The sequence below is a fragment of the Kosakonia sp. MH5 genome, from assembly GCF_009935945.1.
Classification (GTDB): domain Bacteria; phylum Pseudomonadota; class Gammaproteobacteria; order Enterobacterales; family Enterobacteriaceae; genus Kosakonia; species Kosakonia radicincitans.
Map to the genome: position 1 here is coordinate 162,504 of NZ_QODH01000007.1, position 57,671 is coordinate 220,174.

The following is a 57,671-nucleotide window of genomic DNA, read 5'->3' on the forward strand; positions in this document are numbered from 1 at the left end:
AAAAAAAAAAAAAAAACAGCAATAAGGTTTGTTCCAATTAAGCTCAAGATTAATAACGAAAATGCAAGTAATAACTTTTTTGTAATATTCATCGACTCTCCGACCCTCTTCACATCCACCAAAGGTACCCTGTTTTAAAGTCCTTTTATTTTTGCATCCTGCCAACAATATCGACAATAAAACCGCATACTTTAGTGATCGCAGTATCTTCTCAGCAAAGAAACAGTAAATGGTGTTTAACCTTAAGAAAACTTAATATTCAGGACGGATTAACTGACAAAATTTATGAAAAAAAGAGTCAGGAAAAGAGGAATAAATAATGGAATGAAGCGATTAACGGACTCCCGTCAGCATGAGCGGGAGTCCGCAGAAACAGCTTAGTTAGGGCATTTATAGACCTGCGCGTTCATTTCGCTGGCGGTCGGGACAAAACTGGATAAGAAACCCTGCGTCGGGCTGGAAACGTTATAAAGAACGTTGCCGCCCATCGCAGCCGCCTGGTTGCGCAGCGCATTCGCCGCAGCGCGCATTGAACCGCCCTCTTCGCCATGCTGGCCAGAGAGCCAGTTGCTCTGCGAGCCAGTGGCGGTGCCGAGATACTGGCACTGCGCGCCCGGTTTATCTTCCACAAAGCGTACGCCTTGTCCTGCGGCGCTTAATTCACTACTGCTGCTGCTGCAACCCGCTAACAGCAGCACGCCGCCCATAATCCCAGCCAAACGTTTTACGTACATGTTATTCCCCATAATCAATGAGCTGGACGCATGCCGCCCGTGTGTAAACCTTATACTAAAAAGATGACTAAAAGAAAAACATACTCAGCATAAGCCGCACAAATCGCGGAAAATAGTGCCAGGAAAGCGTATAGCAACGATGAGGCTGGAGGGAGAACAACGCTCTGAAAGGCTAGCAGCGCTTCAACGCAGCCATGCTGGTTGAGGTTTACGTTTCACGCAGGGCGTTCCGCCTGTTTTTTCACCGCCAACGCTCATCACCTCAAACAGTACCCAGTGCTAAATACAGCGTGTTAAGCGATTATATATCAACCGATAATTGGCAATGAAATAATATGCCGGGTAACGATAAAAACAATATCAAGCACATCGCCTGAATCTGCAAACCGTAACATATTAAAAACCTGGCGCTCATAATAATCTGATTAACCCCTCCGCGCGGGAAAACCATCACCAAAACCATTGACAACATATATTAGATAGACAGTATGGTAACACCGCAAAAATTCATTGAACGGGATCATCAATGGGACACTCATTAAAAAACAGATCGTAACCACTATAATAGTTCGTGGTAACAACAACTCTTAATTAACTCATTAATGCAGGATAACTAAAACCATAATAAGCATCGCCATGCAAGGTACGACTATGATATTTATCATTAATCACAAAATCCATTTCAGGCCTGCCGATGGCACCATCTGGAATAACGAAGTTGAAAGCGAAAAAAGCCATTTAACGCTGACTCGCGCCAGCAGTAGATTGTTGACTTTCTTAATTGAGAATCAAGGAAAAATCTTAACGCGCAATGATATTTTGAAAGCGGTTTGGGGTAAATATGGTCAGCATTCGTCAAACAATACACTAAATCAATATATTTCGCTGTTACGTAGAATGTTATCTAATTTTGGATTAGGCGTTCAAGTTATTAAAACCATTCCTAAGACAGGATTTTTACTAAGCACGGATATACATATTGTTGCCAATAAAGAATTCGCCAATAGTGGAGTAAGGGCAGATGCACCGCTAATATGCAGAAACTGTAAAAAGTTAGGGTTATTGTTGCTACTGGTAGTGCTTTTCATGCTATTGGCTGGCGTCTGGCAGAGCCGCACAGGCATCTGCAATTTTCCCCCAGGCCTTCAGCCTCGCGCAAGCTGGCACCAGAACGTGCAGGTGCCTTCAGAGTTAGCGTTGCCGGTATAGTTTCATGCATATTCATGGGCAAAGCAGAAAGCAAAAAAAGAGCGGGCAATGCCCGCTCTTTTTCGTTGAACCCGCGACAGGTCACCCTGTTCGCGCGTCCGGCAGCGATTACATCATGCCGCCCATACCGCCCATGCCGCCCATACCGCCAGCAGCACCTAAATCAGGCGCATCGCTTTTCGGCAGGTCGGTTACCATGCACTCGGTAGTGATCATCAGGCCAGCAACGGACGCCGCATACTGCAGAGCAGAACGGGTCACTTTGGTCGGATCCAGGATACCCATGTCGATCATGTTGCCGTACTCTTCGGTCGCAGCGTTGTAACCGTAGTTGCCGTCGCCAGCTTTAACGGTGTTCGCTACTACAGACGGCTCTTCACCGCAGTTCAGCACGATCTGACGCAGCGGTGCTTCCATTGCGCGCAGCGCAACTTTGATACCGACGTTCTGGTCTTCGTTCTGACCTTTCAGGTCAGCAATTTTGCTTGCTACACGGATCAGCGCAACGCCACCGCCAGCAACCACGCCTTCTTCAACGGCAGCACGGGTCGCGTGCAGCGCATCTTCAACACGTGCTTTTTTCTCTTTCATTTCAACTTCAGTTGCTGCGCCAACTTTGATAACGGCAACGCCGCCAGCCAGTTTAGCTACGCGCTCCTGCAGTTTTTCACGGTCGTAATCGGAAGTCGCTTCTTCGATCTGCTGACGAATCTGGGTTACGCGACCCTGGATTGCAGCTTCTTCACCCACGCCATCGATGATGGTGGTGGTGTCTTTGTTGATCACAACGCGTTTAGCCTGACCCAGATCTTCCAGGGTGGCTTTTTCCAGTTCCATACCGATTTCTTCAGAAATCACGGTACCACCGGTCAGGGTTGCAATGTCCTGCAGCATAGCTTTACGACGATCGCCGAAGCCCGGTGCTTTAACAGCAGCGACTTTCACGATGCCGCGCATGGTGTTAACCACCAGCGTTGCCAGCGCTTCGCCTTCAACGTCTTCAGCGATGATAACCAGCGGTTTGCCTGCTTTTGCAACGGCTTCCAGAACCGGCAGCATTTCGCGGATGTTGGAGACTTTTTTATCAGCCAGCAGGATGAACGGGCTTTCCAGTTCTACTGCGCCAGTTTCCGGCTTGTTGATGAAGTAAGGAGACAGGTAACCACGGTCGAACTGCATACCTTCAACCACGTCCAGTTCGTCCTGCAGGCCGGTACCGTCTTCAACGGTGATCACGCCTTCTTTACCCACTTTATCCATCGCTTCCGCAATCAGTTTACCCACGGTTTCGTCGGAGTTTGCGGAGATAGTACCTACCTGAGCGATAGCTTTAGAGTCAGAGCACGGTACGGACAGTGCTTTCAACTCTTCAACCGCAGCAGCGACAGCTTTGTCGATACCACGTTTCAGGTCCATCGGGTTCATGCCCGCAGCAACGGCTTTCAGACCTTCAGTGATGATTGCCTGCGCCAGAACGGTTGCAGTAGTGGTACCGTCGCCCGCAGCGTCGTTCGCTTTGGAGGCCACTTCTTTCACCATCTGCGCGCCCATGTTTTCGAACTTGTCTTCCAGTTCGATTTCACGTGCTACGGAAACACCATCTTTGGTGATGGTCGGTGCACCGAAAGATTTATCCAGAACCACATTACGGCCTTTTGGACCGAGGGTAACTTTCACTGCATCTGCCAGAACGTTTACGCCGCGCAGCATTTTTACACGGGCGTCGTTACCGAATTTTACGTCTTTAGCTGCCATTTTCTCTTTCCTTAAATTCGTTCAGGTTCGCGCGCGTTGTTACGCTTCAACAATTGCCAGGATGTCACTTTCGGACATGATCAGCACTTCTTCGTTATCGATTTTTTCAGCTTTCACACCGTAACCATCGTTGAAAATCACGATATCGCCCACTTTCACATCCAGTGGTTGAACGGTACCGTTTTCCAGGATGCGGCCCTTACCGACAGCGATGATTTCGCCACGAGTTGATTTACCTGCTGCAGAACCGGTCAGAACGATGCCGCCAGCAGATTTGGATTCAACTTCTTTACGTTTGACGATCACACGATCATGTAACGGACGAATACTCATTGATAGCTCTCCTTTGAGAAAGTCTTTATCAGTTATGGATGGCGCCGGGCCGCAAACGGTTCTCCGGCTGGTGACCAGAGAGATGGGGTTAGCTGTTTCTCCCTTCAAGGGGGAACAACAAAAAAAATTTATGAAATCTGGCTCACCCGCCAAACCAGGCTGCCTCAACTATTGCTGGCAGGTGCTGGCGCAGCCATAAGTAAAACCGATTGTGATAACATCAGCGCAACAGACAACCGACAGACAAAGACAATGAGTGGATTAAAACAAGAGCTGGGGCTGGCGCAGGGCATTGGATTGTTATCAACGTCTTTACTCGGCACTGGCGTATTTGCCGTACCCGCGCTGGCGGCGCTGGCCGCAGGCGACAGCAGCCTGTGGGCATGGCCGGTACTTATTTTACTGGTGTTCCCGGTGGCGATTGTGTTTGCGGTGCTTGGCCGTCATTTCCCAAGCGCTGGCGGCGTCGCCCATTTTGTCGGTCTGGCGTTCGGCCCGCGGCTTGAGCGGGTCACCGGCTGGCTGTTTCTCTCGGTGATCCCGGTCGGTCTGCCGGCAGCCCTGCATATTGCCGCAGGTTTCTGGCAAGGCATGTTTGGCTGGCAAGGGCCGCTATTACTCATGGCTGAGCTTGGCACGCTGGTGCTGATTTGGTTTATCGGTACGCGCGGCGCAGGTTCCAGCGCCAATTTACAGTCGCTTATCGCCGGGCTGATTGTGGCGTTAATCGTCGCTATCTGGTGGCGTGGCGGCATCACTTTCCGCGATATTCCTTTCCCTCCGCTGCCGCAGGTGTCGGTTTCCGCGATGTCGGCATCGCTGGCGGTGATGTTCTGGTGTTTTGTCGGCCTGGAGGCTTTCGCCCATCTGGCTTCGGAATTCAAAAACCCGGAGCGGGATTTCCCGCGTGCGCTGATGATTGGCCTGCTGCTGGCGGGTTCGGTCTACTGGGCCTGTACCGTGGTGGTGCTGCATTTTGATGTCTGGCGCACGCTCGGCGCAGCAGCATCGCTTCCGGCAATCGTCGTTGAACTGTTCGGTAAGCAGGCGCTGTGGATAGCCTGCATTATTGGCTATCTGGCCTGCTTCGCCAGCCTGAACATTTATATCCAGAGCTTCGCCCGGCTGGTGTGGTCGCAGGCGGCATATAAGCCCGAGAGCGCGCTGGCAAAGCTCTCTAAACGCCAGTTGCCGGTGAATGCGCTCAACGCTGTGCTGTTCTGCTGCATGGTGTGCACCCTCGTCATCTACGCTTTCAGCATTAATCTGGATACGCTGATTATCTACGCCAACGGCATTTTCATCATGATCTACCTGCTGTGCATGCTGGCAGGTTGCCGCTTACTGAAAGGGCGCTATAAAGCGCTGGCGATTGTCGGCAGCGCGCTGTGCCTGTTACTGCTGGTAATCCCTGGCTGGAAGAGTTTGTACGCGGTGATCATGCTGGCCGCGCTGTGGTTACTTCTGCCGAAGCGCCGCAGCACAACGATCCATTCCGTACAGCCATAAAAAAAGCCCGGCGGTGCCGGGCATCAACATTAGCGGTCGTCTTTATTATCCAGCCGATTACGCTGCTCGTCTTTGCGCTGATACTCGCCTTCAAATGTCTGGCCCGCATCGCCTCCTGCCGAAAAACCGCCGCCCGGCATCCGCGAAAAGCGCAGATGCGGCATCAGCTTCAGCGTCAGGTGTTTTTGCACCGGCGGCAACAGCAGCAGCAGGCCGAGGAAGTCGGTAAAGAACCCCGGCAGCAGCAGCAACAGACCAGAAATGATCAGCGATACGCTTTTGATCATCTCCGCCGCCGGGCTTTCACACGCCGCCATTTTTTGCTGCATCAGCATGAAATTCTTAAAGCCCTGGTTACGCACCAGCGACATACCAATCACTGAGGTAAAGAGCACCAGAATGAGCGTCATCAGGACGCCAAAAACATGGGCAACCTGAATAAAGATCGATATCTCAATGTAGACGTATAAGAAAAAAGCAATAAACGGTATCCAGCGCACTGGCTTCTCCTGTGAAAAAAACAGACGCCCTGTGGCGTCTGTCAGTAAGGGTTTGCGAATCGCATAGTCCTGAGATGGCGGCAGATCGAAAAAATTCAATTTCCGCCGCGATGTAAAGTTTTGTCTGTTACGAAGCGGTGACACATTTCACATATTATTAATAATGATGCATTCACGAGGATAATAAGTGATCGAGATTACGGCATTTGATCATATCCAGCATATAATCTCGGGTATCCGACCGATTAAGGGCATAATCGTCGGTCGAAAAAGACACACATCCACATAAATACTGTGTGTTTGGTGTATTCATTCGTAGCTTGCAAAAGAAGGTTCACATGTTAAACAACATTCGTATCGAAGAAGATTTGTTGGGTACCAGGGAAGTGCCAGCGGATGCCTATTATGGCGTGCATACTCTGAGAGCGATTGAAAACTTTTATATCAGCAACAGCAAAATCAGTGACATCCCTGAATTTGTCCGTGGCATGGTAATGGTAAAAAAAGCGGCTGCCCTGGCGAACAAAGAGCTGCAAACCATTCCTAAAAATATCGCGAACGCTATCGTTGCCGCATGTGATGAGGTCCTGAACAATGGCAAATGCATGGATCAATTCCCGGTAGACGTTTATCAGGGCGGCGCGGGTACTTCCGTCAACATGAACACCAACGAAGTGCTGGCCAACATTGGGCTTGAACTGATGGGCCACCAGAAAGGCGACTACCAGTTCCTCAACCCGAACGATCATGTCAACAAATGCCAGTCCACGAACGATGCCTACCCTACCGGGTTCCGCATCGCGGTGTATGCCTCCATCGTTAAGCTGATTGATGCCATCAAACAACTCGGTGAAGGTTTTGAAAACAAAGCCGTGGAGTTCAAGGATATCCTGAAAATGGGCCGCACCCAGTTGCAGGACGCGGTGCCGATGACCCTCGGTCAGGAATTCCACGCCTTCAATGTGCTGCTGAATGAAGAGACCAAAAACCTGCTGCGCACCGCTGAGCTGCTGCTGGAAGTGAACCTCGGCGCTACCGCCATCGGTACTCGCCTCAACACGCCGGACGGCTATCAGCAACTGGCGGTGCAGAAACTGGCGGAAGTGAGTAACCTGCCGGTCGTGCCGGCGGAAGATCTGATTGAAGCCACCTCCGACTGCGGCGCGTATGTGATGGTACACAGCTCGCTGAAGCGTCTGGCGGTGAAACTCTCCAAAATTTGTAATGACCTGCGTCTGCTCTCCTCCGGGCCGCGCGCCGGGCTGAATGAAATCAACCTGCCGGAGCTGCAGGCGGGTTCATCGATCATGCCAGCCAAAGTCAACCCGGTGGTGCCGGAAGTGGTGAATCAGGTGTGCTTTAAAGTGATCGGCAACGATACCACTGTCACCATGGCTTCCGAAGCGGGCCAGTTACAGTTGAACGTGATGGAGCCGGTGATTGGCCAGGCCATGTTTGAGTCGATCCATATTCTCACCAACGCCTGCTACAACCTGCTGGAAAAATGCGTCAACGGCATCACGGCCAACAAAGAAGTGTGTGAAGGTTATGTCTATAACTCCATCGGCATCGTGACCTACCTCAACCCGTTTATCGGCCATCACAACGGCGATATCGTTGGCAAGATTTGCGCCGAAACGGGCAAAAGCGTACGGGAAGTGGTTTTGGAGCGCGGTCTGCTGACTGAGGCAGAACTGGATGATATCTTTTCCGCGCAAAACTTGATGCATCCGGCCTATAAAGCAAAGCGTTATACCGATGAAAGTGAACAATAAATTCAGTACGTAAATACATAAAAGGCACGTCACTCGCGACGTGCCTTTTTTCTTATGGATAGTAACTAAAATATAACGATTTAATATCACTTAGTTAAACAAGGAAGCCACTATGTTTACAGCAGAGCTTGTCCTCGTCTTATTAGCCATCTACCTGGGCGCCCGGCTTGGCGGTATCGGCATTGGGTTTGCGGGTGGCCTTGGCGTTCTTGTCCTGACCCTGTTCTTTCAAATCCCGCCTGGCGCCATTCCCTTTGACGTCATCGAAATCATCATGGCCGTTATTGCCGCTATCGCCGCGATGCAGGTGGCGGGCGGCATGGATTATCTGGTGAGCCTGGCTGAACGCATGCTGCGTAGCCACCCGAAATACATCACCTTTCTTGCGCCGCTGGTCACCTGGTTTATGACGATCCTTGCCGGAACCGGGCACACCGCATTCTCGACGCTGCCGGTGATTACCGAAGTGGCGAAAGAGCAAGGTATTCGCCCGTCGCGTCCGCTGTCGATTGCCGTAGTCGCCTCACAAATCGCCATTACTGCCTCGCCTATTTCTGCCGCCGTGGTCTTTTTTGCCGGTATCCTTGAACCGCTGGGTGTCAGTTACCTGACGCTGCTGGCGATCTGTATTCCTGTCACGCTGATTGCCGTGATGATCACCGCCGTGGTGTGTAACTTCCTCGGCTGCGAGCTGAAAGACGATCCGGTGTACCAGGAACGTCTGGCGAAAGGTGAAGTGAAGCTGCGCGGCAGCCAGGTATTTGAACTGAAACCCCACGCTAAACGCTCGGTGCTGCTGTTCCTGATTGGCATTGTGGCGGTGATGCTGTACGCCACTGCAATCAGCCCAACCGTAGGGCTGATTGCTCATCCGGTACTGCCGCGTAACGAAGCAATTGTGGTGTTTATGCTGACCATCGCCACGCTGATTTGCCTGACCTGCAAAATCGACACCGGCGAAGTGCTGAACGCCAGTACGTTTAAATCGGGCATGAGCGCCTGTATCTGCGTACTGGGCGTCGCCTGGCTGGGTGATACGTTTGTGAAACACCATATTGAAGATATTCAGGTGGTGGCCGGTGACTTATTGCATAACTATCCATGGCTGCTGGCCGTGGTACTGTTTTTCGCCGCGACACTGCTCTACTCGCAGGCGGCAACTACCAAAGCGCTAATGCCTGCCGCGCTGCTGCTGGGCGTTTCGCCGCTGACCGCCGTTGCATCGTTTGCGGCGGTTTCCGCGCTGTTTGTGCTGCCCACTTACCCCACGCTGCTGGCGGCGGTTGAGATGGACGATACCGGTTCAACGCGCATCGGCAGGTTCGTGTTTAACCACCCGTTCCTCATCCCGGGCGTGATCGCCATTGCCCTGTGCGTCATTCTGGGCTTCATCTTTGGCGGTATTCTGTTGTAAAAGTCCTTAAAATCGGGCCGCGCGGCGGCCCGATCCTTTTCCTTCGCGTGGTATAGTCGATACTTTCGCTGCTACGAGGTTGACGATGAACACGCCTGATGCCGTTGTTGTACTCTGCACTGCCCCGGATGAAGCCACTGCCCAGGATCTGGCCGCCAAGGTGTTGGCCGATAAGCTTGCCGCCTGTGTCACTATTCTGCCGGGAGCAACGTCGCTCTATTACTGGGAAGGTAAACTGGAGCAGGAGTACGAAGTTCAGCTACTGCTGAAAACTGACGTCGCGCATCTGGAAGATCTTTTCGCCTGCATTAAATCGCACCATCCGTACCAGACCCCGGAACTACTGGCTTTGCCCGTTACCCACGGAGATTACGATTACCTCTCATGGCTCAACGCATCCTTACGCTGATCCTGCTGCTGTGCAGCACATCCGCCTTTGCCGGATTATTCGACGCGCCTGGTCGCTCCAGTTTTGTCCCTGCCGATCAAGCGTTTGTTTTTGATTTTCAGCAACATCAGCACGACCTTACGCTCAACTGGCAGGTGAAAGAGGGTTACTACCTTTACCGCCAGCAAATTCGCGTCACCCCGAATCAGGCCCATATTGGCACGCTGGCGTTGCCTGACGGGGAGATGCATGAAGATGAGTTCTACGGCAAAACCGAGATCTACCGCCAGCAACTCACGCTACCGCTTGAAGTGACGCAGGCGACAAAAGGCGCGACGCTGACGGTAACTTATCAGGGCTGCGCCGACGCCGGGTTCTGCTATCCGCCGGAAACCAAAGTCGTGCCGTTGATGGAGGTTGCCGCCACGCAATCCACTGCGCCAGCGCCCGCCGAAAAGCCGGTTACCGCAAACGACACGCCTGCAGCCTCACTGCCTTTTTCCGCGCTCTGGGCGCTGCTTATCGGTATTGGCATCGCGTTTACCCCTTGTGTACTGCCAATGTATCCGCTGATTTCCGGCATTGTTTTGGGCGGCAAACAGCGCCTGTCTACCACACGCGCGTTGCTGCTGGCGTTTATCTATGTACAGGGAATGGCGCTGACGTACACCGCGCTGGGGCTGGTTGTCGCCGCTGCCGGGTTATCGTTTCAGGCGGCATTACAACATCCTTACGTGCTGATTGGGCTCTCCGTGCTCTTTAGCCTGTTGGCGCTGTCGATGTTCGGCCTGTTTACCCTGCAACTGCCATCCGCACTGCAAACCCGTTTAACGCTGTGGAGTAACCGCCAGCAGGGCGGATCGCCTGGCGGCGTGTTCGCCATGGGCGCAATCGCCGGGCTGATTTGTTCGCCCTGCACCACCGCGCCGCTGAGCGCCATTCTGCTCTATATCTCCCAGAGCGGTAATCTGTGGCTCGGCGGCGGCACACTTTATCTTTATGCGTTGGGCATGGGTTTACCCCTGATCCTGGTAACGGTGTTCGGCAACCGGCTGCTGCCGAAAAGCGGGCCGTGGATGGAGCAGGTCAAAATCGCCTTTGGTTTTGTTATCCTCGCCCTGCCCGTCCTCCTGCTGGAGCGCGTGCTGGGCGATACATGGGGATTGCGGCTCTGGTCGCTGCTGGGTCTGGCGTTTTTTGCCTGGGCGTTCATTTCCAGCCTCAACGTGACGCGCCCGGTAATACGTGTCGTGCAAATTGCCCTGCTCGGCGCTGCGCTGGTGTGTGCTCGTCCATTGCAGGACTGGGCGTTTGGCGCGCCCGCCGTACAGACGCACTTGCCGCTGGCGTTTACCCCGATCCAGACCGTTGATGATCTGAACAAGGCGCTGGCGCAGGCAAAAGGTCGGCCGGTAATGCTGGATCTTTATGCGGATTGGTGCGTAGCCTGTAAAGAGTTCGAGAAGTACACCTTCAGTGACCCGCAAGTGCAGGCGGCGCTGAGAGAGAGCGTGTTATTGCAGGCCAACGTGACGGCGAACAACGCGCAGGATGCCGCGCTGCTGCGCCAGTTGAATGTGCTTGGTCTGCCGACGATCCTCTTTTTCGACGCGCAAGGCGCAGAGCAGCCCGCCGACCGGGTGACCGGTTTTATGGATGCGGCAACCTTTGCCGCGCATTTGCGCAATCGCACCCCATAAACAACACTGTTTGGGGAGCTCGCTTCAGATAACGGAGGAGAACACCGTGCAACGCGAAGACGTTTTGAGCCAGACTTTGCAATTACTTGAGCTAAAAGGGATTGCCGAAACCACTCTTGAGATGGTTGCCGATCGCATCGGCTATCCCCTCAATGAGCTGCGCCGTTTCTGGCCGGATAAAGAAGCCCTGCTCTATGATGCGCTGCGTTATCTGAGCCAGCAGATTGATGCCTGGCGCAGACAGCTGTTGCTGGATGAGACGCTGACTCATGAGCAGAAGCTGCTGGCTCGCTACGGCGCGTTGACTGAATGCGTCAGCAACAACCGCTATCCCGGCTGTTTGTTTATCGCCGCATGTACTTTCTTTCCCGACCCCGGGCACCCAATTCATCAACTGGCAGATCAGCAAAAGCGCGATGCTTACGACTTTACGCACCAGGTGCTGACGCAGCTGGAAGTTGACGATCCGGCGATGGTGGCGAAGCAGATGGAACTGGTGCTGGAAGGGTGTCTGAGCCGGATGCTGGTTAAGCGCAGCCAGGCCGATGTCGATACGGCGCAGCGGCTGGCAGAAGATATTCTGCGTTTCGCCTGCTGCCGCCAGGGCGGCGCGTTAACCTGATTTCGCTGCGCAATCGCGCTGATTGCCGCAAACTTGAGCAACTGGATAGCATTTTTAGAAATAAGGTTGACGCCTTAAGACGATTAGGGTTTAATGCGCCCCGTTGCCCGGATAGCTCAGTCGGTAGAGCAGGGGATTGAAAATCCCCGTGTCCTTGGTTCGATTCCGAGTCCGGGCACCACTATTTAAAGAACCCAGCCTATGGCTGGGTTTTTGCTTTTCTGCTTCCGGACTCTCCATCGAACTTCATTCGATTATTCGCCGCAAGCGGCTCACCCCTTCGGGGCCAGCGCGACAAGCTCGCTGTTCAACGCCTGACGGCGTTAGTCCAGGCCCGGGTGTAAGCGCACCCGTTTTAATTCCACGCACTTTTGCGACCCCGGCCATATTTGACCCAGGTCCAAAATCAGCATAATGCTAAATCAGAGATCTTCACCTTTATGACTCTGCCCGAAATCCTGCGCCATTCAGATACAGAATCACTTTGCAGTTTTTCCACCATCAATTCATATTCCTGACATAAAGCCTGATTCCCTTTATTACATTGCGATAATCATTCATTTTCAATTTATCGCCTCACCATATATATCCCCTAACCTTAGGGGATAACGAGCTATTCTCAGCGCCATCGGACACCTAACACCAAATAAAAACTCCGACAATAAATCATTCACTTCCCTCAGTCCCGGAACCATCATCAATCATCGTCACGCGACCATTTTCATATTTGAAACGGGAACCATCATCAAAGGCAATCACAGAGTTTTTTTGCCCCCACGACACCCATCTTAAAGGGGTATCATAATTCGCAGGTGGGTAAAACTCGTTTGAGATCACAACCTCTTTACCTGAAAAATCAAAAAGCCTATAGGCTCTGTATCGATACAAATCTCCGTATTTAGGGTCAGTTTTTATATATTGCGGAGTATTGAGGAAATAAATATAATTCTGCTTACATTGTTATTTTTATCTAAAATGAAACTATCTCCATTAGACTCCCGACCAATCTGGCTACCATCCACAGTGAGTATATTATTTCCATTGAGTGTAACATGCGATTTTTATCGTTCGATTCTTGACCCCAAATATACTCTAATTTCCCTAACGTTGTATTATCACAATTTGTCCTTTGAGTGCATTTTTCAAAAGCATATGATGAGGAGGATATCCATACCAGTCCTGCAATTATAGAACGTAAAACCATTACTTAGTGTCTCCTTTTATTTTTTCTATTACAACTTCTAAACCACCTGACGCCTGTTTTTTTGTGAACTCTATTTTCGGACAATAAAAATTTTGGAGATTGATATTGTTATTAATGTAATCTGATAACCACACCCTATGACCCTGAACATAACTCCCATAACCTTTAACTGATTTGGCAGCCTTTTTAGCCCCAACCTGCGCCACCAGTAATTTATGTGCATTTTCCTCTGTAATGGTTTTTCTGATAAACCGTTTTGCATCGCCAAGCCCCAGATGATGGGTCAGATAAAAGATCTTCGCCTTTTCTGCATCGTTCAGGCTTTCCACGTTGTAGCCTGCTGCCTGTAACTTAGCGAGGTTATATAGCCCGTAATCCACCGCCGCCATAATGATAAATTCCGGCTCAAAACGTAGATTAAGCCATGCCTGAAGCGCTTTTGTTGCATGAGGAGGGTAAGGCGTTACCCCCCTGAGTAATCGGTTATCGATAATCTGCTCTTTTGTCCACCATATATCAGGTGATATCTCAAACATCGGCAGGATGATTTGCTGGTGGGTTTTCGGGTGATATTCAATATTGTTCAGCGCATCCCGCTTTGGCTTATCTGCCAGTACGCCACGAACTCTTGCCTGCTCATTCAGATAAGTCCCTTCGCGAAAGGTTTCATCAAGCCACGTGGCATTTAAAAACTGCGTCATCCCTGCGGCGGAACTGGCGTAAACCACAACGCCTTCGGCTGATTCGCCCTGTTTCTCTTTTAACGCCTTTGCGGCTTTTGTTTTCTCCCGGCTTATTGCCACTGAATCTTTATTCCAGACACCTTTAATCTGAGCAGATTCAGCATTAATAACCGCGGCAATACTCTGCGGAATAATCCCGCTGCGTTCTGATGCGGCTATTATCTGATCCCAGTAACACAGATTTGCCCCTAACTGGAGATCATACCGGTTTGGACAAGTATGATTGATCTGAATAACGGGATTGCCCTTGCTGTCCCGTCCACTGACCACCGTGTTGACAGGATGTTTATCAAGATCAATACGGCCTGCGCGGTCTTTAATGGGTTGAGTCACGCCCTTTACCCGTACTTTCGGGCTGGTCAGTCTGATATCACTTTTTCCTTCTGACGGTATAAATCTTGCCACCTCCTTAATACCGTGTGCGCCATTCACAAATACGCGGATCTCCTCCGCTTTCGCCATGACGTAATCCTGAATCCGACCCAGTTCATCCGTCACCGATTCAAGCACATCGCCCACCGCCGACTCGATTCTGACCTTAAACCTTTGCAGCGGTTTTTCTATCAGGTCCTCAAAGGCAAAGGAGAGCGTGCAGGAGGTATCAGCTTGTGCTGCCAGAGTGTCGATCTCCGTCTGACTCATGCGGTACTGACGAACGGGGAGTTTCAGCACCTGCCCCGGAAAAATAAGCGACGGATTACGGAGATGGTTCAGCTCCACCAGCTCTTTTACGGTGCAACCATGCTCCTGCGCTATTTCACTGAGCGAATCACCAAACTGTACCGTCACCTCGGTTGCAGACGGGTTGAGCGATACGGTGCTGTCCAGCGTCAGGGGTTTTTCGTGCGGGTCAACCACGCAGCGCCAGTCGGCTGACCAGCCCAGCAGGCCATCAAATTTACGGGGCATCACCTCCGCTTCCGGAAATATCGTTACGTAATTGTCTTCCCTGGCCATTATTCTTGCTCCTCCGGCATAAATTTAAATACAGGCGCACTCTCTGCCTCGCAGTCCTTCCCGCTGGTAACAGCAATAAACTGTTTGGGGGCGTTCCCCATCGCGGGCAAGTCAAGCGGCATGGCTACAGGGGCGCTAAGCCCGGAGTGTTTAACCTTGCGGATATACGTCCCCGTTGTACCGTATTCAATTTTTCCTTCCTCTAACTTCAGGTAGCTGCCGCCGCCAATCAACGTGATGCGCTTCTTACCCTGAAAGAGGATTTCACTCAGACTGGTTATTCTCACCGTTTGCTCTGCGCTCAGGTGCATGTTGCCGCCCTGTGCCTGGAACTGGACCGGACCTTCACTGGCAATGACGCTGAGTGTTCCTGTACGGGCAAACAGACCGATTTTATCGCCTGCCAGCGCAGCCACATTACCCATCGCGCCGATACTGATATCACCGCCCGCATTCATGGCGATATTTTCCGCTGCGGCAAGCTGCATATGTTCACCGCTGGTGAAAGCCAAACTTGCCGGACCATGGAAATGAATCGTTCCGTAAAGTGGCTTCAGTCGTTCATTAAACATCGCAATCTGGCTGGCAATATCCGCTTCCAGCGCCTGCGCCTGTTCTGCGGCTGCGGCTGCGGCTGCGGCCAGAGCCTGTAACTGATGACGGCAGATTTCAATTTCCCGCAGAGCGGTTTCCATATCCAGCACATCGCCAGCAGCTTTGGCCTGGCCCTCTGCGGTGACGAACAGCCCTTTTGCCACCCGAATCACACCGTATTCATCGGTGCGCAATTCAAAGCCGGAGCCTCGCGGTTTGCCCTGTTCGTCAGTGATATTCCCCTGATTAAGCTGTGAAGCGCCATACGGGGTGGTCAGCGCAATATGCTCTTCACCGCGCAAGTCTTCCATCCGCAGATCATTCCAGCCAGCGGTGCGCAGAATGTTCTGGCTGTGGTTATCACGGGTAACGATGTCAGCGTGTTCCGAATCATGGAAGGCAGACGCAATATATGGGCGGTCCGGGTTGCCATCGAGGAACGCCACACCCACTTCCGTACCGTCTGTCAGAGGCATATGCCAGCCATACTTATCTCCGGCAAAAGGCTTCATCATACGCAGCCATGGATAAGCAAATCCCGATTCACACTCTTCCAGATTGAAGTCCATCCGTACCCGGTAACGCCCGGTTTCATCCAGATACGCGTAAGGATTGTTTTTGTCACGACTTTCCACCCGACCCGGAATCGTACCGTGAATCCCGGGACGAGGAATTTCAGCAGGACGGAAACAGTATTCTTCCCGATATGGCATTCCCCACACCGACACATACAGGCGGGTGTCCCGCGAACCGCGATACGATGTAAAGGCGATAATCACCCCGTCTTTAAGGTCGTGCAGATTTGCACCAACAGGGTCAAACACCCTCCCCGGACTCAGCCAGTAAGCGTTGCTGAACAGGTGAAGGTAAGCGAATTGATTCAGTTCGCGCTCATGGCGAATACGGGCATAAAAGGCTCCACTTTCAGTTTCAGGCTCCGGGTCGGAGTCATCTCCGGCGTTAAGATAAGGTTCCGTATAACGATAATGCTCGCCTGTCGTAACGACTGGGGAACGCACAGAGACAGCAGCATCCATTGGATCCAGTGCCTTACGAGGATTGTAATCACGGGCCGAAACTTTCTCCGTCACCACGTTATGCCATGTGCGCACACCCCAGCAGCAGAGTTCCGCACCATCATGCAGGCCGGAAGGTTCATGGTATGGCAGGGCACCGTTAAAGATATAGTGGAGCTGGCTGTCCCCGAAGAGCGTAACATCAAGTTCTGTAACGTCATTTATTTCCTGACGGAACCAGATGCCCACGTCAGACAGAATGCGCTGAATAAACTGCAGGTCGGTTTCACGCCACTGGGTTATCAGTTCACGAACCGGATAATGCCGGGAAAGCGTAAACGCAAAATCCGCCCCCTCCAGCCCGTGAGAACGCAACACCTGCGCCACCACTTCAGGTACAGAAAGGTGCTGATAAATAGCGCAGCGACGGGAGCGGGAGAGCAGAGCAAGGCGTGATTCCAGAGTAACGGCGTAATGTGACTGGTCAGCACTGGTGGAGAGCCATTCAAGACCGGTAATGATGCCATGCACCACTTTGCAGCCCCGCATATGGAAACTGGCGTATTTCAGCAATACGTCCTCTCCCTGAACAACCTGTGGCGTGGTGAATTCAATACGCCATGAAAAGGGTTGACTCAGTGCTTCTGTTCCCCTGAACCGTAAGACATCCGGTCTGACGGCGCTGTGATTGATATCCAGCGTGTAACGGGATAAGGAACCTTTCCCGGTGAATGCAGACTGATCCATCAGCATGCTTTATCCTTAATGAAGTAAATTTCCGGCGATAAACCCACCTTTCCATTAAGTTTATTGTTCTTTAATTAACCAGCCCACACAAGTAATCAGTTACTTACACACTTCAATAATAAGTAGCAGCGCCTTCTGTCATCAGACCGGCAATCAGAAATAATATTAACGAAACGCCAGACTTACCGAAGTCGGCATCAAGACTGCTCGTTGAGCAAGACCATCATTTTTGCTGCAAAAACAGCAGAATGAGCGGTTTCCATTAACGAAGGGGAATCCACTCAAAAGCTGAGACATTCCTGCGGGGTTAATAAGCTTCGCCTTCGCCGAAGGCGCCGTCCACCAGGCAAATTCTCGCTGCAAAATGCGCAGCAGCCTGCAGTGCAGCGGCGATATTACCGTGCTGACGTAAATGGAGCAGAAACGCAGTGATAAATGCATCACCCGCACCTAATGTATCCACTGGTGTTACCGTTTCCGGCTCCTGCTGATACCAGTTTTTACCGTCGAACAGGAGTGCGCCTTGCTCGCCACGCGTCGCGACCGCCAAACCGCTGCCTGCCCGCACCGCCTGCACCAGAAGTTCACGTGTTTCTACCAGCGACCATTCCGCACAGGAGAAAAATGCAGCGTCGAGCCAGCGGCATAATGGCAGCGCCTGCGCAATGACAAAGTCATCTGAGAAATCATATGAAAGCCATCCGGATAACGTCGCCAGCGCAGGTAGCTGCGCATCAATATAGCTGTAGCTGCTGGTGTGGATCAGCGAGAAATCATTAAGCCAGTCCATCTTTTGCAAAATGAAGTCCATCGATTCCGTCTGACGCACACCGCCGAGGTTCGAATCAAGAAACACCCGTTCCCCCTGCTCAATCGTCAGCCGCGCATAACCATTTTCCCCCGCAACCTGACGGCAATGACGTGTATCGATGCCGAACTTTGCCAGCGTACGCATCACATGGTCGGCCGCCGCATCGTTACCAAAAATGCCCAGATAGGCAGCCGATGCATCCAGCATTGCCGCATACACGCTGAAATTGAGCGCGTTGCCTCCTGGGTACCGTACACGCCGGTGCTCATATTTATCGACAACGTTGTCGCCTATGCCAATGACTTTCATTGATCGCCGCCCTTAGTAATCCACCACGCCCATATAGCGGCGGGTTGAGAGCGGATGCTGGCGGATATCAGCCAGCGCCGCACGGTAGTCGCACATGATGCTGTAAAACAGCACCGGGTTAAAGTAGTCCACCACGGATGCAGGCAGCGCATTCAGGCCCAACTCGCGGGCATCCACAACCTCTGTTTTGTCGTTATAACGATTCAGGAACGCCTGCGCACGCTGATCCAGAGCACGCGTGCGGCCTTCATTCATCAGGAGGATAAAGGGTACGTGATTATCGGTGACTTCAAATGGGCCATGAAAGAACTCTCCGCTGTGAATAGAGGCGGCATCGAGACGCTGCATTTCCATCAGTGAGCAGATGGCGAATCCATAGGCATGACCGTAGGAGGCGCCACTCGAAAGCACATAGAACAGGGACTCATGCTGATAGCGTTCTGCGAACGCAGCGCAGCGGGTTGCAACCTTAGCGCGGGCCTGACGGATCACCGTATCGATTTGCGCAAAACCATGCTGGAAAGCCTGCCATTCGGCAAAGCCTTCCACCTGATGCAGCATATCAACGCACAGGCTGAGGATCAGCGCCATCGGGTTTTCGGTGACAAGCGTATCATCACCCCATTTATATAACAGGTTATGGTCGGCCCATTGCAGCAGTTCCGCTTCCGCATTGTGCGTAAGCGTGATAGTGGCAGCACCACGTTTTTTTGCCAGTTGAGCCGCAGCCACAGACTCCGGCGTGTTGCCGCCATGCGAACAGACAATAACAAGTGACGAGGCACCTAACGCGCGCGGTGCGGCATGCACAAATTCATTGGCAGTCATCATCCATGAGCGCAGATTTTCACTCTGCTCATTGAGAAAATAATGAGCAGGATACATATCTACCAGCGAGCCACCGCAAGCGACCAGGAAAACCTGACGCAGCGGCTTATCCTGAAAATGGCTGCTCATCAGGGAGGTAATGATGGATTGGGTCTGCATGGCGTTAATCACCGTAAATGTTGAAATTGAAGTATTTTTTCGCTAAACGATCATAGGTTCCGTTGGCGCGAATCGCGGCGATCGCCTTGTTAAAACGGGCCTGCAAATCTTTATCATCCTGCCGTAACCCGATCCCGGTACCAGGCCCAAAGATCTCATCATCTTTGACCTGCGGCTGGATTAGCGTGAAGTTTTGGCCCTGTGGTTTGCTCAACAGCGCTTCAGTGATCACCACCGCATCATCCAGCGTGCCATCGAGGCGACCATTAATCAGATCGGCATAGACCGATTCCGCATCAGGATAAGCAACCACCTCAACGCCCGCGTTGCGCCAGTATTTGTTGGCATAACTTTCAAAAACCGAACCCTGCTGGACGCCAATACGTTTACCTTTCAGCGATGCCGCCGTGGGGGTGAGCGAACTGCCTTTAGCGGTAACCAGGAATGCGGGAGTATTGAAGAGTTTGTCACTGAAAGAGATGGCTTTTTTACGCTCATCAGTGATCGACAGAGAAGAAAGAATGGCATCAAATTTCTTTGCCTGGAGTGCCGGAATAAGCCCGTCGAAGCTGTTCTGTACCCAGGAGCATTGCACCTTCATTTCCGCGCAAATCGCATTACCAAGGTCGATATCGAAACCGATGAGCTGACCATTGGCATTTTTCGATTCAAACGGTGGGAAGGTCGGGTCGATACCAAAACGCAGTTGATCCGCAGCCACCGCCGTGTGTATGCAGCCTAACATTGCTATCGCTGAAGCAAGCCCGGCGATGGCTTTTTTAATTTTCATAGCTGTTCCCCAAATATTTAAAAATACCAAAAAACATACCACGAAGATTGATATACGCTCGATCTGGCGGATATAGCAACAATAATTCGCGAATAATGACCAAAAAAATTGCCGTGGTATGTTATGCTGAGTGTCACGCCATACCGATATCAATGATTTTTGTTTTGTATAATCAAATGATTGATTTCCTATTTTTTGCTTTCCATAACCGAAACAAAACAGACCATGAATAGCCCAGTAAAACAGACCAGAAGGCCGCGCAGGAGCTATCTCGACGCGCGCAAAAAATTACTCGGAATACTCAATTCACCCGATTTCAACAGCGGCGATCAGATCCCCGCAGAGCGCGAGTTAAGCGAGCTGTTAGGGATCAGCCGTGTGACAGTGCGAAAAATCATCACCGAATTGATTGACGAAGGCATGCTGGAAAGACGGGGTAATCAGGGAACCTGGTTGGTCGATACGGCGATTGAACGCCCTCTGCAACCTGCGCTGGGTATCAGTAAAATTCTTGAATTGAATGGCGCAGTACCCAGCAGCCAGTTGATCTACTTTCATATTTCCGCAGCCAGCGCCCGCATTGCACGGCTGCTGCACATTGAAGAGGGCGATCCTTTAGTGATGATCAAACGCCTGCGCCTGGCTGATGGATACCCTTTCTGCCTTGAAACCAGTTATTTACCTCAAGCCCGTGTCGCAGATTTGAGCGCTGATATGTTAGAAAAAGAAGGCTCTCTTTATCGCCTGCTGGCTGAGCGTTACGCTATTCATGATGTTTACGATGAAGGGACCATCCGGGCAGCGACGATGAGCGAAGAGGAGCATCAACTGTTGCAGGCAAAGCCAGAGAGCCCGGCGCTGGTCTATCGTGGTGTGATATACGATAGCCAGCATCAGCCAATTGAATATCTGGTCTCGGTTAATCATCCGCAACGCGTCGCTTTCCGCATCAATGGTGGCCTGAAGGAAGTTAACCTTCACGCGGGGACATAATACAAAGGTAAAAATAACCGGCAGCCGATTTTTTACGTTCTGCCTCAATCGCGGCACGTTGGCAGCCTGGTCAGCAAATCCGGCCACTGTGCAGCCCAGTCACTGCCGTGGCGCATGCCTGGAATCTGTATCACCTGCGCACAGCGCGTCCCTGTTGCCCGCTGGAAACGCTGCGCCACCGACAGTGGCACCGTGCTGTCTTCGGTGCCGCTGAAATGGATCTGCGGCAACGCGGAAAGCTGCGGCGCGACATCTATCGCGCTGGCGGCATCCGGCATGGCCGAAACATGATGGATCTGATTCACCATCGCCACATCGAGGTTCCCGGCCACTGTTCGTAACGATCGTACGTCGTGCCGACGTGCCGCCAGCTGCGCCGCAATCGTTGCGCCGCCGGAGTAGCCAATCAGTTCCAGTTGCACACCCGGCATGCGTCTGACAAAGCGGCTCAGCGCTTCATCCATGGCGGCAATCACTCGCGGCGCGAAGCGTTTGTCCGTCCACCACTCCACGGTGCATTCTGCGGGTAACGGTGGGCCAATATACTGGCAGGGGCGCGCCAGATAGAGCACATCAGGCGAAGGATCCGCCGCAGCCAGCTGTAATCCGACCGGGTTGCGCGGCGTGGGATCGCTTGACGGCTGCGTCCGGCTTACCCAGGCAAAACCATCTCCTTCGATATAGACACGCAACACCTTTGCTGACGGTGTCGTTTTACTGAAAGTCCGCAGCAAAAAGCGGCTTGTTTGCACATTTTCGCTGCTCATGCCTGCACGTTGCGCTAACGCGCTGGCAGAAATTCGCGCATCCCGATCGGCGCATCCGCAGGCCAGAAAAACCAGCATTATCAGCATTCCGGGACGCAAATTTTTACAGATATTGATCATGCGTTTTTCACTTAATCAGCGTACGTCGGTTATACGGTGTGCAATCAGGCGGCAATGAAAATCGTTGAAACAAGTGTGACCAGCAGGCCTGGCGCCGTTGATTCTCGTAATACTATCGGCACAATCAAAACAGAGCTTCACTTCTGTGCCTGTTATGTCAGCATCGTCAGCCCTGATAAAGTATGTGTAAGATACGATTGGTCGGGCGAGCGCTATCAGCGCAGACTTACAGCCCGTGCTGATAAATATATTCTGCACAATCCTAACCTGCCGCAGCGGCTCCCGTTTTTGCTTTGATGGTTTCTCTATGACAACACAGATGACATTGCAGGAAGCGCTACGCCTTGCGTGGCAACACTGGAATGCAGGACAAGCGCCGCAGGCCGAACACTACTGCCGCCAGATCCTCGCACAACACGCTGGCCAGCCGGATGCGCTGCATCTGCTCGGGCTTATCGCCCACGCCTGCGGTCATCTTGATCGCGCCATCGCCCATCTGCGTGAAGCCTGTTCAGCCCCGCAATTCTCCGCGCTCTACGCCAGCAATCTGGCGGAAATGTACCGGCAAAAGGGCGAGCGCGCCGAAGGTGAACAGTGGGCGCGAAAAGCCATCAGCCTCGATCCCACGCTGGTGAACGGCTGGAACAACCTCGGCATTTTATTGCAGGAGCAAGAAAAACTGGTTGAGAGCGTGCTGTGCCTGGAAAAAGTCGTGGCGCTGACGCCGGGCGCTGCGCAGGCACACGGGAACCTGGCCAACACCTTGCGTCGTCTCGGCCGCGTTGATGATGCGCTGGCCCATTATCAACGCGCGCTGACGCTCGCGCCGGATGAGCCGTCAATCCATAACAACGTTGCCGGGCTGCTGCTTGATAGCGGAAATACGGAACAGGCGTTGGCACACTGCCAGCGCGCGTTACAACAGGAGCCCCGGCTGGTCGGCGGCTGGATGACGCTGGTCAGCATTTACCTTGCGCGTGGCGATCTTACGGCCGCAGAGCAGGCGCTGGTACGTTTGCAGGGGCTGGCACCGCAGCACCCGGCAACACAGCAAAAACAGGCGCAGTTACGGCAGTTGCAGGGCCGTAATCGCCAGGCCGCCCCGACCGACTTCAGCGGCATACTGCAACAGGTTCAGCCGCTACTTGATGAAGGTCACTATCTTGCCGCCGAAACGCTGCTGCGCCCGTTTGTCAGCAGCGGTAATGGGCCACTGGCCATCTGGCAACGGCTGGCGCTGGCGTTGCGGGCGCAAGGCCAGCTGGAAGAGACGCTGGCGATCCAGAAAATGCTGGTTGATCATCTGCCCGGCGATGCGGTAGCGCGTTTTGATCTGGCCGAAACCCTGCTGCTGACCGGCGATCTGCCAAACGGCTGGCGTGAATACCGCCACCGCTATCAGATGCCGCATACCCGTGACATGTCGCGGCGGGTGCAGCAAGCGCCGCGCTGGCAAGGCCAGCCGCTGCCCGGCAAAACGCTACTGATTTTCGATGAACAAGGGTTCGGCGATACGCTGCAATTCATCCGCTTTGTGCAACAGGCAAAACGCCAGAGCCTGGCGCGCATTGTACTGGATGTACATCCGCAGTTGCTGGCGCTGATACGCCGCGCCTTTCCCGATGAGCAGATGCTCGGTCGCGGCGAACTGCCCCCGGCATTTGACGCCTATTGCGAACTGATGGATCTGCCTGGCTTGTTAAATATTCAACTGGCGGATTTACCGGCCGCGACGGGTTATCTGCATGCCGATCCACAACGGCTGGCGCACTGGCAGGCGCGTCTTGCCGGGTTACCGCGCCCGTGGGTGGCGCTGGTATGGGCCGGTCGCCCGACGCACGTCAATGACTGCCGCCGCTCGCTGTCACTGGCGCAATTTGCGCCGTTCGCCCGTACGGATGCCACTTTTCTGTTGATCCAGAAAGGCGACGCCAGCCAGCAAACACCGCCGGAAGGGATGCGTACAGAAGCGCTCAGCGCGGAAATTGAGGATTTCGATGACACGGCGGCCATTCTGTCGCTGGCGGATCTTCTGATCTCCGTGGACTCCTCGCCGGTACATCTGGCCGGTGCGTTGCAGCGCCCCTGCTGGACGCTGCTGCCATTTATTCCGGACTGGCGCTGGCTGATGCAACGGGACGACTCACCGTGGTATCCCGGCATGCGGCTGTTCCGCCAGCCCGCCATTGACGACTGGGCAACCACGCTGGAGAACACCGCCAGCGCCTTGCAGGCCTGGATAGAAACGCCTAGCGAAGGATGAGTCTTATTGTTTTCTAACGGTTTTCCGACGATAGTGACCTTTTTACCGAAACGGACATTTCGCTGATGAAGCCTGTGAATCGCACTGCGCTGAACACGGCAGCGTTTCTGCTGCTGTTGATCCTTCTCTATACCGGTCTCTCTGCCAAAGATCGTACCACCTGGCTGATGGAAGTGATTCCCGTGCTGATCGTGGTGCCGCTGCTGCTCGCCACCTGGCGGCGCTATCCGCTCACTTCGCTGCTCTATGTGCTGATTTTCTTCCACGCCATCATCCTGATGGTGGGTGGTATGTACACCTACGCCAAAGTGCCCATTGGTTTTGATGTGCAGCACTTATTCGGCCTGAGCCGCAACCCGTACGATAAGCTCGGCCACTTCTTTCAGGGGCTGGTGCCTGCGCTTGCGGCGCGGGAGATCCTGCTGCGCGGGCAGTACGTGCGCGGCGGCAAAATGCTCGACTTTATTGTCTGCTGCATCGCGCTGGCCATCAGCGCCACCTATGAACTGATCGAGTGGTGGGCGGCGCTGGCGATGGGCCAGGGCGCCGATGAGTTTCTCGGAACGCAGGGCGATCCCTGGGATACGCAGTCAGATATGTTCTGCGCCCTGCTCGGTTCGCTGACTAGCGTGTTACTGCTGGGGCGCTGGCATACACACTTGCTTAAAAAGTAAAACGTGCGGTGAGGGTGGAGGCGGATATCTTCGCCGCCTATACTGCGGAAATCATCCCCAATCCCCTGAATTCTATGACCACGCAAATTCTGACCCGCGACTGGCGATGGCCGGTCGCATTCGCCGTGCTGGCGGTAGCGGTAGCGGCTTTGTTCACGCTACACACCCACTGGGCGGCATTTCTGCAATGGTGTCTGGCGACGCAAATCACCCTGCACCGTTACCTGGTCATGTATCTGCTTCAGCTCAATAACCACCAATATAGCGGCGGAGTATGGCTGCTGGTCGGCGCATTTTTTTACGGCGTACTGCATGCTGTTGGGCCAGGCCACGGCAAATTTATCGTGACAACCTACCTCAGCACGAATAACGAAAGCCAGACCGCCGCGCGCGTCATCCCGGTGCTGGGCAGCCTGATGCAGGGCGTCAGCGCCATTCTGTTTGTCTTCGTGCTGGCGGTCGGGTTTAACCTCGCCTCCGGCGATCTCAGTGAAAGCCGCTGGTACGTGGAGAAAGTCAGCGCCGTAATGATTGGCGGCTTCGGCGCGTATGTGGCGTGGAATGCCGCGAAAAGCCTGCGGCCACGCACACTGAAATTCAATGCGTTTTCACCGCTACATCAACATGATGCCGATTGCGACTGCGGCCATCATGGCGTCGGCGCCAGCACGCAGGGCGACTGGAAAACCCGCCTCGGCGTGATCCTCGCCATTGGCGCGAGGCCGTGCAGCGGGGCAATCATGATTTTACTGTTCTCGAACGCGCTCGGCATTGTGAGCTGGGGGATTGCGGCAGTGATGACCATGGCGATTGGCACCGCGCTGTCAATCCTCGGTCTGTCGCTGGCCGTGCGCTATGCGCGCAACCGGACAGCCACCTTTTTTGGCGATGACGCAAGTCAGATGCGCTGGCTGGTACCCGTGCTAAAAATTGCCGGTGGCGTGGCGCTGATGCTGTTTGCCGTGGTGCTGTTCCTGACGGTGATCCCGGTCAGCGCGAACGGCGATTTTATTGCGGCGGGTTGTTAAGCGGCGCCTTTATGCTGCTAAAAAAAGACCCTTACGGGTCTTTTTTTAGCAGTAATGCTTACTCGTTGATGCGCGGATGTTGATCCACCAGACGCGTGCGCTTCGCCTGCAACTCGGCGATCTCCGCGTCGATATCTTCGATTTTCTGTTCGATATTGTCGTGGTGCTCGCGCAGGATCTCTTTCGCTTCCTGAATATCCGATGCAGCGGGCGTCGCGCCTTTCAGCGGGCGGTTCGCGGTCTCTTTCATCGTCAGGCCGGTAATCAGGCCAATCACCGCCACAATCATCAGGTAGTAAGCGGGCATTAACAGATTCTCTGAGCTTTCTACCAGCCAGGCCGTCAGGGTCGGCGTCAGACCGGCTATCAGAATCGAGATGTTAAAGGCGCTCGCCAGCGCACTGTAGCGAATATGCGTCGGGAACATGGCGGGCAGCGTAGAGGCCATCACGCCGGTAAAGCAATTGAGGATCACCGCCAGCATCAGCAGGCCCGCGAAAATCAAGCCAATCACATTGCTGTTAATCAGAATAAAACACGGAACGGCGAGAGCAAACAGCGCCACGCTGCCCAGCAGCACGAACGGGCGGCGGCCAAAGCGGTCACTCAGCAGCCCCATCACCGGCTGGACAAACAGCATACCAATCATGATCGCGATGATGATCAACACGCCGTGATCTTCCGAGTAGTGCAGGTTATGCGACAGGTAGCTCGGCATATAGGTCAGCAGCATGTAGTAGGTGACGTTGGTGGAAATCACCAGGCCAATACAGGTCAACAGCGCGCGCCAGTGTTTAGTGGCGATCTCTTTAAACGAGACTTTCGGCCCCTCTTGCAACCCCTGACGATCGCCCTGCTCCAGCTTATCGACATGCTGCTGGAACGCCGGGGTCTCTTCCAGCGCGTGGCGCAAATAGAGGCCAATAAGGCCGAGCGGCAGCGCCAGGAAGAACGGAACACGCCAGCCCCAGTCCAGGAAGTTCTCCTCGCCCACCACGGTGGAGAGCAGCACGACCACGCCCGCGCCAAGCACAAAACCGGCAATCGAACCAAAGTCCAGCCAGCTTCCCATAAAACCGCGCTTACGGTCCGGGGAGTACTCCGCAACAAAGATCGACGCGCCGGTATACTCGCCGCCGACGGAGAAACCCTGCGCCATCTTACACAGCAGCAGCAGAATCGGCGCCCAGATGCCTATCGTGGCGTAGGAGGGGATCAGCCCGATACAGAACGTACTGATCGACATGATGACAATGGTGATAGCGAGGATTTTCTGTCGCCCGTACTTATCGCCCAACATACCGAAGAACAGACCGCCCAGCGGGCGAATCAAGAAAGGAACGGAGAATGTCCCGAGCGCAGCAATCATCTGTACGCTGGGGTTTGCATCGGGGAAGAACACCTTACCAAGGGCGTAGGCGACAAAGCCGTAGACGCCGAAATCAAACCACTCCATCGCATTACCGAGTGAAGCGGCGGTAATCGCTTTGCGCAATTTCGCATCGTCAATGATGGTCACATCGCGCAATGTAATGGGTTTAACTTTTTTCCTTTTTAACATGCATGTTTTCCTCTTTAGCTTGCGCCCTGAACCGCCCGACGCTTATCCCTGCCGGGCGTTTTTACAGCTTTTCAGCCTTCCTGTTCAAGCGTAGCAGGTTTACTTACACTGGCGGTTTTCCGCCGTACAACCGAACCTGTTGACGCCTGTTGGGCAGTGAATGACTTATTTACCCTAACAGGGTTTAAAAATGTGATCAAATTCACACAGTTTTACCCAGCGATATTCAGCCCCTCCTTTTCATCCCCTGCACACCCTTTTTCCACAGCACAACGCGGCTTATATCCACGCTAAATACCCATGTTTTATCACGGTCGTGATTATTACTTTTCTAGTGTCCTCGTCGCTATATTTCGTCACAACCTAATTACATCTCTAATAACAGAAATAACACCAACAAATCTTTACACAGAATATGTGATCGGCATAACTAAAACATTGTTTTATTCTTATTGAATCAATATTCCATAGAAAGCATGATACGCCCATAAAAAGCGGCGCTAAGAAATGTCTTGCAAGGATTGTCAGTCAATTCCAGGGCGTTCCGTGAAAGTCGATAGTGAATATTTAACGAGCGACAGTATTTAACCACCTGAATCGAAAGGTATTAATTTTTAGCTTTCCTCGTTCATGATAATGACGAGCAGTGAGGATTATCTATGAAAATCAAGGCCACGATTGAACGTATCCCTGGCGGGATGATGCTGGTTCCGCTGCTGTTGGGGGCAATCCTGAATACACTGGCGCCGGATACCGGGGCTTATTTCGGCTCTTTCACCAAAGGCATGATTAGCGGTACGGTACCGATTCTTGCAGTCTGGTTTTTCTGTATTGGCGCCTCCATTGATTTGCGTGCAACCGGCACCGTATTACGTAAATCTGGCACGCTGGTGCTGACCAAAATCGCTGTCGCCTGGCTCGTGGCGATGATCGCCGCGTCATTTATTCCGGACAGCGGAATTCAGACCGGTTTCTTTGCCGGACTTTCGGTGCTGGCGCTGGTTTCCGCCATGGATATGACCAACGGCGGTCTGTATGCCAGCCTGATGAACCAGTACGGCAGCAAAGAAGAATCGGGCGCTTTCGTTCTGATGTCGCTGGAGTCCGGCCCGCTGATGACCATGGTGATCCTCGGTTCCGCCGGCCTCGCTTCCTTTGAACCCCACCACTTCGTTGGCGCGGTTCTGCCGTTCCTGATTGGTTTTGCGCTGGGTAACCTCGATCACGATCTGCGCGCTTTCTTCAGCAAAGCAACGCCGGTGCTGATTCCGTTCTTCGGCTTCGCGCTGGGTAACACCATCAACCTGAGCGTGATTATGCAGACCGGTCTGCTGGGCATTTTCCTCGGCGTTGCGGTCATCATCATCACCGGTATTCCGCTGATTATTGCCGACCGCGTGATCGGTGGCGGTAACGGTACGGCAGGCGTCGCAGCCTCTTCAGCCGCCGGTGCGGCAGTAGCGAACCCGGTGATTATTGCGCAGATCAACCCGGCGTTTGAACCGGTTGCCGCCTCCGCAACGGCGTTAGTCGCCGCGAGTGTGATTGTGACGGCGATTCTGGTGCCGATTATCACCGCCCTGTATGCCAAACGCTTTGGCAATCCAGCGCAAGCCGCAGACCGTGCAGAGAAACCGGTCGAATCCACCGGGCATTAATAGCGCATAAAAAAAGCCCCTGACGGGGCTTTTTGCTGTTCGCTATGTCCTGCGATTACCAGCCCGACCGGCCAGACAATTGCGGGGCACACCGTTTTACTCACCGAAGATCTCTTCCACCATCGCCGTAGCGATACGTGATGCTGAACAGAGACGCGGCATGCCGAGGGCTACGGTCTGCCAGCTCTGCGTGACCGACCAGCAAATAGGATGGCGTTCGGCATCGCACCAGTCGCCAAGCCAGCCGAGTAAATCCTTATAATCCATCAGCCCCGGCGTGGAAGGCGTTGCCAGCCACTGATGATAAAAATGGCGGGTCGCCGGTGAGGCATTGATCCCCTGCGCCAGAAAATCGGCGGCCATGGCGCATAAATTATCTTTCAGCATTTGCGCCACATCTTCGTTGCCCAGACGACAGGCATCGCCAAAAGCGCCCCAGCGCAGCTCCTCCAGCGCCACATAACAGCGCCCGGCCATCGACCAGCCGTTGTAGTTTCCGGCGCGCCAGTGGGCAAAAACCTGTTCGCTGTGATGTCCGGCCTGTACCGCCAGCCCACGTTGCGTCAGCGCTTTCTCTTTCCAGGCGGCGCGCTGGCTGAAGTGGCTCAACAACTCTTCATACTGTTGTACGCTGCCAGGATTTACCGAACGCCGTTCCGTCTGCTGCAATGCGCTAAGCCGCTGGGTAATGCGCGTGAGTGCCAGATGTCCGGGGTCGAGCATGCTCGCCAGCTTCTCCGCCAGCCCTAAACGTAGGGTGTCGTTTTCATTTAATACGCCGGACATCGCCCACGGCCGCAGTTGAGTTTGCGCCATGATCTCTTGCGTCAGGCGTTCACGAAATAACTGCTGCTGAGGCACAACCGGCGACTGGCGCGCAGCGTCTGCGCCCTGCACCAGATCAACGATAAATTTTGGATGAATACACTCAAGTACCCGTCCGGGGCCATCCAGAAGTTGATTTTTCATGGCTGCTCTGCTGCGAATAAGGTTTGTATATCATCGCGTAACAGCCGGGCATCTTCATGGATCCAGTTAGCCGTCCTGATGCTCTGTTGCAGATGCTGACGCAACATCTGCACTGATGATTCGTTTTGCTGACGTATCGCCAGGCTGTCACGCAAACTTTCCTGTAGTCCCGCAAGACTTAACGAGAATTCGGCGAAAAATGTTGCCATCCCAGCCGTAACAGAAACATCGACCTGCGCTGCCAAAGCTTTACGAATTTGTTCACAAAAATGAGCCACATGGCCGATCAGCTTTTTATGCAGCGCGGCAATATCAATCACGTAACGGGTGCGGGTAGCGACATAATCATCCCAACCCCAACCGGGGTTATTTAACCAGCGAGACACCGTTTCCCGCACACTGCCGGAACGCGGTGCCTGCCCGGCTGGCGTATCTTCCGGGGCGATCACGTTGGTGAACAGGGAACGGGTATTAAAATTGAGCGCACTGGGCTGGAACGCAGGGAAACTGATACGCGCGCGGAAACCGGCATGGTTAAGCTCTTCTTTAATACGCGTTTCAATCGGGCGCATGGCATCGTTCAGCGAACGCGTCAGCGTATTTTCCAGCTCATCAAAACGCAGCGCCAGTTCACGGCTGATGCGCTCCTGCGCCGCCAGCAGAATAGTTTCACAGGCCGAACGGATCTTGCTCAGCGCAATTTGCGCCTGGCCTTCGTTTTCCAGCACCAGTTGACCGGGGTTATAACCTTCATCAAGGCGCAAATCAGCCTTACCGTCGCCCAACGCCTCCATCATCTGCCCATCGTGGAACCAGGCATCAATGGCCTCAACAATTTCGAACTGCTGGCCGTGGATAAAGATCTCCGCTGCCGCCAGCGCCTCTTCGACTTCATGTTCGATCTCGTCGCTGACGGACGCCTGACTGGTGCGCAGCAGCGCCATATCCTCTTCCAGCCGGGTAATATTTTGCTCCAGTTGCTCGTAAGCCACCGTCAGCCCCTGATAGCGAAAATCGAGATATTCGCGCGCGCTCTGGGTGTAATTGAGCAGCTTATGCGATGCAGAACGCAGCGCGTACAGCGAGGCATTGGCATGCGCAGCGTGCAGTAACTTACGGATCGGTTTCTCAAACAGCGAATCTTCCCACAGCAGCTCTGCCGCGTGATGAATATGCTCAATATCGTCCAGATCGGCGGTGCGCCAGCGGCGGCCCAGCGCCGCTTCGGCAAAATCCTGCACCCAGCGCTGCTCCTGCGGATCCGGCAACTGACCGCGATGTTTTAACTCATGGCGCGCGCGGTTAGCCAGATATCCCCACATGGAAGAGACCGGAAAGATCTGCGTCGGGTTGATATTGCCTTTCATTAGTGTTCCGGAAATCAGCGCCCGCACCTGCTCTTCGTCATCGCTGTTACGATCTTTCTGATCGAATTTATTCACTAACGCGTACAGCGGCACCGAACGCCCCACTGCAGAAATCGCGCGGCGTACCTCTTCATCAGAGATAGATTTAAGCTGGGTGTAATCCATCACCGCCAGCACGGCGGAGGCCCGCGCCAGCTGTTCGTTGAGCATTTTTTGCAGATGCGGCTGCCCGGCTTCATTCGGCCCGGGGGTATCCAGCAGCGTGAGCTGGCCGAGTTGGTTCTCCAGCCCGGCCAGATGCACAAACTCCACTTCAATCACCGGGATATGTTCAATCGCCGCATAGGCGGAGAAGGGAAAATCCACATCCAGCGCTTTCGACAGGCGCACCAGGTCGTTGAGGCTTTTTAAACAGTGGAAAATAGGTTGCGCACCGAGATAGTGCTTATCAAATGCATCGCCTTGCGCAATACGATCCAGCAGCGCAGCCATGTCTTTATCGATCTCAAGCTGCTGCGCCAACTTTTCCCGGTCATAGTTGAACAGCCGGGTTTGCAGTTGTTGCGCAAGCGCGTCAATCGGGCCGACATGGGAGAAATGCAGGATCGGCTCTTTCTGACCCGGCGTATGGCGAATAAGCGTCGGCAACGCGGTCATCGGCCGGTTGCGGTTGGGCAATACTTCCGTACCCACGATCGCATTAATCGTAGTGGATTTGCCGGCTTTCATGGTACCGACGATCGCCAGCACCATCTCCAGCCGGGTGATTTTCCGTAATTCGTTATGCAGCGTAGCCTGTTGCGCCTCTACGCCGCGAGCGCTGAAATGCAAAGGCAGCACATTGGCATTTTCTGCCTTACCGACCGCGTTCGTCTCATCAAACGTCGCTGCCGGCATTTTTTTCAGTGCCTGGAGATTATGCAGTGAAAGTTGTAACAACCTTTCTGCTTCCTGGCTTAATTCAAAAATTGTTTGTGTGTGCATGACAAAAGTCTTTCCTTAACGCAAATTTTCTTACTTTTATTTAGCCGGAATGTTTTATTAGTGAAGTTTCGGCTTTTATAATTACGTGTGGAAAATATCTTCGAAAAGATAAACACCTGATGATAATCAGGAAAATATAATTTTTTCTCTCAAAAAATGGCAGCGTCACACCTCCGGCTTTTAAAGACCAGAGAGTTAGAGCGTAGCTCATTTTCAGGAACAAACAGGATATATCGTCATTATTTACCCACCCGCTTTGAGAGGAAATTATCTGCCGCAGAGACAGACACAGTAGGCATGACAGTTTAGTTATCTAATGGCACCGTATACTACACGCCACCATATCTGAATTACTAAATGGTGGCAATTTCCGCCATAAAATATTCTAAATATTATCTCAGGAAGTTTGCTTCCGGCCTTTCTGCGATAAGCATCGCTTAAGCGAATGACAGGTTATGTCACCGCCTGGACTTTTTTTATCCTCACGCCTGGAAAATAATAACAACGGCAATTGTGCGGTTTTGCTGTATAATTGCCGCCTTTCAGGCATTGTGCCTTTTGTGCTGGCCACCGCCAGCGTTGTATGTTCTTTTGAGGAAATCCCTATGCAACTCCCCCACTGCCCAAAATGTAATTCCGAATACACCTATGAAGATAATGGCATGTTCATTTGCCCGGAATGCGCTCACGAGTGGAACAATGCTGAACCGGCACACGACGCCGATGAATTAATCGTCAAGGATGCCAATGGCAATCTGCTGGCCGACGGCGATAGCGTAACGGTAATTAAAGATCTGAAAGTAAAAGGCAGTTCTTCAATGTTGAAGATCGGCACCAAAGTTAAAAATATTCGTCTGGTCGAAGGCGATCATAATATCGATTGTAAAATCGACGGTTTCGGCCCGATGAAACTGAAATCAGAATTCGTTAAAAAGAACTGATGATTCGGCGGGAAACTTATACTTCCCGCCTGGCTTTCTTTCACTTTCCCCCGCTACACTCAATGGCAGATTTCGTTACCAGAGGTAATGATTATGCCGCTCAGTCCCTACATCTCTTTTTCAGGCCAGTGCAACGACGCCATTCAGTTCTACCAGCAGGCTTTACAGGCTGAATTACTCTATAAAATCACCTTCGGCGAAATGCCCAATCCCCCGGAAGCGAATGATGACGGCTGTGCCGCCGGGTACGCGTTTGCCGAAAGCGATATTGCTCACGCCAGCCTGCACATCGCCGGTAGTGAGATCATGATGAGCGACGGCAAACAAGGCGCTGCGGCGTACGCCGGTTTTACCTTAAGCCTCGCCACCCAGGATGTTGCGCAGGGTAAAGCCTGGTTTGACACTCTTGCCGCCGAAGGCCATATCACGATGCCCTGGCAGGAAACCTTCTGGGCGCAGGGTTTTGGCATGGTGACAGATAAATTCGGCATCCCGTGGATGGTCAACGTCGCCAAACCACCGCAAACCTGATTCACAGCACATTCCCCAACGGGAGCCGTCAGCGGCTCCCTTTTTTTGCCCGTTGCAGATCACTCTTCATCTCTCAGCAACGATTGCATAACCCAAATGAAACATTAATCCGCCAGCATGGACTCACGCTGTGATGACTGCCATAAGGCAGCCGTTTTTTACCCGTGAGGTTCAGATGACCATGCACTTGTCCAGACATCCGACCAGCTATCCCACGCGCTATCAGGAGATTGCCGCCAGGCTGGAGCAGGAGTTGCGAAATAACTATCGCTGCGGCGACTGGCTGCCAGCGGAACAGCAACTGGCCGCACGCTTTGAGGTGAATCGCCACACTTTACGCCGCGCCATCGATCAACTGGTGGAGAAAGGCTGGGTGCAGCGCCGCCAGGGCATCGGCGTGCTGGTGCTGATGCGCCCGTTTGATTACCCGCTCAATGCCCAGGCGCGCTTTAGCCAGAACCTGCTCGATCAGGGCAGCCATCCCACCAGCGAACGCCTGCTGGCGGTACTGCGTCCGGCCTCCGAGCACATCGCCGATGCGTTAGGCATCAGCGAAGGCGACAACGTGGTGCATTTACGCACCCGCCGCCGGGTGAATGGCGTCGCCCTCTGTCTTATTGATCACTACTTCGCCGATCTCACGCTGTGGCCGCTGCTGCAACAGTTCGACCACGGTTCGCTGCATGACTTTTTGCGTGAACGCGCGGGGATCAGCCTGAAACGTACCCAGACGCGCATTAGCGCGCGTCGTGCGCAGGTGAAAGAGAGCCGCTGGCTGGAGATTCCCAATATGGCGCCTCTGCTCTGCGTGCGCACCCTTAACCATCGCGAAGGCGACGTCAACGCGACGGAGTACTCCGTCAGCCTGACCCGCGCCGACATGATCGAATTCACCATGGAGCACTGAGATGCACTTTGATACGCCTACTCGTCAACGCTGGATGGCAGCGCTTGCCCAGTCCACCCCGGAGATGCTGCGGGCGCGGATGCGTACGCTGGGCCTGGCGCCCGACTATGAGCATGTCCGCGAGCCGCAAACCGGGCTGGTGCAGGTGCAGGCGCGCATGGGCGGCACCGGCGATCGCTTCTTCCCCGGCGACACCACGCTGACCCGCGCCGTCGTGCGCCTGAGCAGCGGCCAGCTCGGCTTTAGCTGGGTGCTCGGGCGCGACAAAGGCCATGCCGAACGCTGCGCCGTGTGCGACGCGTTATTGCAGGAGCCCACCCATTTCCAGACGCTGATGGAAACCCTGATAACCCCGCTGGAAGCGGACCGCGCCGCGCGCATTGCAGCGCGTCTGGCAGAAGTCAACGCCAGCCGGGTCGACTTTTTCACCCTGGTTCGCGGAGATAACGCATGACCTTACAACCCGCTTTCGCATCGGCGGTTCACGATGCTCAACACTGTTTTCGCCGTCTGTTAAAAGCCATGAGCGAGCCGGGCGTCATCGTCTCGTTGCCACATCTGAAACATGGCTGGCCGCCGCTTAACCCGGCATCCACCAGCGTATTACTGACGCTGGCCGATAACGACACGCCGATCTGGCTCTCAGCTGCCGTCGACAACGATCTGGTACGCCAGAACCTGCGTTTTCACACCAATGCGCCGCTGGTTGACCAGCCGCAGCAGTCGCTGTTTGCCGTCGCCGATCACACCCTGAGCGCCGAACAGCTCAGCGCCCTGCCCTGCGGCACGGATATCAGCCCGGAAACCAGCGCCACCTTGATTTTACAACTGCCGTCACTGAGCGGCGGCCGCATGCTGCGCCTGACTGGCCCCGGCATTCTGGAGGAGCGCATGATTGCGCCGCTGCTGCCGGAGTGCATCACCGACGAATTTACCGACCGTCCGCACTCGTTCCCCACAGGCATCGATGTGATCCTGACCTGTGGAGAACGCGCGCTGGCGATACCACGAACCACACTGGTGGAGGTGTTCTGATGTACGTTGCTGTCAAGGGGGGCGAAAAGGCGATAGCCGCAGCCCACGCGCTACAAGAACATAAGCGTCGCGGCGACAGCGAGCTTGCGGAGCTGAGCGTTGCGCAAATTGCTGAACAGATGCATCTGGCCGTCGATCGGGTGATGACCGAAGGCGGTATTGCCGATCGGGAACTGGCGGCGCTGGCGCTGAAACAGGCAAGCGGCGATAACGTCGAAGCCATCTTTCTGCTGCGCGCCTACCGTACAACGCTGCCACGCCTGGCCGTCAGCGAACCCATTGACAGCGCGAAGATGCGTTTAGAGCGCCGGATTTCGGCGGTGTACAAAGACATTCCCGGCGGCCAGTTGCTTGGCCCGACTTACGATTACACCCATCGTTTACTCGATTTTGCGCTGCTGGCCGAGGGTGAAACGGCCTCATTGCCGAGACGTGAAGTACAGCCGGAAACCACGCCGCACGTCTTTGCGCTTCTGGAACAAGAGGGGCTGGCGAAAGCTGAACAGGAGAGCGGCGCCGTGCCGGACGATATCACCCGCCAGCCGCCGGTTTACCCTTGCTCCCGCTCTGCACGTCTGCAACAACTGGCGCGCGGCGACGAAGGCTATCTGCTGGCGCTGGCCTACTCCACCCAGCGCGGTTACGGGCGCAATCACCCCTTCGCCGGGGAGATCCGCAGCGGTTATATCGACGTGGAAATAGTGCCCGAAGAGCTGGGTTTTGCAGTGAACGTCGGCGAATTGCTGATCACCGAATGTGAAATGGTCAACGGCTTTGTCGCCCCGCAAGAGGAGGCGCCGCACTTTACCCGTGGCTACGGGCTGGTGTTCGGCATGGGCGAACGCAAAGCGATGGCGATGGCGCTGATGGATCGCGCCCTGCAAGCCGCCGACTACGGCGAAATGATAAAAAGCCCGGCGCAGGATGAAGAGTTTGTGCTGGCGCATGCTGATAACGTCGAGGCGGCGGGTTTTGTCTCGCACCTCAAACTTCCCCACTACGTCGATTTCCAGGCCGAACTGGACTTGCTCAGACAGCTGCAACAGGAGAGCTCCCGTGGCTAACGCGCTGACCGGTTACAACTTTGCTTTTCTTGATGAGCAAACCAAACGCATGATCCGCCGGGCGCTGCTAAAAGCGGTTGCCATTCCCGGTTACCAGGTGCCGTTTGGCGGGCGGGAAATGCCGATGCCCTACGGCTGGGGGACCGGCGGTATTCAGTTAACCGCCAGCGTCATTGGCGAAGACGATGTGCTGAAAGTGATCGATCAGGGCGCGGATGACACCACCAACGCCGTCTCAATCCGCCAGTTCTTCACCCGCGTGACCGGCGTGGAAACCACCGAACGCACCGCCGACGCGACGCTGATTCAGACTCGTCACCGCATTCCTGAAACGCCGCTGGTTGAAGATCAGGTCCTGATTTACCAGGTGCCGATCCCGGAGCCGCTGCGCTTTATTGAACCGCGCGAAACCGAAACCCGCACCATGCACGCGCTGGAAGAGTATGGCGTGATGCAGGTGAAGCTGTATGAAGACATTGCCCGCTTCGGCAACTTCACCACCCGCTACGCCTGGCCGGTGAAAGTGAATGGCCGCTACGTGATGGACCCGTCGCCAATCCCGGCATTTGATAACCCGAAAATGCACTTCATGCCCGCGCTACAACTGTTCGGTGCCGGGCGTGAAAAACGCATTTACGCCGTTCCGCCGTATACCCAGGTCGAGAGCCTCGACTTTGAGGATTACCCCTTTGCGCCGCAAAAGTGGGATCAACCGTGCGCCATCTGCGGTTCCACCCACAGTTATCTGGATGAAGTGGTACTGGATGATACCGGCACGCGCATGTTCGTCTGCTCCGATACCGACTACTGCCGCCAACAGAGCGAGGCTTTACGCAAATGACCCAACCGCTGCTTTCGGTGAATCAACTCTCCCATCTCTACGCGCCAGGCAAAGGGTTTCAGGACGTCTCGTTCGATCTGTGGCCGGGTGAAGTGCTGGGCATTGTCGGCGAATCCGGTTCCGGTAAAACCACCCTGCTGAATGCCATTTCAGCACGGCTGGCGCCACAGCAGGGGCAGGTTATCTATAACGACCGCGATCTGTACGCCATCAGCGAAGCCGAGCGTCGCCGTCTGCTGCGAACCGAATGGGGCGTGGTACACCAGCATCCGCTGGATGGCCTGCGCCGCCAGGTCTCCGCCGGGGGCAATATCGGCGAACGGCTGATGGCGACCGGCGCGCGGCATTACGGTGATATCCGCGCCTGCGCGCAACAGTGGCTGACGGATGTCGAGATCCCATCGTCACGCATTGACGATTTGCCTACCACCTTTTCCGGCGGGATGCAGCAGCGACTGCAAATTGCCCGCAATCTCGTGACGCAGCCAAAACTGGTGTTTATGGATGAACCCACCGGCGGGCTGGATGTGTCGGTTCAGGCACGTTTGCTGGATCTGCTGCGCAGCCTGGTGGTGGAGATGAACCTTGCCGTGGTGATGGTGACCCATGATTTGGGCGTCGCACGCCTGCTGGCAAACCGTCTGCTGGTTATGAAACAGGGCCAGGTGGTGGAAAGTGGGTTAACCGATCGCGTGCTCGACGATCCACATCACCCCTATACCCAGTTGCTGGTTTCCTCGGTCTTGCAAAATTAAGGAGTCTGCGATGTCTGTTTTGCGTGTGGAAAATGTCAGCAAAACCTTTGTGCTGCACCATCAGAACGGCGTACGACTGCCGGTGCTGCGCGACACCTCGCTGGAGGTGAACGCCGGGGAATGCGTGGTGCTGCACGGCCACTCCGGCAGTGGAAAATCGACGCTGCTGCGCTCGCTGTATGCCAACTATTTGCCGGACGCCGGGCATATTCATGTCAAACATGGCGATGAATGGGTCGATTTGGTGCAAGCTCCGGCGCGAAAAGTACTGGACGTGCGTCGTCATACCATCGGCTGGGTCAGCCAGTTTTTACGCGTCATTCCACGCGTCAGCGCGCTGGACGTGGTAATGCAACCGCTGCTGGAGCTGGGGCTTTCCCGCGATGTCTGCATCGGCAAAGCCAGCCAGTTGCTGACGCGGCTGAATGTGCCGGAACGCTTGTGGCACCTTGCACCGGCAACGTTCTCCGGCGGCGAGCAGCAGCGCGTCAACATCGCCCGCGGCTTTATTGTTGACTACCCGATTCTACTGCTTGATGAACCGACCGCCTCGCTGGATGCGAAAAACAGCGCCGCCGTCGTTGAACTGATCGCGCAAGCCAAAGCGCGCGGCGCAGCGATTGTCGGCATATTCCATGACGAGGCCGTGCGCGAAAGCGTCGCCGACCGTCTGTTTCCGATGGGAATCTCCGCATGATTATCAACAATGTAAAACTGATCCTTGAAGACGAAGTGGTCGACGGTTCGCTGGAAGTGCGCGACGGCGTGATCCGCGCCTTCGCCGAAACCCAAAGCCGCCAGCCAGGCGCTCATGATGGTGACGGCGGCTGGTTGCTGCCGGGGCTTATCGAACTGCATACGGACAACCTCGACAAATTCTTCACCCCGCGCCCAAAAGTGGACTGGCCCGCCCACTCCGCAATGAGCAGCCACGACGCGCTGATGGTCGCCAACGGCATCACTACAGTGCTGGATGCGGTCGCCATTGGCGATGTGCGCGACGGCGGCGATCGGCTGGAGAATCTGGAGAAGATGATCAACGCGGTGGAAGATTCGCAAAAACGCGGGCTAAATCGCGCGGAACATCGCCTGCATTTACGCTGCGAACTGCCGCACCACACCACGCTGCCGCTGTTTGAAAAGCTGGTCGGCCGCGAGCCGGTGACGCTGGTATCGCTGATGGATCACTCGCCAGGCCAGCGCCAGTACGCCAGCTACGAAAAGTATCGCGATTACTATCAGGGCAAATATCACCTGACCAACGAGCAGATGGATGCGTTTGAACAGGAGCAACTGGCGCTGGCCGCCGAGTGGTCGCAGCCTAACCGGATGGCAATTGCCGCGCTCTGCCGGGCGCGTAACCTGCCGCTGGCCAGCCATGATGACGCCACGCGCGAACATGTGGTGGAATCCCACCAGTTAGGCAGCGTGATCGCAGAATTCCCCACCACCTTTGCCGCCGCCGAAGCCTCGCGCGAGCACGGCCTGAGCGTACTGATGGGGGCGCCAAACATCGTGCGCGGTGGCTCGCACTCCGGCAATGTGGCGGCGCATAAACTGGCGCAGCTCGGCATGCTGGACATTCTCTCATCGGATTATTATCCCGCCAGCCTGCTGGATGCCGCCTTCCGCGTTGCGGCGGATGAGCAGAATGATTTCACCCTGCCGCGCGCTATTCACCTGGTAACGAAAAATCCGGCACAGGCGCTCAAGCTTGACGATCGCGGAACGCTCGGCGAAGGAAAACGAGCCGATCTGGTGCTGGTGCACAATAAAGGCGACCACGTCCGCGTCGATCACGTCTGGCGCGAGGGGAAACGGGTGTTCTGATGGGCAGACTGATCTGGTTGATGGGGCCATCCGGTGCCGGAAAAGATACGCTGCTGGCCGCACTACGCAGCCGCGAGCATCCCCAGTTGCTGGTGGCGCACCGCTATATCACGCGCCCGGCAAGTTCCGGCAGCGAGAACCATATCGAGCTAAGCGAAAAGGAGTTTTTTACCCGCGACGAGCAGCATCTGTTTACCCTGAGCTGGCACGCCAACGATCTCTACTACGGTATCGGCGTGGAGGTCGATCTCTGGTTGCAGGCGGGGTTTGATGTGGTGGTCAACGGTTCGCGCGGTCATCTGCAGCAGGCGCAGACGCAATACGGCGAGGTGCTGATGCCAGTGTATGTGCAGGTATCACCGGAGATTTTGCGCCAGCGGCTGGAAAAACGCGGACGTGAAAGCAGCGTGGAAATTACCGCGCGGCTGGAACGCGCGGCCCGTTACTCGGCGGGTGACTGTCTGACGCTGAACAACGACGGGAGTCTGCTACAGTCAGTGGAAGGATTGATCTCGTTGATACGCGCGCAACAAGGGAAAAGTGCGTAATGCTGCCGGCGCATGCAGCACGCGCCGTTTACGTTAACTCAACCGTTAAAGCGAGGCGCTATGAGCCTGACTCTCACTCTGACCGGCACCGGCGGTGCACAACTGGTTCCGGTATTCGGTTGCGATTGCGCAGCCTGCTTACGTGCGCGCCAGCAGTCGCAATATCGTCGCCAGCCTTGCAGCGGCGTGGTGCAGTTTAACGACGCGGTGACACTGCTGGATGCCGGGCTTACCGATTTAATGGAACGTTTCCCGGCGGGTCAGTTTCAGCAGATTCTGTTGACGCATTACCATATGGATCATGTGCAGGGGCTGTTTCCGCTGCGCTGGGGCTTAGGCGCGAAAATCCCGGTTTACGGCCCGCCGGATGAACAGGGCTGCGACGATCTGTTTAAACATCCCGGTCTGCTTGATTTCAGCCATACCGTTGAACCGTTTGTGGTGTTCGATCTGCAAGGATTGCAGGTCACGCCGTTGCCGCTGAAGCACTCGAAACTCACCTTTGGTTATTTGCTGGAATCGGCGCACAGCCGGGTCGCCTGGCTTTCGGATACTGCCGGTCTGCCGGATAAGACGCTTAAGTTTTTACTCAATAATCGCCCGCAGGTGGTAATCATTGATTGCAGTGAACCGCCCTGCGCAGAGACGCCGAAAAATCATAACGATCTGCGCACCGTTATCGCCCTGAATGAGGTGATTGGCTGCCCGCGCGTCGTGCTAACCCATATCGGGCATCGCTTTGACGTCTGGTTGATGAATAACGCACTGCCGACGGGGTTTGAGGCGGGTTTTGATGGCATGCGGATTGTACTGGATTAGACCGCACAATATGGATATATTCGTCCCGTTGCTTACCGGCATGGGTTAAGCAGACGCAGCCTGTAAAGAGGTCGTTTGAAGGATAAAGCGTACAGACTCGCACTGATAGGGTTGTGGATAACGCAACCGGGTCTTAAATACCCGCGTGTGACCAATAAATAATTAGCACATCGCGGCTTACAGAGTATGACTTGCCATGAATGTGCTTTTTATTTGTAGCCGCAACCAATGGCGCAGCCCGACCGCTGAGCAGGTGTTCCGTCGCTACCCCGGGGTAAATGCTCGCTCTGCTGGCACACAACGCCATGCGAGAAAAACTGTCTCGCCCGCCATTCTCTCCTGGGCAGACGTCATCTGTGTGATGGAAGAAAAACACAAAAACAGCATCCTTGCCGACTTTAGCCGCCTGGTGCAGCATAAACCTGTTTATGTGCTTGATATTCCTGATCAATACCATTTTATGGACCCGCAACTAATCACGCTGCTTGAGGATATCGTTCCGGAACGCCTGGGTTTGCGCGTGCCGGTGCTGGCGCGTTAGCGGTCGTCGTCCTCTTCCAGCCTGCGTTCTTCGTCATCCAGCTGGCGTCGCTCCCGATCGAGCTGACGCTGGCGCTCATCAAGCTGGCGTCGCCTGTCTTCAAGCTGCCGGTAGCGGTTGTCATAATTCCGGTACTGCTCGTCGCTGCGGCGGCTGCTTTCATCGTCGCGACTGCCGTCAGAGCTGTACGCGTCGCCGATTGCCCGCTGAATATTGCCAATAGCGTCGTCGATAATATCGGCGTGCGCCATCTGACTACTGAGTGAAAGAGCGCCGAATAACAGCGCGGTCGCGTAACGTTTCATAAAGCCAGTCTCAAAGGGGGGACTGGCTGTACGTTAGTGCAGAGGCTGCCTTAGCGGGTAGCGGAGGAATCTCAATTACGGGCGGAAGGTGGCTGCTTCTCAATTTGCGCAATCGCATCCACGCGTAGCTGATGGCGACCGCCTTCAAACTCGGCGCCCAGCCAGCTATCGACAATCATTTTCGCCAGTTCCAGCCCGATAACGCGCGAACCGAACGCCAGTACATTGGTATCGTTATGCTGGCGCGAAAGCTGTGCGGAGTAAGGTTCGCTACACACCACCGCACGAATACCGGGGAATTTATTGGCGGTGATAGAGATGCCAACGCCAGTACCGCAAATCAAAATACCGCCGTCTGCCTCGCCATTCAGTACCGATTGTGCTACCTCGCTGGCGAAGCGGGGATAATCGGTGCGTGTCGTCGACCATGTGCCTTTATCAATGATTTCAATACCTTTTGCTGACAGATGCGCCAGGATATCCGCCTTCAGGATAAACCCGACATGATCGCAGCCGAACGCAATCTTCTTCATATATCCGCCTGGTTAGTGTGCAAACTTTACGAACCCGGTGAGTTTTGTGATTTTTGACCGGTAAACTGCTGAATAAAACCGCAAAACCACCGGGAACAGCGCCTGTTCTACACGGCATGAATTCACAAATCAATAGCCTTATGTGCATGAAAACCCCTACACCTCAGACGTACCACATTTCATAAATCAATATAATTTATTGTTTTTAAAACAAAACTGATGAGCGCACCAACCAAAACATTACAGAAAACTTCACAACACACAAAACTTTATGAATTAATTAATTCTGTGAAGTTGCCGACATATTTATGGTTCCGGATGTGGTGATATAGTGTCGTCTTCATTTCAAGGACAAGAGAAAGCGATGAGTCAGACAGAATTCGACCACGGTCTTCCCAACGGCATCGGCCTCGCCCCTTACCTGCGCATGAAGCAGGAAGGGATGACGGAAAACGAAAGCCGCATCGTGGATTGGCTATTAACACCGGGCAATATCAGCGATGCCTCCGCGATTAAAGATGTAGCGGAGATGCTGACGGTGTCGGAAGCCATGATCGTGAAAGTGTCGAAACTGCTGGGTTTTAGCGGTTTCCGCAATCTGCGCAGCGCACTGGTGGAGTACTTCTCTCACTCGCAGCAGGTGCTGCCCGCTGAGCTGTCGTTTGACGAAGCGCCGCAGGATGTGGTGAACAAAGTGTTCAATATTACGCTGCGCACCATTATGGAAGGCCAGTCGATCGTTAACGTGGATGAAATCCACCGCGCGGCGCGCTTCTTCTATCAGGCCAAACAGCGCGATCTCTACGGCGTTGGCGGCTCTAACGCCATCTGCGCCGATATTGAACATAAGATGTTGCGCATCGGGGTTCGCTGCCACGCTTACCAGGACGCGCACATTATGATGATGTCCGCATCGCTGCTTAAAGAGGGCGATGTCGTACTGGTGGTGTCGCATTCCGGACGCACCAGTGATTTAAAAGCGGCCGTTGAGCTGGCGAAAAAAAATGGGGCAAAAATTATTTGTATTACTCACAGCTACCATTCGCCGATTGCCAAAATGGCCGACTTTATTATTTGCTCGCCAGCACCAGAGACCCCTTTATTAGGGCGAAATGCCTCAGCACGAATATTACAATTAACATTACTTGATGCTTTTTTTGTTTCGGTTGCACAACAGAACATTGAACTGGCCACACAGAATATGCAAAAAACCGGTGCCATCGTTGATTTTTTCTCACCGGGCGCATTGAAGTAAAAACAAATACTCATCCCGCCGCAACGGGATGAGTAAAATTACCCTACAATGAGAAGACCACTATGAATAAATATCTGAAATTATTCAGCGGAGCTGCTATCGGCCTGATGATGAGCACCAGCGTATTTGCCGCTGCCGAATACGCCGTCGTCTTAAAAACATTATCCAACCCGTTCTGGGTGGATATGAAAAAAGGTATCGAAGACGAAGCGAAAACACTGGGTGTCAGTGTGGATATTTTTGCCTCGCCGTCGGAAGGTGATTTTCAGTCGCAATTACAATTATTCGAAGATCTGAGCAATAAAAATTATAAAGGCATCGCCTTTGCCCCACTCTCTTCCGTTAACCTGGTGATGCCGGTCGCCCGCGCCTGGAAAAAAGGCATTTATCTGGTGAACCTCGATGAAAAAATCGATATGGATAACCTGAAAAAAGCCGGCGGGAATGTCGAAGGTTTTATTACCACCGATAACGTTGCAGTCGGCGCAAAAGGCGCAAGCTTTATCATTGAACAGCTTGGCGCACAGGGCGGCGAAGTGGCGATTATAGAAGGTAAAGCAGGCAACGCCTCGGGTGAAGCGCGCCGCAACGGCGCCAGCGAAGCGTTTAAGAAAGCCAGCCAAATCAAGCTGGTCGCCAGCCAGCCCGCCGACTGGGATCGCATTAAGGCGCTGGACGTCGCTACCAACGTGCTGCAACGCAACCCGAACCTGAAAGCCTTCTACTGCGCCAATGACACCATGGCGATGGGCGTTGCCCAGGCGGTGGCGAACGCCGGTAAAACCGGCAAAGTGCTGGTCGTCGGCACCGACGGCATTCCGGAAGCGCGCAAAATGGTGGAAGCCGGGCAGATGACCGCCACCGTCGCGCAAAACCCGGCGAATATTGGCGCTTCGGGTCTGAAAATGATGGTTGATGCGGCAAAAACCGGCAAAGTTATTCCGCTGGATAAAGCCCCGGAATTCAAGCTGGTCGATTCAATTCTGGTCACTAAGTAAGCCATCAACGCCGGATGACGCTTTGCGCGCATCCGGCCTGAAGAGTGTGCAAAGAGGTTACTTATGGTCACGCCATATATCTCAATGGCGGGTATCGGCAAATCCTTTGGCCCGGTCCACGCATTAAAGTCCGTTGATTTAACTATTTATCCTTATGAAATTCATGCGTTATTAGGAGAGAATGGTGCCGGTAAATCAACGTTAATGAAAATTCTCTCGGGGATTCACGACCCGACCAAAGGCACCATCACCATTAATAACGTTAATTACGACAAACTTGATCATAAACTGGCGGCACAACTTGGTATTGGCATTATTTATCAGGAACTCAGCGTTATTGATGAATTAACCGTGCTGGAGAATTTATATATTGGCCGCCATATCACCAAAAAGGTATGTGGCGTCAATATTATCGACTGGCGAGAAATGCGCGTACGGGCGGCAATGATGTTATTGCGCGTCGGCTTAAAAGTCGATCTCGATACCAAAGTGGCGAATTTATCGATTAGCCACAAGCAGATGCTGGAAATTGCCAAAACATTAATGCTGGATGCCAAAGTCATTATTATGGATGAGCCCACCTCTTCGCTGACGAATAAAGAGGTGGATTATCTTTTCCTGATCATGAATCAGCTGCGTAAAGAAGGCACCGCCATTGTTTATATCTCGCATAAGCTGGCGGAAATTCGCCGGATCTGCGATCGCTATACGGTGATGAAAGACGGCAGCAGCGTCTGCAGCGGCATGGTCAGCGACGTCACCAATGACGACATCGTGCGGCTGATGGTCGGACGCGAACTGCAAAACCGCTTTAACGCGATGAAAGAGAGCACCGGCAATATCGAGCGCGATACGGTGTTTGAGGTGAAAAACGTCACCAGTCGCGACAAGAAAAAAGTCCGTGATATCTCTTTTAGCGTGAACCGCGGCGAGATCCTCGGTTTTGCCGGGCTGGTCGGCTCCGGCCGCACCGAACTGATGAACTGCCTGTTCGGCGTCGATAAGCGCAGCCGCGGTGAAATTCGCCTCAATGGTCACGCGATTTCCCCACGCTCACCGCTGGATGCGCTGAAAAAAGGCATGGCATATATCACCGAAAGCCGCCGCGACAACGGCTTCTTCCCTAACTTCTCGATTGCGCAAAACATAGCGCTCAGCAAAAGCCTCAAGCACGGCGGTTACAAAGGCGCAATGGGGCTGTTTAACGAACACGAAGAGCGACGGATTGCTGAAGCGCAGCGCGAGCTGCTGGCGCTGAAGTGCCACTCGGTGGAGCAGAGCATCACCGAGCTTTCCGGCGGTAACCAACAGAAAGTACTGATCTCCAAATGGCTGTGCTGCGAACCCGAGGTGATCATTTTCGATGAACCGACCCGCGGTATCGACGTCGGCGCGAAGGCCGAGATCTACAAAGTGATGCGCCAGCTATCGGATGACGGAAAAGTCATCCTGATGGTGTCATCCGAGCTTCCCGAAATTATTGCCGTCTGCGACCGCATCGCCGTGTTCTGCGAGGGGCGGCTGACGCAAATCCTGACCAATCGCGACGACATGAGCGAAGAGGAGATTATGGCATGGGCATTACCACACGAGTAAAAAGCGAAATGAGCGAGAAAAAGCCCTTCAACTTCGCGCTGTTCTGGGATAAATACGGCACCTTTTTTATCCTCGCGATCATCGTCGCCATCTTCGGCACGATGTCGCCGGAATACTTCCTCAACACCAACAACATCACGCAGATTTTTGTTCAGAGTTCGGTAACGGTGTTGATCGGCATGGGTGAGTTCTTTGCCATTCTGATCGCCGGGATTGATCTCTCCGTCGGTGCGATCCTTGCTCTCTCCGGCATGGTAACCGCCAAACTGATGCTGGCGGGCGTCGATCCCGTGCTGGCGACATTGATCGGCGGCGTGCTGGGGGCGATTAACGGCTGCCTGGTCAACTGGACCGGCCTGCACCCGTTCATTATTACCCTTGGAACCAACGCGATTTTTCGCGGCATTACGCTGGTTATTTCCGACGCCAACTCGGTGTATGGCTTCTCCTTCGACTTTGTGAATTTCTTTGCCGCCAGCGTGGCAGGCATTCCGGTGCCGGTGATCTTCTCGCTGCTGGTGGCGCTGCTGCTCTGGTTCCTCACTACGCGCATGCGGCTGGGGCGCAATATTTACGCGCTGGGCGGCAATAAAAACTCCGCCTTCTACTCCGGTATCGATGTGAAGTTTCACGTGCTGGTGGTGTTCATTATCTCCGGTGTTTGCGCCGGGCTGGCGGGCGTGGTCTCCACCGCGCGTCTCGGTGCGGCGGAGCCGCTGGCGGGAATGGGGTTTGAAACCTACGCCATCGCCAGCGCCATTATCGGCGGCACCAGCTTCTTCGGCGGTAAGGGGCGTATTTTCTCGGTCGTGATTGGCGGGTTGATTATCGGCACCATCAATAACGGCCTGAATATCCTGCAAGTTCAAACGTATTACCAGCTGGTGGTAATGGGCGGGCTGATTATTGCCGCTGTTGCGCTTGACCGGCTTATCAGCAAGTAAGGAATGAATGATGAAAATCTCCCCCTCCCTGATGTGTATGGATCTGCTCAAGTTTAAAGAACAGATCGAGTTTATCGACAGCCACGCGGACTATTTCCATATCGACATTATGGACGGCCACTTTGTGCCGAACCTGACGCTGTCGCCATTCTTTGTCAGCCAGGTGAAGAAGCTGGCCAGCAAACCGCTGGATTGCCATCTGATGGTGACGCGCCCGCAGGATTATATCGGCCAACTGGCGCGCGCAGGCGCAGACTTTATCACCCTGCACCCGGAAACGATCAACGGCCAGGCGTTTCGCCTGATCGATGAGATCCGCCGCCACGGCATGAAAGTCGGGCTGATCCTCAACCCGGAAACCTCCGTCGAAACGATGAAATACTATATTCATAAGGCGGACAAAGTGACGGTGATGACGGTCGATCCTGGCTTTGCCGGTCAGCCGTTCATTCCGGAAATGCTCGACAAGGTCGCCGAGCTGAAAGCCTGGCGCGAGCGCGAAGGGCTGAGTTATGAAATCGAAATCGACGGCTCCTGCAACCAGGCCACTTATCAGCGTTTGATGGCCGCAGGCGCGGATGTCTTTATCGTCGGCACCTCCGGGTTATTCAACCATGCGGAAAACATCGATGACGCCTGGACGGTAATGACCGAACAGATTCTGGCGGCCAAAAACGAGGTACTGCCTCATGCACGAACCGCATAATCAACTGGTAGCAGGCGTTGATATGGGCGCGACCCATATTCGCTTCTGCCTGCAAACCGCCGCAGGCGAGGTGCTGCATTGTGAAAAGCAGCGCACCGCGGAGGTCATTGCGCACGGCGTGGTAAACGGCATTACTGCGCTTATCCAGGCGCAGCTTGACGCACGTAATGCCCGCTGTTACGGGCTGGTAATGGGCTTTCCTGCGCTGGTCGGCAAAGATAAACGCACCATTATCTCCACGCCCAACTTACCGCTGGCACCTGGTGAACTGAGCGGGCTGGCCGGGCAACTGGAAAATGCGCTGGGCTGCCCGGTGGAATTTTCCCGTGATGTGAACCTGCAACTCTCTTTTGACGTGCAGGAGCATAACCTCACGCAGCAGCAGGTGCTGGCGGCCTATCTCGGCACCGGCATGGGTTTCGCCATCTGGCTGAACGGTGCACCGTGGACAGGCGCGCACGGCGTGGCGGGCGAACTGGGGCATATTCCGCAGGGAGACAGGCAACTGCGCTGCGGCTGCGGCAATGCGGGTTGTCTGGAAACGGTGTGTTCTGGCCTTGCGCTGCGCCGCTGGTATGAACAGCAGCCGCGGGATTACGATCTTGGCGATCTGTTTATCCATGCAGCACAGGAGCCTTTTGTCGTCGATCTGCTGGATCACGCCGCGCGCGCCATCGCCACCAGCATTAACCTGTTCGATCCCGATGCGGTGATCCTCGGCGGCGGCGTCATGGATATGCCCGCATTTCCGCGTGAAGCGTTGATCGCGGCGATCCGCACCTGGCTGCGTAAACCGTTGCCGTGGGAAGCGGTGCGTTTTCTGGCGGCCTCATCATCAGCGTTTAACGGTGCGCAGGGCGCGGCGACACTGGCCCGCAACCGTTTTACGCCGCAATCCGTCGCAGCGCCTGCGCAAGCTCTGCACGGGTAAAGGGTTTACGCAGCAGTTCCACGTCCGGCAGCGCAGGGTTGTGCGCCGGGCGCAGATCCTGGCCGCTGATGAGCAGCATCGACAGATGCGGATTCTGCTGGCGCGCCTGGTGAATCACTTCCGCGCCGCTGAGCGCGCCCGGTAGCATTAAATCACTGACCAATGCGCCAATCTCCGTCGAAGCGGCCAGTAGCTGCAACGCCTGCTCACCGGTTTCCGCTTCCAGCGTCAGATAGCCCAGCTCGTGCAACTGTTCGCACAATGTCTGGCGCACATCGGCCTCATCTTCCAGCACCAGAATCAGCGTGTCGCTGCTATCGCGCGCCTGCGCGGCATCCGGTTCGCGGCTTTCCACCGCCTGCACCGTTGCGCGCGGCAGTTGCAGACGCACGGTGGTGCCCTGCCCCGGCGCGCTCTCAATCTCTACCCGCCCGCCGGACTGGCGAACAAAGCCATATACCATCGACAGGCCCAGCCCGCTGCCGCTGCCGGTCTGTTTGGTGGTGAAGAAGGGTTCGAACACCTGTGCTTTGACCTCCTGCGACATACCGCAGCCGCGATCGATCACCTCCAGCGCCACCATATCCTGGCGGCGTCCGTCACTGCGGGTGACGCGCTGGTTCCAGGTGCGGATTTTAATGGTGCCGCTCTCGCCCTCCATCGCATCGCGGGCATTCATCACCAGATTGATGATGGCATTTTCCAGTTGTCCAACATCGATCCACGCGGGCCATGCCGGGCTTTGCGCTTCGATCTCCAGCGCCAGTGTGCCGGGTAACGAATGGCGCATAAGCTCGCCGAGATTCTCCAGCAGCGGTTGCATCTCCACGGCATGAGGATGCAACGACTGTTTGCGGGAAAAGGCCAGCAGCCGCTGGGTCAGTAACGCGCCGCGCTCAGCGGCTTTCAGCGCCCGCGAGATACGCGGCGCATCCGGCGAGCCGGGCGTCACCAGTTCAAGGCTGCCAATAATCACCGCCAGCAGGTTATTGAAATCGTGCGCCAGCCCGCCGGTCAATTGGCCGACTGCTTTCATCTTCTGACTGTGCAGCAGCGCCTCTTCCAGCCCTTTACGCTCCGTGCGATCCAGCACCACGTTAACCATGCCGCGCCCCGGTACCGGGCTAAAACGCAGCTCAATGGTACGATTGTCCGCCAGCCGTAATTCCTGCGGTTTGGGCAGCGGGCGAGCCAGATTCTCCTGTACGTGACCGGGGAGATCGCTCACCTGTTGTAACAGGCTCTGATAGTGCTGGCCGCGCTGCAATGCCTCTGCCGTCAGCCCCAGCAGCAACGGATATTGCGGATTCCACACCACCAGGCAACCCCGGTTATCGAACAGCGCAAAACCATCGCGCATCGCGTGGAAAGTGGTTTCCAGCTGTGTGCTTTTCTCTTTCAACAACTTAGAGGTGTGTTCCAGCGAAGCGGTATTGCGGGCAAACACGTTAAACGCACGCGCCAGTTCGCCCAGCTCATCGCGCCGTTGCAGCGCCGGAACCGACACGTCCTGCTCGCCGCGCGCCAGCCGCGACATGGCGCGCGAAATGGCCGTCAGATTCGAGCCCAGATTGCGGTAGATATACCATCCGGCAAAGCCGGTGATCACCAGCGCCAGCAGGGCGAAAACGCTGATAAACAGAATGATCGAGCGCATCTCCTGGTGGCTTTGCGCCGTGCGCAGTTCCGACGCCTGCGCGACCTGCGCAACGTACTGGTTGATGTCGCTGTTGAGCAGCGCCACCAGCGCTTTGATATGAAACATCGACCAGCTAATCGCCAGATCGCTCTCTTCCAGCCGGAGCGACAGCGGCCCCAGCTTGCGCAGCTCGGCGCTGAAATCCGGCAGGATAAAATCCACCGTCGGGCTGGCGGCGCGCAGCGGCAATTGCCCCATGATGTCGGAGATCTGTTTGATTGTCGGCCGGGGAGACGGCGTCTGAATGGCGGCGATGATCAGCCGGTCCATCTCGGCGAGCAGGCGGTTATCCGGGATGTTGCTCGCTTCCCGGGCGATGATCGCCTGTAAATGGCGCAAATAACTTTGGTTCTGGTACAGCGAACTGAGCAGCGCATTACGTTCCAGATGCCGCTGTTGTCCGCGTTGCAGCATCACGGTAACGCTTTGCTGCAATTCGTGGCTGCGGCGGGTGATCTGCGCCACCAGTTGCGGTTCCTGCTGCGCCAGCGGCGCGCGGGCAAGCTGGCTGAGCGAGTGTTGCAGCGCGCTCTGCGTCGCTTTCAGGCGTTCGGCTTCGCCCTGATACTCCAGCGCTCCGACCACCTGCGACAACCGCACAGCCGCCGTGGCGACGCTGGCGGTATCGCGCGCCAGATTCATACTGCCGGTCATGTCGTCCAGCGTCTGCTGCTGCGCCAGTTCCTGAATCTGGCTGGCGTGGCGAAATCCCAGAACTGCCACGCCGCAGACCATTAAAGTTACCGCCACCACCAGTAAATTGAAGAACAGCAGACGCCCGCGAGCGCTGGTGAAAAACGGGTTCGCGCGATACGACATAGTGGCTCCGGTGCAATGTTGATCCTGACGCAGGACGGCAGGAAACGGTTTCTCCAGGTAACTATGACAAATATGAACAGAACCTGACATTGTGCATTTACTAACGTGTGATGAAGTGCGGATATCGTTCCTCCAAGGAAGCCCGCTGATGAGCAACACGCCCGTACTGGAGATGCGCAACATTGCCAAAGCTTTCGGCAAATTTTACGCCCTCAAAGGGGTCGATCTGACGGTCTGGCCCGGCGAGATCCATGCGCTGATGGGGGAAAACGGCGCGGGAAAAAGCACGCTGATGAAGATCCTCGCCGGGGCGTATAGCGCCACCAGCGGCGAGATCCTGATTGACGGCCAGCCTTACGCCATCAAAAGCCCCAAAGATGCGCTCGCTGCCGGTATCACGCTGATTTACCAGGAGATGCAGTTAGCGCCGAACCTGACCGTGGCGGAAAACATCTTTCTTGGCAGTGAAATCGCCCGCGGCGGGCTGGTGCAGCGCAAAGAGATGGTGACACAGGCGCAGGCGGTGATTGATCGCCTTGGCGCGAATTTCACCGCCACCGATCGGGTGATGAAGCTGACTATCGCCGAGCAGCAACAGGTGGAGATCGCCCGCGCTTTACACCGCAACAGCCGCATTCTGGTGATGGATGAACCCACCGCTGCCCTCTCCTCACGCGAAACGCATCGTCTGTTCGAACTGATCCTGCGCCTGCGCGATGAAGGGATGGCGATTATCTACATCAGCCATCGCATGGCGGAAGTGTATGAACTCTCCGATCGCGTCAGCGTCCTGCGCGACGGCCAGTATGTCGGCAGCCTGACGCGCGACAAACTCAATGCTTCTGAACTGGTGCGCATGATGGTCGGGCGACCATTGAGCGACCTGTTTAACAAAGAGCGCGATATCCCACTTGGCAACCCGCGTCTGAGCGTTCAACACCTGACGGACGGTGAAAAAATCCAGCCAGTCAGCTTGCAGGTGCGTGCCGGGGAGATCGTCGGTCTTGCCGGGCTGGTCGGTGCCGGACGATCCGAACTGGCGCAGCTGATCTTCGGCGTACGCAAAGCCACTGGCGGCATGATCGAAGTAGACGGTGAGCCAGTGGTGATCCACTCGCCGCGCGCCGCCATCGATTTAGGCATCGGTTTTCTGACGGAGAACCGCAAAGAGCAAGGCCTGTTTCTGGAACTGGCGGCGCAGGAAAACATCACCATGGCAACGCTGGAGCGCGACGCGGCGTGGGGAATGCTCGATCGCAAAAAAGCGCAGTCGATCTCCGATGACGCCATCAAGTTATTGAATATTCGCGTACCGCACGCGCAGGTGCGGGCGGGCGGCTTATCCGGCGGCAACCAGCAAAAGCTCTTGATCTCCCGCTGGGTGGCGATCGGCCCGCGCATTCTGATCCTTGATGAGCCAACGCGCGGCGTGGATGTCGGTGCCAAAAGCGAGATCTACCGGATCATGAACCAGATGGCGCGCCAAGGCGTGGCGATCCTGATGATCTCCAGCGAGCTGCCGGAAGTGGTCGGCATGAGCGATCGTGTTTATGTGATGCGCGAAGGCAGCATCGTCGGCGAGCTGCAACAACATGAGATTACTCAGGAAAACATTATGACGCTGGCCACCGGCGTTAACGAATCCCACCACCAGGCGGTACACCATGACTGATGCTAAAGAGAACGCAGCGAAAAGCCCTTCCGCCAAAAAGATGTTGATGGGCGATCTGATGCAAACTGTCGGCATTTTGCCGATTCTCATCCTGATCGTCGCGGTTTTTGGTTTTATCGCGCCAAACTTTTTTACCGAAAGCAACCTGCTGAATATTACCCGCCAGGCGTCGATCAACATTGTGCTGGCGGCGGGCATGACTTTCATCATTCTGACCGGCGGTATCGATCTCTCTGTGGGTTCGATTCTCGGCACCACGGCGGTCGCGGCGATGGTGGTTTCGCTGATGCCCGAACTGGCCCTGCTCTCCGTCCCGGCGGCGCTGATGCTCGGCCTGGTGCTCGGCCTGTTTAATGGCGCGCTGGTGGCATTTGCTGGTTTGCCGCCATTCATTGTCACCCTCGGTACGTATACCGCGCTGCGCGGGGTGGCCTATCTGCTGGCAGACGGCACCACGGTGATTAACTCCGATATCAGTTTTGAGTGGGTCGGCAATAACTATCTTGGCCCGGTGCCGTGGCTGGTGGTGATTGCGCTGGCGGTGATTGTACTGTGCTGGTTTATCCTGCGCCGCACGACGCTGGGCGTTCATATCTACGCGGTGGGCGGCAATATGCAGGCAGCGCGCCTGACCGGCATCAAAGTGTGGCTGGTGCTGCTGTTCGTCTACGGCATGAGCGGCTTGCTCTCCGGCCTTGGCGGCGTGATGAGCGCCTCGCGGCTGTACAGCGCCAACGGCAACCTCGGCACCGGCTATGAGCTGGACGCCATCGCCGCGGTGATCCTTGGCGGCACCAGTTTTGTCGGCGGAATCGGCACCATCACCGGCACGCTGGTTGGCGCGCTGATTATCGCCACCCTTAACAATGGCATGACGCTAATGGGCGTCTCCTACTTCTGGCAATTGGTGATCAAAGGGGCGGTGATCATCATAGCGGTGCTGATCGACAAATACCGTACCCGGCATCATCAGGCAGCATAACAATACCCTACAAAACAGCAACATAAGTGAGGATTACAGCATGCGTCTTAAACCTCTTGTCACGGCGCTCTGCGCCGCTGCTCTGCTGACCAGCGCGCCGTTTGCGCAGGCCAAAGATCTGAAGTCCATTGGCGTTACGGTGGGCGATCTGGCGAACCCCTTCTTCGTGCAGATCACCAAAGGCGCGGAGCTGGAAGCGCGCAAACTGGCGGGCGATAACGTCAAAGTGACGCTGGTCTCCAGCGGTTACGATCTGGGCCAGCAGGTCGCGCAGATCGATAACTTTATTGCCGCCAAAGTGGACATGATCATCCTCAACGCCGCGGATTCCAAAGGCATCGGCCCGGCGGTGAAACGGGCAAAAGAGGCCGGGATTGTGGTGGTGGCGGTTGACGTGGCGGCAGAAGGCGCCGACGCCACCATCACCTCCGATAACACCCAGGCGGGGGAAATGGCCTGTAAGTACATTACCGACCGCCTGAAAGGCAAAGGCAATGTGGTGATCATCAACGGACCGCCGGTCTCTGCGGTGCAAAACCGTGTCGAAGGCTGCCAGACCGAGTTTAAGCGCCACCCGGATATCAAAGTGCTCTCTGATAACCAGAACGCGAAAGGCAGCCGCGAAGGCGGGCTGGAAGTGATGACCTCGCTGCTTGCCGCCAACCCGAAAATCGACGGTGTCTTTGCGATTAACGATCCGACAGCGATCGGTGCCGATCTGGCCGCCAAACAGGCACAGCGTCACGAGTTCTTTATTGTTGGCGTCGACGGAAGCCCGGATGGTGAAGAGGCGCTGAAACGCAAAAACTCGCTGTTTGTCGCCACTCCGGCGCAGGATCCGCAAGTGATGGCCGCCCGCGCGGTGGAGATCGGCTACGACATTCTGCAAGGCAAGCCCGCGCCAACCGCGCCGGTGCTGATCCCGGTGACGATGATCGATAAACAGAACGTCGGCAGCTACAAAGGCTGGACGGTGAAATAGGGTTTTCCCCCGCTTTTTCCGGCGGGGGATCTTCTCTGGAGGTGAAATGAAACGCTCCGCCATTAATGAAATTCTCGGCCACACGCGGCAGTTTTTCTCAATGCACGATGTCCATTTGCCGCCTTTCGCCAGCTTCCCGCCAACCAAATGGCAACAGCTCGATCGCGCGGCGTGGCGTGAAGTGTTCGATCTGAAACTGGGATGGGATGTCACTGCATTTGGCGGCGACGATTTCTTTACCCAGGGATTGACGCTGTTCACTCTGCGTAACGGCTCGCCCAACGGCACGCCGTATGAAAAATGTTATGCGGAAAAGATTATGCACGTGCGCGACGGTCAGCTTACGCCGATGCATTTTCACTGGCGCAAGCGCGAGGACATCATTAATCGCGGCGGCGGTAATCTGATTATTGAGCTGTGGAACGCCGGCGCACATGAAGAGACGATTGCCTCCGACGTTACCGTGGTCATTGATGGCTGTATCCAGACTCATGCGGCAGGCAGCCAGTTGCGCCTCTCACCAGGGGAAAGTATTTGCCTGTCGCCGGGGCTATATCACAGCTTCTGGGGCGAACCGGGCTTTGGCGATGTGCTGGTTGGTGAAGTGTCGTCGGTGAATGACGATGATCACGACAACCACTTCCTGTACCCCGTTGATCGCTTTAACGCTATTCAGGAAGACGAACCGGCACTGCTGGCGCTGTGTAACGAATATCATCTGTTTCTCGGCTAAAGGAGGAAGCTATGTCTTTGATTTCGCTCGCTGAAGGTCTGACGCACGCCCGTGAACATCACTATGCGCTGGGCGCGTTTAACGTGCTCGACTCGCACTTTTTACGCGCGCTGTTTGCCGCGGCAAAGCAGGAGCGCTCGCCCTTTATCATCAACATCGCCGAAGTCCATTTTAAATATGTCTCGCTGGAATCGCTGGTCGAAGCGGTGAAGTTCGAAGCCGCGCGCCACGACATTCCGGTGGTGCTGAACCTCGATCACGGGCTGCATTTTGAATCGGTCGTGCGCGCGCTGCGCCTCGGTTTTAGCTCGGTGATGTTTGACGGTTCCGTGCTGGAGTATGAAGACAATATTCGTCAGACGCGGGAAGTGGTGAAGATGTGCCATGCGGTCGGCGTTTCGGTGGAAGCGGAGCTGGGCGCGGTTGGCGGTGATGAAGGCGGCGCGCTGTATGGCCATGCCGACGAAGCCTGTTTTACCGACCCGGCGCGGGCGCGGGATTTTGTTGACCGTACCGGCATCGACACGCTGGCGGTGGCTATCGGCAATGCCCACGGCAAATACAAAGGCGAACCGAAGCTGGATTTTGAGCGCCTGGATGCCATTCGCCAGCAGACCGGTCTGCCGCTGGTGCTGCACGGCGGTTCCGGTATCAGCGATGCGGATTTCCGCCGCGCCATTTCGCTGGGTATCCATAAAATCAATTTCTACACCGGCATGTCACAGGCCGCGCTCGGCGCCATTGAGCAGCGCATGGCAGATCGCCAGCCATTGTATGATGAGTTCGCCCAGCTCCTGCTGAGCGTCGAAGAAGCTATCACCGATACCGTTGCCACACAGATGCGCATTTTCGGCAGCGCGGGGCAACTCTGATGGCGCGCAACGGCGTTATCGCCGCCGGCAATATGCTGGTCGATCATGTTCACCAGATCGTGCAGTGGCCGGAACGCGGCTGGCTGGCGGAGATCACCCAGAGCGAGCGCTCAACGGGCGGCGCGCCTCTGAATGTGCTGCTGACACTGGCAAAGCTGCACGTGGGCATGCCGTTGCAGGCGGTGGGATTAGTGGGCGAAGACAGCGATGGCGATTACATTATGGCGATGCTGGATCAGTACCACGTCAATCGCCAGGCGGTGCAGCGCACCCCTTCTGCACCCACCTCAATGTCGCAGGTGATGACCGATCCCTCCGGGCAGCGCACCTTTTTCCACTCGCCCGGCGCGA

Annotated in this window: 54 protein-coding genes and 1 tRNA gene (1 of these 55 only partly in view); 39 read left to right on the forward strand and 16 right to left on the reverse strand. The window is 54.9% G+C overall.

Going from position 1 to position 57,671, the window contains the following annotated elements:
* Positions 1-377 precede the first annotated feature (377 nt).
* Complete coding sequence (locus tag DK872_RS18610) at positions 378-734, reverse strand: DUF4156 domain-containing protein (protein WP_007372711.1); 357 nt, start codon at positions 732-734, stop codon at positions 378-380.
* Between the two features lie 651 nt (positions 735-1,385).
* Here DK872_RS18610 and DK872_RS18615 point away from each other — a divergent pair.
* A complete protein-coding gene (locus tag DK872_RS18615; protein ID WP_007372710.1) occupies positions 1,386-1,943 on the forward strand; it encodes a winged helix-turn-helix domain-containing protein in 558 nt (185 codons plus the stop codon).
* 108 nt (positions 1,944-2,051) lie between these two features.
* On the opposite strand, the gene groL is transcribed toward DK872_RS18615, so the two are convergent.
* On the reverse strand, positions 2,052-3,698 hold the full coding sequence (gene groL, locus DK872_RS18620) for a chaperonin GroEL (RefSeq protein WP_007372709.1): 1,647 nt from the start codon (positions 3,696-3,698) through the stop codon (positions 2,052-2,054).
* Between the two features lie 39 nt (positions 3,699-3,737).
* Positions 3,738-4,031, reverse strand: coding sequence for a co-chaperone GroES (locus DK872_RS18625; protein WP_007372708.1), 294 nt, complete (start codon positions 4,029-4,031; stop codon positions 3,738-3,740).
* 252 nt (positions 4,032-4,283) lie between these two features.
* Between DK872_RS18625 and yjeH the strand changes: the two genes are divergently transcribed.
* Positions 4,284-5,540 (forward strand): L-methionine/branched-chain amino acid transporter, encoded by a 1,257-nt coding sequence (gene yjeH, locus DK872_RS18630; protein WP_090398351.1) that lies wholly within the window; start codon positions 4,284-4,286, stop codon positions 5,538-5,540.
* A gap of 29 nt (positions 5,541-5,569) precedes the next feature.
* On the opposite strand, the gene DK872_RS18635 is transcribed toward yjeH, so the two are convergent.
* On the reverse strand, positions 5,570-6,040 hold the full coding sequence (locus tag DK872_RS18635; RefSeq protein ID WP_161518690.1) for an FxsA family protein: 471 nt from the start codon (positions 6,038-6,040) through the stop codon (positions 5,570-5,572).
* Between the two features lie 338 nt (positions 6,041-6,378).
* Here DK872_RS18635 and aspA point away from each other — a divergent pair, with 338 nt between their 5' ends.
* The 6 genes from aspA (at position 6,379) to DK872_RS18665 (ending at position 12,120) form a co-directional block, all read left to right on the forward strand.
* The gene (aspA, locus tag DK872_RS18640; RefSeq protein ID WP_007372704.1) at positions 6,379-7,815 is read left to right on the forward strand and encodes an aspartate ammonia-lyase; all 1,437 of its coding nucleotides are present in this window, start codon (positions 6,379-6,381) and stop codon (positions 7,813-7,815) included.
* Between the two features lie 112 nt (positions 7,816-7,927).
* Positions 7,928-9,229, forward strand: coding sequence for an anaerobic C4-dicarboxylate transporter (locus tag DK872_RS18645; protein ID WP_007372703.1), 1,302 nt, complete (start codon positions 7,928-7,930; stop codon positions 9,227-9,229).
* 85 nt (positions 9,230-9,314) lie between these two features.
* Complete coding sequence (cutA, locus tag DK872_RS18650; protein ID WP_007372702.1) at positions 9,315-9,638, forward strand: divalent cation tolerance protein CutA; 324 nt, start codon at positions 9,315-9,317, stop codon at positions 9,636-9,638.
* On the forward strand, positions 9,614-11,317 hold the full coding sequence (locus DK872_RS18655; RefSeq protein ID WP_161518691.1) for a protein-disulfide reductase DsbD: 1,704 nt from the start codon (positions 9,614-9,616) through the stop codon (positions 11,315-11,317). Before cutA ends, DK872_RS18655 begins: the two co-directional genes overlap by 25 nt.
* A gap of 46 nt (positions 11,318-11,363) precedes the next feature.
* Positions 11,364-11,939 carry a transcriptional regulator gene (locus tag DK872_RS18660; RefSeq protein ID WP_007372700.1) on the forward strand — a complete coding sequence of 192 codons (576 nt, stop codon included), beginning with the start codon at positions 11,364-11,366 and terminating at the stop codon, positions 11,937-11,939.
* A 105-nt stretch (positions 11,940-12,044) separates the two neighbouring features.
* Positions 12,045-12,120 (forward strand) — tRNA-Phe (locus tag DK872_RS18665).
* Positions 12,121-13,142: 1,022 nt separating this feature from the next.
* Here the strand turns inward: DK872_RS18665 and DK872_RS18670 are convergent.
* The 5 genes from DK872_RS18670 to DK872_RS18690 form a co-directional block, all read right to left on the reverse strand.
* The gene (locus DK872_RS18670; protein ID WP_161518692.1) at positions 13,143-14,843 is read right to left on the reverse strand and encodes a LysM peptidoglycan-binding domain-containing protein; all 1,701 of its coding nucleotides are present in this window, start codon (positions 14,841-14,843) and stop codon (positions 13,143-13,145) included.
* Positions 14,843-17,200 carry a type VI secretion system Vgr family protein gene (locus DK872_RS18675; RefSeq protein WP_237656220.1) on the reverse strand — a complete coding sequence of 786 codons (2,358 nt, stop codon included), beginning with the start codon at positions 17,198-17,200 and terminating at the stop codon, positions 14,843-14,845. Before DK872_RS18675 ends, DK872_RS18670 begins: the two co-directional genes overlap by 1 nt.
* Positions 17,201-17,507: 307 nt before the next feature.
* A complete protein-coding gene (locus DK872_RS18680; RefSeq protein ID WP_007372564.1) occupies positions 17,508-18,320 on the reverse strand; it encodes a PfkB family carbohydrate kinase in 813 nt (270 codons plus the stop codon).
* A 12-nt stretch (positions 18,321-18,332) separates the two neighbouring features.
* On the reverse strand, positions 18,333-19,307 hold the full coding sequence (locus tag DK872_RS18685) for an SIS domain-containing protein (RefSeq protein WP_007372563.1): 975 nt from the start codon (positions 19,305-19,307) through the stop codon (positions 18,333-18,335).
* Between the two features lie 4 nt (positions 19,308-19,311).
* Positions 19,312-20,097 (reverse strand): ABC transporter substrate-binding protein, encoded by a 786-nt coding sequence (locus tag DK872_RS18690; RefSeq protein WP_007372562.1) that lies wholly within the window; start codon positions 20,095-20,097, stop codon positions 19,312-19,314.
* Positions 20,098-20,394: 297 nt separating this feature from the next.
* Here DK872_RS18690 and DK872_RS18695 point away from each other — a divergent pair, with 297 nt between their 5' ends.
* The gene (locus DK872_RS18695; RefSeq protein ID WP_161518719.1) at positions 20,395-21,090 is read left to right on the forward strand and encodes a GntR family transcriptional regulator; all 696 of its coding nucleotides are present in this window, start codon (positions 20,395-20,397) and stop codon (positions 21,088-21,090) included.
* A gap of 44 nt (positions 21,091-21,134) precedes the next feature.
* Here DK872_RS18695 and DK872_RS18700 read toward each other — a convergent pair whose 3' ends face one another.
* Positions 21,135-21,935 carry an alpha/beta fold hydrolase gene (locus DK872_RS18700; RefSeq protein ID WP_237656215.1) on the reverse strand — a complete coding sequence of 267 codons (801 nt, stop codon included), beginning with the start codon at positions 21,933-21,935 and terminating at the stop codon, positions 21,135-21,137.
* Between the two features lie 96 nt (positions 21,936-22,031).
* Between DK872_RS18700 and DK872_RS18705 the strand changes: the two genes are divergently transcribed.
* The 4 genes from DK872_RS18705 (at position 22,032) to DK872_RS18720 (ending at position 25,942) form a co-directional block, all read left to right on the forward strand.
* Positions 22,032-22,274: a hypothetical protein gene (locus DK872_RS18705; protein WP_139201290.1), complete on the forward strand. Its 243-nt coding sequence runs from the start codon at positions 22,032-22,034 to the stop codon at positions 22,272-22,274.
* Between the two features lie 10 nt (positions 22,275-22,284).
* Entirely contained in the window at positions 22,285-24,240 is a 1,956-nt protein-coding gene (locus tag DK872_RS18710) for a tetratricopeptide repeat protein (RefSeq protein WP_202626092.1), read from the forward strand.
* Positions 24,241-24,305: 65 nt separating this feature from the next.
* Complete coding sequence (locus DK872_RS18715; RefSeq protein ID WP_071532026.1) at positions 24,306-24,914, forward strand: DUF2238 domain-containing protein; 609 nt, start codon at positions 24,306-24,308, stop codon at positions 24,912-24,914.
* Positions 24,915-24,988: 74 nt separating this feature from the next.
* A complete protein-coding gene (locus DK872_RS18720) occupies positions 24,989-25,942 on the forward strand; it encodes a nickel/cobalt transporter (RefSeq protein WP_071920058.1) in 954 nt (317 codons plus the stop codon).
* Between the two features lie 58 nt (positions 25,943-26,000).
* Here the strand turns inward: DK872_RS18720 and proP are convergent, their stop codons facing one another.
* Positions 26,001-27,503 (reverse strand): glycine betaine/L-proline transporter ProP, encoded by a 1,503-nt coding sequence (gene proP, locus DK872_RS18725; RefSeq protein ID WP_007372535.1) that lies wholly within the window; start codon positions 27,501-27,503, stop codon positions 26,001-26,003.
* A gap of 659 nt (positions 27,504-28,162) precedes the next feature.
* Here proP and kdgT point away from each other — a divergent pair.
* Positions 28,163-29,161, forward strand: a complete 999-nt coding sequence (gene kdgT / locus DK872_RS18730) for a 2-keto-3-deoxygluconate transporter (RefSeq protein WP_007372533.1) — start codon at positions 28,163-28,165, stop codon at positions 29,159-29,161.
* A gap of 96 nt (positions 29,162-29,257) precedes the next feature.
* Here kdgT and DK872_RS18735 read toward each other — a convergent pair whose 3' ends face one another.
* Both DK872_RS18735 and crfC read right to left on the reverse strand, forming a co-directional pair.
* Complete coding sequence (locus DK872_RS18735) at positions 29,258-30,130, reverse strand: diguanylate cyclase regulator RdcB family protein (protein WP_007372532.1); 873 nt, start codon at positions 30,128-30,130, stop codon at positions 29,258-29,260.
* Entirely contained in the window at positions 30,127-32,481 is a 2,355-nt protein-coding gene (crfC, locus tag DK872_RS18740) for a clamp-binding protein CrfC (protein ID WP_007372531.1), read from the reverse strand. The genes DK872_RS18735 and crfC overlap by 4 nt, the downstream gene beginning before the upstream one ends.
* Before the next feature lie 605 nt (positions 32,482-33,086).
* On the opposite strand from crfC, the gene DK872_RS18745 reads away from it, so the two are divergent.
* From DK872_RS18745 to DK872_RS18805, 13 genes are all read left to right on the forward strand, one after another.
* On the forward strand, positions 33,087-33,422 hold the full coding sequence (locus DK872_RS18745) for a zinc ribbon domain-containing protein YjdM (protein WP_007372530.1): 336 nt from the start codon (positions 33,087-33,089) through the stop codon (positions 33,420-33,422).
* Positions 33,423-33,515: 93 nt separating this feature from the next.
* Positions 33,516-33,953 carry a VOC family metalloprotein YjdN gene (yjdN, locus tag DK872_RS18750; protein WP_007372529.1) on the forward strand — a complete coding sequence of 146 codons (438 nt, stop codon included), beginning with the start codon at positions 33,516-33,518 and terminating at the stop codon, positions 33,951-33,953.
* A 181-nt stretch (positions 33,954-34,134) separates the two neighbouring features.
* Positions 34,135-34,860 carry a phosphonate metabolism transcriptional regulator PhnF gene (gene phnF, locus DK872_RS18755; RefSeq protein WP_007372528.1) on the forward strand — a complete coding sequence of 242 codons (726 nt, stop codon included), beginning with the start codon at positions 34,135-34,137 and terminating at the stop codon, positions 34,858-34,860.
* Between the two features lies 1 nt (position 34,861).
* A complete protein-coding gene (phnG, locus tag DK872_RS18760; RefSeq protein ID WP_043955565.1) occupies positions 34,862-35,314 on the forward strand; it encodes a phosphonate C-P lyase system protein PhnG in 453 nt (150 codons plus the stop codon).
* Entirely contained in the window at positions 35,311-35,895 is a 585-nt protein-coding gene (gene phnH, locus DK872_RS18765; protein ID WP_074780317.1) for a phosphonate C-P lyase system protein PhnH, read from the forward strand. The genes phnG and phnH overlap by 4 nt, the downstream gene beginning before the upstream one ends.
* Positions 35,895-36,959, forward strand: a complete 1,065-nt coding sequence (locus DK872_RS18770; protein WP_079517072.1) for a carbon-phosphorus lyase complex subunit PhnI — start codon at positions 35,895-35,897, stop codon at positions 36,957-36,959. The genes phnH and DK872_RS18770 overlap by 1 nt, the downstream gene beginning before the upstream one ends.
* On the forward strand, positions 36,952-37,800 hold the full coding sequence (locus DK872_RS18775) for an alpha-D-ribose 1-methylphosphonate 5-phosphate C-P-lyase PhnJ (protein WP_161518695.1): 849 nt from the start codon (positions 36,952-36,954) through the stop codon (positions 37,798-37,800). Before DK872_RS18770 ends, DK872_RS18775 begins: the two co-directional genes overlap by 8 nt.
* On the forward strand, positions 37,797-38,555 hold the full coding sequence (gene phnK / locus DK872_RS18780) for a phosphonate C-P lyase system protein PhnK (RefSeq protein WP_071920055.1): 759 nt from the start codon (positions 37,797-37,799) through the stop codon (positions 38,553-38,555). Before DK872_RS18775 ends, phnK begins: the two co-directional genes overlap by 4 nt.
* 10 nt (positions 38,556-38,565) lie before the next feature.
* Positions 38,566-39,252: a phosphonate C-P lyase system protein PhnL gene (gene phnL, locus DK872_RS18785; RefSeq protein ID WP_035886928.1), complete on the forward strand. Its 687-nt coding sequence runs from the start codon at positions 38,566-38,568 to the stop codon at positions 39,250-39,252.
* On the forward strand, positions 39,249-40,385 hold the full coding sequence (gene phnM / locus DK872_RS18790; protein ID WP_064568748.1) for an alpha-D-ribose 1-methylphosphonate 5-triphosphate diphosphatase: 1,137 nt from the start codon (positions 39,249-39,251) through the stop codon (positions 40,383-40,385). Before phnL ends, phnM begins: the two co-directional genes overlap by 4 nt.
* Complete coding sequence (gene phnN, locus DK872_RS18795) at positions 40,382-40,933, forward strand: ribose 1,5-bisphosphokinase (RefSeq protein WP_233218424.1); 552 nt, start codon at positions 40,382-40,384, stop codon at positions 40,931-40,933. Before phnM ends, phnN begins: the two co-directional genes overlap by 4 nt.
* A 60-nt stretch (positions 40,934-40,993) precedes the next feature.
* Positions 40,994-41,752, forward strand: coding sequence for a phosphonate metabolism protein PhnP (gene phnP / locus DK872_RS18800; RefSeq protein WP_035886925.1), 759 nt, complete (start codon positions 40,994-40,996; stop codon positions 41,750-41,752).
* Positions 41,753-41,948: 196 nt separating this feature from the next.
* Entirely contained in the window at positions 41,949-42,293 is a 345-nt protein-coding gene (locus tag DK872_RS18805) for a low molecular weight protein tyrosine phosphatase family protein (RefSeq protein WP_007372518.1), read from the forward strand.
* Here the strand turns inward: DK872_RS18805 and yjdP are convergent.
* Both yjdP and rpiB read right to left on the reverse strand, forming a co-directional pair.
* A complete protein-coding gene (gene yjdP, locus DK872_RS18810; RefSeq protein ID WP_007372517.1) occupies positions 42,290-42,598 on the reverse strand; it encodes a DDRRRQL repeat protein YjdP in 309 nt (102 codons plus the stop codon). The two genes, DK872_RS18805 and yjdP, sit on opposite strands and share 4 nt — an antisense overlap.
* Positions 42,599-42,669: 71 nt before the next feature.
* Entirely contained in the window at positions 42,670-43,131 is a 462-nt protein-coding gene (rpiB, locus tag DK872_RS18815) for a bifunctional allose-6-phosphate isomerase/ribose-5-phosphate isomerase RpiB (RefSeq protein WP_035886924.1), read from the reverse strand.
* 364 nt (positions 43,132-43,495) lie between these two features.
* Here rpiB and alsR point away from each other — a divergent pair, with 364 nt between their 5' ends.
* The 6 genes from alsR (at position 43,496) to alsK (ending at position 49,561) form a co-directional block, all read left to right on the forward strand.
* Positions 43,496-44,386, forward strand: a complete 891-nt coding sequence (gene alsR, locus DK872_RS18820; RefSeq protein WP_007372515.1) for a D-allose utilization transcriptional regulator AlsR — start codon at positions 43,496-43,498, stop codon at positions 44,384-44,386.
* A gap of 62 nt (positions 44,387-44,448) precedes the next feature.
* Complete coding sequence (gene alsB, locus DK872_RS18825) at positions 44,449-45,384, forward strand: D-allose transporter substrate-binding protein (protein WP_007372514.1); 936 nt, start codon at positions 44,449-44,451, stop codon at positions 45,382-45,384.
* 63 nt (positions 45,385-45,447) lie between these two features.
* Positions 45,448-46,980 (forward strand): D-allose ABC transporter ATP-binding protein AlsA, encoded by a 1,533-nt coding sequence (alsA, locus tag DK872_RS18830; protein WP_007372513.1) that lies wholly within the window; start codon positions 45,448-45,450, stop codon positions 46,978-46,980.
* A complete protein-coding gene (gene alsC, locus DK872_RS18835) occupies positions 46,959-47,924 on the forward strand; it encodes a D-allose ABC transporter permease (RefSeq protein ID WP_161518696.1) in 966 nt (321 codons plus the stop codon). Before alsA ends, alsC begins: the two co-directional genes overlap by 22 nt.
* A gap of 10 nt (positions 47,925-47,934) precedes the next feature.
* Complete coding sequence (gene alsE, locus DK872_RS18840; RefSeq protein ID WP_007372511.1) at positions 47,935-48,630, forward strand: D-allulose 6-phosphate 3-epimerase; 696 nt, start codon at positions 47,935-47,937, stop codon at positions 48,628-48,630.
* Positions 48,614-49,561 carry an allose kinase gene (gene alsK, locus DK872_RS18845; RefSeq protein ID WP_161518697.1) on the forward strand — a complete coding sequence of 316 codons (948 nt, stop codon included), beginning with the start codon at positions 48,614-48,616 and terminating at the stop codon, positions 49,559-49,561. The genes alsE and alsK overlap by 17 nt, the downstream gene beginning before the upstream one ends.
* Here the strand turns inward: alsK and DK872_RS18850 are convergent.
* Complete coding sequence (locus DK872_RS18850) at positions 49,515-52,079, reverse strand: ATP-binding protein (RefSeq protein ID WP_161518698.1); 2,565 nt, start codon at positions 52,077-52,079, stop codon at positions 49,515-49,517. The genes alsK and DK872_RS18850 overlap by 47 nt on opposite strands.
* Positions 52,080-52,227: 148 nt before the next feature.
* Here DK872_RS18850 and DK872_RS18855 point away from each other — a divergent pair, with 148 nt between their 5' ends.
* The 6 genes in view from DK872_RS18855 to DK872_RS18880 are tightly spaced (at most 46 nt apart) and all read left to right on the forward strand, a layout consistent with a single transcriptional unit that may run on beyond the window.
* The gene (locus tag DK872_RS18855; RefSeq protein ID WP_007372508.1) at positions 52,228-53,751 is read left to right on the forward strand and encodes a sugar ABC transporter ATP-binding protein; all 1,524 of its coding nucleotides are present in this window, start codon (positions 52,228-52,230) and stop codon (positions 53,749-53,751) included.
* Positions 53,744-54,733, forward strand: a complete 990-nt coding sequence (locus DK872_RS18860; protein WP_007372507.1) for a ribose ABC transporter permease — start codon at positions 53,744-53,746, stop codon at positions 54,731-54,733. The genes DK872_RS18855 and DK872_RS18860 overlap by 8 nt, the downstream gene beginning before the upstream one ends.
* A gap of 40 nt (positions 54,734-54,773) precedes the next feature.
* Positions 54,774-55,715 (forward strand): ABC transporter substrate-binding protein, encoded by a 942-nt coding sequence (locus DK872_RS18865; protein ID WP_007372506.1) that lies wholly within the window; start codon positions 54,774-54,776, stop codon positions 55,713-55,715.
* A 46-nt stretch (positions 55,716-55,761) separates the two neighbouring features.
* Entirely contained in the window at positions 55,762-56,448 is a 687-nt protein-coding gene (locus DK872_RS18870) for a D-lyxose/D-mannose family sugar isomerase (protein WP_007372505.1), read from the forward strand.
* Between the two features lie 11 nt (positions 56,449-56,459).
* Complete coding sequence (locus DK872_RS18875) at positions 56,460-57,320, forward strand: ketose 1,6-bisphosphate aldolase (protein WP_071920052.1); 861 nt, start codon at positions 56,460-56,462, stop codon at positions 57,318-57,320.
* A protein-coding gene (locus DK872_RS18880; protein ID WP_161518699.1) for a carbohydrate kinase family protein crosses the window boundary here: on the forward strand, positions 57,320-57,671 show its 5' end (the start). Its footprint extends 653 nt past the window's final position; the window shows 352 of its 1,005 coding nt (coding positions 1-352); the start codon lies at positions 57,320-57,322; its stop codon lies beyond the right edge, outside the window. The genes DK872_RS18875 and DK872_RS18880 overlap by 1 nt, the downstream gene beginning before the upstream one ends.

Bases quoted from the DNA above. Each gene is read 5' to 3' on its own strand.
- DK872_RS18610 (WP_007372711.1), bottom strand. From the start codon at position 734: ATGTACGTAAAACGTTTGGCTGGGATTATGGGCGGCGTGCTGCTGTTA.
- DK872_RS18615 (WP_007372710.1), top strand. From the start codon at position 1,386: ATGATATTTATCATTAATCACAAAATCCATTTCAGGCCTGCCGATGGC.
- groL (WP_007372709.1), bottom strand. From the start codon at position 3,698: ATGGCAGCTAAAGACGTAAAATTCGGTAACGACGCCCGTGTAAAAATG.
- DK872_RS18625 (WP_007372708.1), bottom strand. From the start codon at position 4,031: ATGAGTATTCGTCCGTTACATGATCGTGTGATCGTCAAACGTAAAGAA.
- yjeH (WP_090398351.1), top strand. From the start codon at position 4,284: ATGAGTGGATTAAAACAAGAGCTGGGGCTGGCGCAGGGCATTGGATTG.
- aspA (WP_007372704.1), top strand. From the start codon at position 6,379: ATGTTAAACAACATTCGTATCGAAGAAGATTTGTTGGGTACCAGGGAA.
- DK872_RS18645 (WP_007372703.1), top strand. From the start codon at position 7,928: ATGTTTACAGCAGAGCTTGTCCTCGTCTTATTAGCCATCTACCTGGGC.
- cutA (WP_007372702.1), top strand. From the start codon at position 9,315: ATGAACACGCCTGATGCCGTTGTTGTACTCTGCACTGCCCCGGATGAA.
- DK872_RS18655 (WP_161518691.1), top strand. From the start codon at position 9,614: ATGGCTCAACGCATCCTTACGCTGATCCTGCTGCTGTGCAGCACATCC.
- DK872_RS18670 (WP_161518692.1), bottom strand. From the start codon at position 14,843: ATGGCCAGGGAAGACAATTACGTAACGATATTTCCGGAAGCGGAGGTG.
- DK872_RS18675 (WP_237656220.1), bottom strand. From the start codon at position 17,200: ATGGATCAGTCTGCATTCACCGGGAAAGGTTCCTTATCCCGTTACACG.
- DK872_RS18680 (WP_007372564.1), bottom strand. From the start codon at position 18,320: ATGAAAGTCATTGGCATAGGCGACAACGTTGTCGATAAATATGAGCAC.
- DK872_RS18685 (WP_007372563.1), bottom strand. From the start codon at position 19,307: ATGCAGACCCAATCCATCATTACCTCCCTGATGAGCAGCCATTTTCAG.
- DK872_RS18690 (WP_007372562.1), bottom strand. From the start codon at position 20,097: ATGAAAATTAAAAAAGCCATCGCCGGGCTTGCTTCAGCGATAGCAATG.
- DK872_RS18700 (WP_237656215.1), bottom strand. From the start codon at position 21,935: ATGCTGGTTTTTCTGGCCTGCGGATGCGCCGATCGGGATGCGCGAATT.
- DK872_RS18705 (WP_139201290.1), top strand. From the start codon at position 22,032: ATGAAAATCGTTGAAACAAGTGTGACCAGCAGGCCTGGCGCCGTTGAT.
- DK872_RS18710 (WP_202626092.1), top strand. From the start codon at position 22,285: ATGACAACACAGATGACATTGCAGGAAGCGCTACGCCTTGCGTGGCAA.
- DK872_RS18715 (WP_071532026.1), top strand. From the start codon at position 24,306: ATGAAGCCTGTGAATCGCACTGCGCTGAACACGGCAGCGTTTCTGCTG.
- DK872_RS18720 (WP_071920058.1), top strand. From the start codon at position 24,989: ATGACCACGCAAATTCTGACCCGCGACTGGCGATGGCCGGTCGCATTC.
- proP (WP_007372535.1), bottom strand. From the start codon at position 27,503: ATGTTAAAAAGGAAAAAAGTTAAACCCATTACATTGCGCGATGTGACC.
- kdgT (WP_007372533.1), top strand. From the start codon at position 28,163: ATGAAAATCAAGGCCACGATTGAACGTATCCCTGGCGGGATGATGCTG.
- DK872_RS18735 (WP_007372532.1), bottom strand. From the start codon at position 30,130: ATGAAAAATCAACTTCTGGATGGCCCCGGACGGGTACTTGAGTGTATT.
- crfC (WP_007372531.1), bottom strand. From the start codon at position 32,481: ATGCACACACAAACAATTTTTGAATTAAGCCAGGAAGCAGAAAGGTTG.
- DK872_RS18745 (WP_007372530.1), top strand. From the start codon at position 33,087: ATGCAACTCCCCCACTGCCCAAAATGTAATTCCGAATACACCTATGAA.
- yjdN (WP_007372529.1), top strand. From the start codon at position 33,516: ATGCCGCTCAGTCCCTACATCTCTTTTTCAGGCCAGTGCAACGACGCC.
- phnF (WP_007372528.1), top strand. From the start codon at position 34,135: ATGCACTTGTCCAGACATCCGACCAGCTATCCCACGCGCTATCAGGAG.
- phnG (WP_043955565.1), top strand. From the start codon at position 34,862: ATGCACTTTGATACGCCTACTCGTCAACGCTGGATGGCAGCGCTTGCC.
- phnH (WP_074780317.1), top strand. From the start codon at position 35,311: ATGACCTTACAACCCGCTTTCGCATCGGCGGTTCACGATGCTCAACAC.
- DK872_RS18770 (WP_079517072.1), top strand. From the start codon at position 35,895: ATGTACGTTGCTGTCAAGGGGGGCGAAAAGGCGATAGCCGCAGCCCAC.
- phnK (WP_071920055.1), top strand. From the start codon at position 37,797: ATGACCCAACCGCTGCTTTCGGTGAATCAACTCTCCCATCTCTACGCG.
- phnL (WP_035886928.1), top strand. From the start codon at position 38,566: ATGTCTGTTTTGCGTGTGGAAAATGTCAGCAAAACCTTTGTGCTGCAC.
- phnM (WP_064568748.1), top strand. From the start codon at position 39,249: ATGATTATCAACAATGTAAAACTGATCCTTGAAGACGAAGTGGTCGAC.
- phnP (WP_035886925.1), top strand. From the start codon at position 40,994: ATGAGCCTGACTCTCACTCTGACCGGCACCGGCGGTGCACAACTGGTT.
- DK872_RS18805 (WP_007372518.1), top strand. From the start codon at position 41,949: ATGAATGTGCTTTTTATTTGTAGCCGCAACCAATGGCGCAGCCCGACC.
- yjdP (WP_007372517.1), bottom strand. From the start codon at position 42,598: ATGAAACGTTACGCGACCGCGCTGTTATTCGGCGCTCTTTCACTCAGT.
- rpiB (WP_035886924.1), bottom strand. From the start codon at position 43,131: ATGAAGAAGATTGCGTTCGGCTGCGATCATGTCGGGTTTATCCTGAAG.
- alsR (WP_007372515.1), top strand. From the start codon at position 43,496: ATGAGTCAGACAGAATTCGACCACGGTCTTCCCAACGGCATCGGCCTC.
- alsB (WP_007372514.1), top strand. From the start codon at position 44,449: ATGAATAAATATCTGAAATTATTCAGCGGAGCTGCTATCGGCCTGATG.
- alsA (WP_007372513.1), top strand. From the start codon at position 45,448: ATGGTCACGCCATATATCTCAATGGCGGGTATCGGCAAATCCTTTGGC.
- alsC (WP_161518696.1), top strand. From the start codon at position 46,959: ATGGGCATTACCACACGAGTAAAAAGCGAAATGAGCGAGAAAAAGCCC.
- alsE (WP_007372511.1), top strand. From the start codon at position 47,935: ATGAAAATCTCCCCCTCCCTGATGTGTATGGATCTGCTCAAGTTTAAA.
- alsK (WP_161518697.1), top strand. From the start codon at position 48,614: ATGCACGAACCGCATAATCAACTGGTAGCAGGCGTTGATATGGGCGCG.
- DK872_RS18850 (WP_161518698.1), bottom strand. From the start codon at position 52,079: ATGTCGTATCGCGCGAACCCGTTTTTCACCAGCGCTCGCGGGCGTCTG.
- DK872_RS18855 (WP_007372508.1), top strand. From the start codon at position 52,228: ATGAGCAACACGCCCGTACTGGAGATGCGCAACATTGCCAAAGCTTTC.
- DK872_RS18860 (WP_007372507.1), top strand. From the start codon at position 53,744: ATGACTGATGCTAAAGAGAACGCAGCGAAAAGCCCTTCCGCCAAAAAG.
- DK872_RS18865 (WP_007372506.1), top strand. From the start codon at position 54,774: ATGCGTCTTAAACCTCTTGTCACGGCGCTCTGCGCCGCTGCTCTGCTG.
- DK872_RS18870 (WP_007372505.1), top strand. From the start codon at position 55,762: ATGAAACGCTCCGCCATTAATGAAATTCTCGGCCACACGCGGCAGTTT.
- DK872_RS18875 (WP_071920052.1), top strand. From the start codon at position 56,460: ATGTCTTTGATTTCGCTCGCTGAAGGTCTGACGCACGCCCGTGAACAT.